Annotated in this window: 54 protein-coding genes and 1 tRNA gene (1 of these 55 only partly in view); 25 read left to right on the top strand and 30 right to left on the bottom strand. The window is 70.9% G+C overall.

From position 1 onward, the window contains the following. Together ACFY0F_RS32505 and ACFY0F_RS32500 are read left to right on the top strand one after the other, a co-directional pair. On the top strand, positions 1-746 hold the 3' portion of the coding sequence (locus tag ACFY0F_RS32505; protein ID WP_388802373.1) for an NAD(P)-dependent oxidoreductase. 145 nt of this gene lie to the left of the window's left edge; the window shows 746 of its 891 coding nt (coding positions 146-891); its start codon lies beyond the left edge, outside the window; the stop codon is at positions 744-746. A gap of 72 nt (positions 747-818) precedes the next feature. After that, positions 819-1,094: a DUF1876 domain-containing protein gene (locus ACFY0F_RS32500; RefSeq protein WP_388802370.1), complete on the top strand. Its 276-nt coding sequence runs from the start codon at positions 819-821 to the stop codon at positions 1,092-1,094. A gap of 66 nt (positions 1,095-1,160) precedes the next feature. Here ACFY0F_RS32500 and ACFY0F_RS32495 read toward each other — a convergent pair whose 3' ends face one another. From ACFY0F_RS32495 to ACFY0F_RS32470, 6 genes are all read right to left on the bottom strand, one after another. Continuing rightward, on the bottom strand, positions 1,161-2,348 hold the full coding sequence (locus ACFY0F_RS32495) for a serine hydrolase domain-containing protein (RefSeq protein WP_388802367.1): 1,188 nt from the start codon (positions 2,346-2,348) through the stop codon (positions 1,161-1,163). Between the two features lie 76 nt (positions 2,349-2,424). Continuing rightward, positions 2,425-2,871, bottom strand: coding sequence for an organic hydroperoxide resistance protein (locus tag ACFY0F_RS32490; protein WP_388802363.1), 447 nt, complete (start codon positions 2,869-2,871; stop codon positions 2,425-2,427). 106 nt (positions 2,872-2,977) lie between these two features. Then, positions 2,978-3,436 carry a MarR family winged helix-turn-helix transcriptional regulator gene (locus tag ACFY0F_RS32485; RefSeq protein ID WP_388802360.1) on the bottom strand — a complete coding sequence of 153 codons (459 nt, stop codon included), beginning with the start codon at positions 3,434-3,436 and terminating at the stop codon, positions 2,978-2,980. Beyond that, positions 3,433-4,209, bottom strand: coding sequence for an energy-coupling factor ABC transporter ATP-binding protein (locus ACFY0F_RS32480; RefSeq protein WP_388802357.1), 777 nt, complete (start codon positions 4,207-4,209; stop codon positions 3,433-3,435). The genes ACFY0F_RS32485 and ACFY0F_RS32480 overlap by 4 nt, the downstream gene beginning before the upstream one ends. Continuing rightward, a complete protein-coding gene (gene cbiQ, locus ACFY0F_RS32475; RefSeq protein WP_388802354.1) occupies positions 4,197-4,958 on the bottom strand; it encodes a cobalt ECF transporter T component CbiQ in 762 nt (253 codons plus the stop codon). Before cbiQ ends, ACFY0F_RS32480 begins: the two co-directional genes overlap by 13 nt. A 1-nt stretch (position 4,959) precedes the next feature. Next, entirely contained in the window at positions 4,960-5,997 is a 1,038-nt protein-coding gene (locus ACFY0F_RS32470; protein ID WP_388802351.1) for an energy-coupling factor ABC transporter permease, read from the bottom strand. 141 nt (positions 5,998-6,138) lie between these two features. Between ACFY0F_RS32470 and ACFY0F_RS32465 the strand changes: the two genes are divergently transcribed. Beyond that, positions 6,139-6,468 carry an SsgA family sporulation/cell division regulator gene (locus tag ACFY0F_RS32465; protein WP_388802348.1) on the top strand — a complete coding sequence of 110 codons (330 nt, stop codon included), beginning with the start codon at positions 6,139-6,141 and terminating at the stop codon, positions 6,466-6,468. Between the two features lie 36 nt (positions 6,469-6,504). On the opposite strand, the gene ACFY0F_RS32460 is transcribed toward ACFY0F_RS32465, so the two are convergent. From ACFY0F_RS32460 to ACFY0F_RS32450, 3 genes are all read right to left on the bottom strand, one after another. After that, positions 6,505-8,172, bottom strand: coding sequence for a penicillin-binding transpeptidase domain-containing protein (locus tag ACFY0F_RS32460; RefSeq protein ID WP_388802345.1), 1,668 nt, complete (start codon positions 8,170-8,172; stop codon positions 6,505-6,507). Between the two features lie 105 nt (positions 8,173-8,277). Further along, positions 8,278-9,891: a penicillin-binding transpeptidase domain-containing protein gene (locus ACFY0F_RS32455; protein ID WP_388802342.1), complete on the bottom strand. Its 1,614-nt coding sequence runs from the start codon at positions 9,889-9,891 to the stop codon at positions 8,278-8,280. 139 nt (positions 9,892-10,030) lie between these two features. Next, positions 10,031-10,927, bottom strand: a complete 897-nt coding sequence (locus tag ACFY0F_RS32450; protein ID WP_388802339.1) for a LysR family transcriptional regulator — start codon at positions 10,925-10,927, stop codon at positions 10,031-10,033. 130 nt (positions 10,928-11,057) lie between these two features. Between ACFY0F_RS32450 and ACFY0F_RS32445 the strand changes: the two genes are divergently transcribed. Further along, entirely contained in the window at positions 11,058-11,450 is a 393-nt protein-coding gene (locus ACFY0F_RS32445) for a VOC family protein (protein ID WP_388802337.1), read from the top strand. Between the two features lie 57 nt (positions 11,451-11,507). On the opposite strand, the gene ACFY0F_RS32440 is transcribed toward ACFY0F_RS32445, so the two are convergent. Next, positions 11,508-12,200 (bottom strand): TetR/AcrR family transcriptional regulator, encoded by a 693-nt coding sequence (locus ACFY0F_RS32440; RefSeq protein ID WP_388802335.1) that lies wholly within the window; start codon positions 12,198-12,200, stop codon positions 11,508-11,510. Between the two features lie 104 nt (positions 12,201-12,304). Between ACFY0F_RS32440 and ACFY0F_RS32435 the strand changes: the two genes are divergently transcribed. Beyond that, positions 12,305-13,681 carry a serine hydrolase domain-containing protein gene (locus ACFY0F_RS32435; protein ID WP_388802332.1) on the top strand — a complete coding sequence of 459 codons (1,377 nt, stop codon included), beginning with the start codon at positions 12,305-12,307 and terminating at the stop codon, positions 13,679-13,681. Positions 13,682-13,723: 42 nt separating this feature from the next. Here the strand turns inward: ACFY0F_RS32435 and ACFY0F_RS32430 are convergent, their stop codons facing one another. Then, positions 13,724-15,463: a dolichyl-phosphate-mannose--protein mannosyltransferase gene (locus ACFY0F_RS32430; RefSeq protein WP_388802330.1), complete on the bottom strand. Its 1,740-nt coding sequence runs from the start codon at positions 15,461-15,463 to the stop codon at positions 13,724-13,726. A gap of 108 nt (positions 15,464-15,571) precedes the next feature. On the opposite strand from ACFY0F_RS32430, the gene rsmI reads away from it, so the two are divergent. From rsmI to ACFY0F_RS32400, 6 genes are all read left to right on the top strand, one after another. Next, positions 15,572-16,423, top strand: a complete 852-nt coding sequence (rsmI, locus tag ACFY0F_RS32425; protein WP_388802327.1) for a 16S rRNA (cytidine(1402)-2'-O)-methyltransferase — start codon at positions 15,572-15,574, stop codon at positions 16,421-16,423. 263 nt (positions 16,424-16,686) lie between these two features. After that, on the top strand, positions 16,687-17,112 hold the full coding sequence (locus tag ACFY0F_RS32420) for a hypothetical protein (RefSeq protein WP_388802325.1): 426 nt from the start codon (positions 16,687-16,689) through the stop codon (positions 17,110-17,112). A gap of 45 nt (positions 17,113-17,157) precedes the next feature. Further along, complete coding sequence (locus tag ACFY0F_RS32415; RefSeq protein ID WP_388802322.1) at positions 17,158-18,048, top strand: TatD family hydrolase; 891 nt, start codon at positions 17,158-17,160, stop codon at positions 18,046-18,048. A 114-nt stretch (positions 18,049-18,162) separates the two neighbouring features. Then, entirely contained in the window at positions 18,163-19,575 is a 1,413-nt protein-coding gene (locus ACFY0F_RS32410) for a ubiquitin-like domain-containing protein (RefSeq protein ID WP_388802320.1), read from the top strand. 33 nt (positions 19,576-19,608) lie between these two features. Further along, the gene (gene rsmA, locus ACFY0F_RS32405) at positions 19,609-20,514 is read left to right on the top strand and encodes a 16S rRNA (adenine(1518)-N(6)/adenine(1519)-N(6))-dimethyltransferase RsmA (protein WP_388802317.1); all 906 of its coding nucleotides are present in this window, start codon (positions 19,609-19,611) and stop codon (positions 20,512-20,514) included. Beyond that, complete coding sequence (locus ACFY0F_RS32400; protein WP_388802314.1) at positions 20,511-21,404, top strand: 4-(cytidine 5'-diphospho)-2-C-methyl-D-erythritol kinase; 894 nt, start codon at positions 20,511-20,513, stop codon at positions 21,402-21,404. The genes rsmA and ACFY0F_RS32400 overlap by 4 nt, the downstream gene beginning before the upstream one ends. Before the next feature lie 10 nt (positions 21,405-21,414). Here the strand turns inward: ACFY0F_RS32400 and ACFY0F_RS32395 are convergent, their stop codons facing one another. Further along, positions 21,415-22,008 (bottom strand): Uma2 family endonuclease, encoded by a 594-nt coding sequence (locus tag ACFY0F_RS32395; RefSeq protein WP_388802675.1) that lies wholly within the window; start codon positions 22,006-22,008, stop codon positions 21,415-21,417. Between the two features lie 182 nt (positions 22,009-22,190). Between ACFY0F_RS32395 and ACFY0F_RS32390 the strand changes: the two genes are divergently transcribed. The 4 genes from ACFY0F_RS32390 to ACFY0F_RS32375 all read left to right on the top strand — a co-directional run bounded on the left by ACFY0F_RS32390 (position 22,191) and on the right by ACFY0F_RS32375 (position 28,542). Further along, positions 22,191-23,999, top strand: coding sequence for an ABC-F family ATP-binding cassette domain-containing protein (locus tag ACFY0F_RS32390; protein WP_388802312.1), 1,809 nt, complete (start codon positions 22,191-22,193; stop codon positions 23,997-23,999). 171 nt (positions 24,000-24,170) lie between these two features. Then, positions 24,171-25,910 (top strand): PQQ-binding-like beta-propeller repeat protein, encoded by a 1,740-nt coding sequence (locus ACFY0F_RS32385; RefSeq protein WP_388802309.1) that lies wholly within the window; start codon positions 24,171-24,173, stop codon positions 25,908-25,910. A 77-nt stretch (positions 25,911-25,987) separates the two neighbouring features. After that, a complete protein-coding gene (locus ACFY0F_RS32380; RefSeq protein ID WP_388802307.1) occupies positions 25,988-27,661 on the top strand; it encodes a PQQ-binding-like beta-propeller repeat protein in 1,674 nt (557 codons plus the stop codon). A gap of 203 nt (positions 27,662-27,864) precedes the next feature. Further along, positions 27,865-28,542 (top strand): LuxR C-terminal-related transcriptional regulator, encoded by a 678-nt coding sequence (locus tag ACFY0F_RS32375; protein WP_388802304.1) that lies wholly within the window; start codon positions 27,865-27,867, stop codon positions 28,540-28,542. 49 nt (positions 28,543-28,591) lie between these two features. Here ACFY0F_RS32375 and ACFY0F_RS32370 read toward each other — a convergent pair whose 3' ends face one another. Both ACFY0F_RS32370 and ACFY0F_RS32365 read right to left on the bottom strand, forming a co-directional pair. Further along, positions 28,592-28,927 (bottom strand): hypothetical protein, encoded by a 336-nt coding sequence (locus ACFY0F_RS32370; RefSeq protein ID WP_388802301.1) that lies wholly within the window; start codon positions 28,925-28,927, stop codon positions 28,592-28,594. A 21-nt stretch (positions 28,928-28,948) separates the two neighbouring features. After that, entirely contained in the window at positions 28,949-30,634 is a 1,686-nt protein-coding gene (locus tag ACFY0F_RS32365) for a sodium:solute symporter family protein (protein WP_388802298.1), read from the bottom strand. Between the two features lie 121 nt (positions 30,635-30,755). On the opposite strand from ACFY0F_RS32365, the gene galT reads away from it, so the two are divergent. The 3 genes from galT to galK are packed head-to-tail and all read left to right on the top strand — an operon-like array spanning position 30,756 to position 33,936. Further along, on the top strand, positions 30,756-31,814 hold the full coding sequence (gene galT, locus ACFY0F_RS32360) for a galactose-1-phosphate uridylyltransferase (RefSeq protein ID WP_388802296.1): 1,059 nt from the start codon (positions 30,756-30,758) through the stop codon (positions 31,812-31,814). Next, on the top strand, positions 31,814-32,782 hold the full coding sequence (gene galE, locus ACFY0F_RS32355; RefSeq protein WP_388802293.1) for a UDP-glucose 4-epimerase GalE: 969 nt from the start codon (positions 31,814-31,816) through the stop codon (positions 32,780-32,782). The genes galT and galE overlap by 1 nt, the downstream gene beginning before the upstream one ends. Further along, positions 32,782-33,936: a galactokinase gene (galK, locus tag ACFY0F_RS32350; RefSeq protein WP_388802290.1), complete on the top strand. Its 1,155-nt coding sequence runs from the start codon at positions 32,782-32,784 to the stop codon at positions 33,934-33,936. Before galE ends, galK begins: the two co-directional genes overlap by 1 nt. A gap of 113 nt (positions 33,937-34,049) precedes the next feature. Here the strand turns inward: galK and ACFY0F_RS32345 are convergent, their stop codons facing one another. Continuing rightward, a complete protein-coding gene (locus ACFY0F_RS32345; RefSeq protein WP_388802287.1) occupies positions 34,050-34,730 on the bottom strand; it encodes an SMI1/KNR4 family protein in 681 nt (226 codons plus the stop codon). A gap of 26 nt (positions 34,731-34,756) precedes the next feature. Then, on the bottom strand, positions 34,757-35,212 hold the full coding sequence (locus ACFY0F_RS32340; protein WP_388802284.1) for a GNAT family N-acetyltransferase: 456 nt from the start codon (positions 35,210-35,212) through the stop codon (positions 34,757-34,759). Between the two features lie 229 nt (positions 35,213-35,441). Between ACFY0F_RS32340 and ACFY0F_RS32335 the strand changes: the two genes are divergently transcribed. Then, entirely contained in the window at positions 35,442-36,215 is a 774-nt protein-coding gene (locus tag ACFY0F_RS32335) for a LuxR C-terminal-related transcriptional regulator (RefSeq protein ID WP_388802281.1), read from the top strand. A gap of 140 nt (positions 36,216-36,355) precedes the next feature. Here the strand turns inward: ACFY0F_RS32335 and ACFY0F_RS32330 are convergent, their stop codons facing one another. Further along, entirely contained in the window at positions 36,356-36,853 is a 498-nt protein-coding gene (locus ACFY0F_RS32330) for a MarR family winged helix-turn-helix transcriptional regulator (protein ID WP_388802278.1), read from the bottom strand. An 89-nt stretch (positions 36,854-36,942) separates the two neighbouring features. Between ACFY0F_RS32330 and ACFY0F_RS32325 the strand changes: the two genes are divergently transcribed. Both ACFY0F_RS32325 and ACFY0F_RS32320 read left to right on the top strand, forming a co-directional pair. Then, positions 36,943-37,755 carry a trans-aconitate 2-methyltransferase gene (locus ACFY0F_RS32325; RefSeq protein ID WP_388802275.1) on the top strand — a complete coding sequence of 271 codons (813 nt, stop codon included), beginning with the start codon at positions 36,943-36,945 and terminating at the stop codon, positions 37,753-37,755. Beyond that, the gene (locus ACFY0F_RS32320) at positions 37,755-38,135 is read left to right on the top strand and encodes a VOC family protein (RefSeq protein ID WP_388802272.1); all 381 of its coding nucleotides are present in this window, start codon (positions 37,755-37,757) and stop codon (positions 38,133-38,135) included. Before ACFY0F_RS32325 ends, ACFY0F_RS32320 begins: the two co-directional genes overlap by 1 nt. On the opposite strand, the gene ACFY0F_RS32315 is transcribed toward ACFY0F_RS32320, so the two are convergent. The 4 genes from ACFY0F_RS32315 to ACFY0F_RS32300 form a co-directional block, all read right to left on the bottom strand. Next, on the bottom strand, positions 38,110-38,358 hold the full coding sequence (locus ACFY0F_RS32315) for a type II toxin-antitoxin system RelE/ParE family toxin (RefSeq protein ID WP_388802269.1): 249 nt from the start codon (positions 38,356-38,358) through the stop codon (positions 38,110-38,112). The two genes, ACFY0F_RS32320 and ACFY0F_RS32315, sit on opposite strands and share 26 nt — an antisense overlap. Beyond that, positions 38,355-38,609, bottom strand: coding sequence for a type II toxin-antitoxin system Phd/YefM family antitoxin (locus ACFY0F_RS32310; RefSeq protein WP_388802266.1), 255 nt, complete (start codon positions 38,607-38,609; stop codon positions 38,355-38,357). Before ACFY0F_RS32310 ends, ACFY0F_RS32315 begins: the two co-directional genes overlap by 4 nt. 61 nt (positions 38,610-38,670) lie before the next feature. Then, complete coding sequence (locus tag ACFY0F_RS32305; protein WP_388802263.1) at positions 38,671-39,348, bottom strand: TetR family transcriptional regulator; 678 nt, start codon at positions 39,346-39,348, stop codon at positions 38,671-38,673. Beyond that, positions 39,345-40,352, bottom strand: coding sequence for an acyl-CoA desaturase (locus ACFY0F_RS32300; protein ID WP_388802260.1), 1,008 nt, complete (start codon positions 40,350-40,352; stop codon positions 39,345-39,347). Before ACFY0F_RS32300 ends, ACFY0F_RS32305 begins: the two co-directional genes overlap by 4 nt. 312 nt (positions 40,353-40,664) lie before the next feature. Here ACFY0F_RS32300 and ppc point away from each other — a divergent pair, with 312 nt between their 5' ends. Continuing rightward, complete coding sequence (ppc, locus tag ACFY0F_RS32295; RefSeq protein ID WP_388802258.1) at positions 40,665-43,397, top strand: phosphoenolpyruvate carboxylase; 2,733 nt, start codon at positions 40,665-40,667, stop codon at positions 43,395-43,397. Between the two features lie 67 nt (positions 43,398-43,464). Here ppc and ACFY0F_RS32290 read toward each other — a convergent pair whose 3' ends face one another. The 7 genes from ACFY0F_RS32290 to ACFY0F_RS32260 all read right to left on the bottom strand — a co-directional run bounded on the left by ACFY0F_RS32290 (position 43,465) and on the right by ACFY0F_RS32260 (position 49,086). Further along, positions 43,465-43,974, bottom strand: a complete 510-nt coding sequence (locus ACFY0F_RS32290; RefSeq protein WP_388802255.1) for a hypothetical protein — start codon at positions 43,972-43,974, stop codon at positions 43,465-43,467. A 42-nt stretch (positions 43,975-44,016) separates the two neighbouring features. Continuing rightward, complete coding sequence (pth, locus tag ACFY0F_RS32285) at positions 44,017-44,619, bottom strand: aminoacyl-tRNA hydrolase (protein ID WP_388802252.1); 603 nt, start codon at positions 44,617-44,619, stop codon at positions 44,017-44,019. Between the two features lie 75 nt (positions 44,620-44,694). After that, complete coding sequence (locus ACFY0F_RS32280; protein WP_388802249.1) at positions 44,695-45,291, bottom strand: 50S ribosomal protein L25/general stress protein Ctc; 597 nt, start codon at positions 45,289-45,291, stop codon at positions 44,695-44,697. Between the two features lie 194 nt (positions 45,292-45,485). Continuing rightward, positions 45,486-46,466 (bottom strand): ribose-phosphate diphosphokinase, encoded by a 981-nt coding sequence (locus ACFY0F_RS32275; RefSeq protein WP_388802247.1) that lies wholly within the window; start codon positions 46,464-46,466, stop codon positions 45,486-45,488. 97 nt (positions 46,467-46,563) lie between these two features. Continuing rightward, complete coding sequence (gene glmU / locus ACFY0F_RS32270; RefSeq protein WP_388802244.1) at positions 46,564-48,012, bottom strand: bifunctional UDP-N-acetylglucosamine diphosphorylase/glucosamine-1-phosphate N-acetyltransferase GlmU; 1,449 nt, start codon at positions 48,010-48,012, stop codon at positions 46,564-46,566. A gap of 112 nt (positions 48,013-48,124) precedes the next feature. Next, a tRNA-Gln gene (locus ACFY0F_RS32265) sits at positions 48,125-48,199 on the bottom strand. A 29-nt stretch (positions 48,200-48,228) separates the two neighbouring features. After that, positions 48,229-49,086 (bottom strand): hypothetical protein, encoded by an 858-nt coding sequence (locus tag ACFY0F_RS32260; RefSeq protein WP_388802241.1) that lies wholly within the window; start codon positions 49,084-49,086, stop codon positions 48,229-48,231. 167 nt (positions 49,087-49,253) lie between these two features. Here ACFY0F_RS32260 and ACFY0F_RS32255 point away from each other — a divergent pair, with 167 nt between their 5' ends. Continuing rightward, complete coding sequence (locus ACFY0F_RS32255; protein ID WP_388802238.1) at positions 49,254-50,555, top strand: sensor histidine kinase; 1,302 nt, start codon at positions 49,254-49,256, stop codon at positions 50,553-50,555. A gap of 27 nt (positions 50,556-50,582) precedes the next feature. On the opposite strand, the gene ACFY0F_RS32250 is transcribed toward ACFY0F_RS32255, so the two are convergent. After that, on the bottom strand, positions 50,583-51,077 hold the full coding sequence (locus ACFY0F_RS32250; RefSeq protein WP_388802235.1) for an SUKH-3 domain-containing protein: 495 nt from the start codon (positions 51,075-51,077) through the stop codon (positions 50,583-50,585). 66 nt (positions 51,078-51,143) lie between these two features. After that, complete coding sequence (locus ACFY0F_RS32245; protein ID WP_388802232.1) at positions 51,144-51,671, bottom strand: YwqJ-related putative deaminase; 528 nt, start codon at positions 51,669-51,671, stop codon at positions 51,144-51,146. 226 nt (positions 51,672-51,897) lie between these two features. On the opposite strand from ACFY0F_RS32245, the gene ACFY0F_RS32240 reads away from it, so the two are divergent. Both ACFY0F_RS32240 and ACFY0F_RS32235 read left to right on the top strand, forming a co-directional pair. Further along, a complete protein-coding gene (locus ACFY0F_RS32240) occupies positions 51,898-52,917 on the top strand; it encodes an SMI1/KNR4 family protein (protein WP_388802229.1) in 1,020 nt (339 codons plus the stop codon). 7 nt (positions 52,918-52,924) lie between these two features. Then, positions 52,925-55,354 carry an SUKH-4 family immunity protein gene (locus ACFY0F_RS32235; RefSeq protein ID WP_388802226.1) on the top strand — a complete coding sequence of 810 codons (2,430 nt, stop codon included), beginning with the start codon at positions 52,925-52,927 and terminating at the stop codon, positions 55,352-55,354. Positions 55,355-55,488 lie beyond the last annotated feature (134 nt).

Here is a 55,488-nt window from a genome sequence, read left to right as displayed (position 1 = left end):
ACGTCGCCGGCACGCCCGCCGAGGCCGTCGAGGGCGCCGACGTCGTGCTGACCATGCTGTACGACGGTGCCGCCGTACGGGAGGTCATGCGCGAGGCCGTCCCCGCGCTGCGCTCCGGCACCGTCTGGGCGCAGTCCACCACCGCCGGGATCGAGGCCGTCGCCGAGCTGGCCGGGTTCGCCCGCGAGCACGGGCTGGTCTTCTACGACGCCCCGGTGCTGGGCACCCGGCAGCCCGCCGAGGCCGGACAGCTCACCGTGCTGGCCGCCGGTCCGGAGGAGGGACGGGACAAGGTCACGCCGGTGTTCGACGCGGTCGGCGCCCGTACCGTGTGGGCCGGCGACGACGCGGCGGCGGCCGGGGCCACCCGGCTGAAGCTGGTCGCCAACAGCTGGGTGCTGGCGGCCACCGCGGCGGCCGGGGAGGTGCTGGCGCTGTCGAAGGGGCTCGGTGTCGACCCGCACAGCTTCTTCGACCTCGTCCAGGGCGGCCCGCTCGACATGGGCTACCTGCGGGCCAAGTCCCGGCTGGTGCTGGAGGGGGAGCTGACCCCGGCCCAGTTCGCGGTGGCCACCGCGGAGAAGGACGCCCGGCTGATCGTTCGGGCCGGTGAACAGGCCGGCGTCCGGCTCGACGTCGCCGAGGCCACCGCCGAACGGCTCGCGCGTGCCGCCGCGCAGGGGCACGCGGACGAGGACATGGTCGCCGCGTACTTCGCCAGCTTCGACGAGAAGCCGGCGTCCTGACGGACCGCCTCCGACGTGACGTCGGGGGCCCCTGGGAGCACCCTGGAATCAGGGTTTTCGGAGGTGGTCCTCATGATGCACACCACGGTGGGATGGCACGTCGAGCTCGAGTTCCAGGAGGACGACCAGCACACGCGGGCAGCGGCGATGGTCCGCCTGCCCGACGGCACGGAGGTGCGGGCGCACGGCCAGGCCAGCCGTCACCGCACCGACTCCAACCAGCCGCGGGTGGGCGAGGAGATCGCGGGCGCCCGCGCCCTCAACGAGCTGGCCATGGAGCTGCTGACCAAGGCCCACGGAGAGATCGACGAGGCGTCCGGCCGGACGTCCCACCCGATCCACATCTGACCGGCCCGGGCGCCTGCCGGCGGGGCGGTCGGCAACCCGGTTCCCGCCTGACCGGTACGGGAACTGTCACCGGGCGTCCGGCAGGGACTTCCGTACGGCTCGCACCAGTGCCTGCGCGCGGGGGTCCGCGGTCACGCTGGTGCGCAGGCCGTTGGTGACGTAGCCGAAGGCGATGCCCGACTCGGGATCGGCGAAGCCGAGGGCGCCGCCGCGACCGGGGTGGCCGAAGGAGCCGGGGCCGAGCAGCGGGGAAGCGCTGCCGTGGAGCATGTAGCCGAGGCCGAAGCGGGTGTTCACTACGAGCACCCGGTCGGGGCCGGCGGAGTGCTCGGTGCGGGCCAGCCGGACCGTCTCCGGGGTGAACAGGCGCGTGCCGCCGTCCACCTCGCCGATCAGCGAGGCGTAGAAGCGGGCCAGGCCGTCGGCGGTGGCGATGCCGTTGGACGCCGGCAGGGCGGCGGCGCGGTAGGCGGGGGAGTTCTCGTCGGGCAGCGGGGTGATCGCGGCGAAGGCGCGGCGGGTCAGGGAATCCGGGTCGGCGTAGGCCTCGGTGACCGCCCGCTTCGGGCGGACCTTCAGCGCGCCCGACTTCTCGGGGGCCTCGATCCGGCCGATCCGGCCCACGCGCCCGGCCTCCGCCTGCGGCAGGCCCAGCCACAGCTCCGCGCCGGCCGGGCCGGCGATCCCGTCCGCGATCCACTCGCCGATCGGGCGGCCGGTGACCCGCTGGAGCAGAGCACTCGTCAGCCAGCTGTACGTCTGCGCGTGGTAGCCGTGGTCGGTGCCCGGCTCCCACACCGGTGCCTGGGCGGCCACGGCCGCCGCGCCGAGGTCGGGGTCGGCGGCCTGTTCCGGGGTCAGCGGCCGGTCCAGCACGGGGACACCGGCCCGGTGCGCGAGCAGGTCCCGGACCCGCGTGTGCTCCTTGCCCGCCGTCTTGTACTCCGGCCAGTACTCGCCGACCGGGGCGTCCAGGTCCAGCTCGCCGCGCTGGTGCAGGAGCAGCAGCGCGGCGGCGGCGACACCCTTCGTCGCGGAGCGCACGATCTGGGCGGTGCCGCGCTCCCAGGGAGCGGTACCGGCGCTACCTTCGACGTCCCTGCTGCCGGCCCACAAATCGACGACCTGGTGCCCGTCCCGGTACACGGCGAGGGCCGCGCCCCGTTCGCCGAGCAGCTCGAAGTTCGCCGCGAACGCCTCCCTGACCGGCTCGAAGCCCTCGGCCACCGCACCGTTCACGTCCGCCACGTCCACCGTCCCGCACTTCCCTCCGGCTCGCCTTCGACAGCGGGTGCAACATCCGCCGCGAGCCTGCGATTCCTGTGTTCCGTCAGCCGAGGACGATCGTCACATCGATGTTGCCACGCGTGGCGTTCGAGTACGGGCACACCTCGTGGGCCGCGTCCACCAGCTTGCCGGCGATGTCCGGGTCGAGGACCGGCAGGGAGACGCTGAGGGCGACCGCGAGGCCGTAGCCGCGGGTCTTGTTCGGGCCGATGCCGACCTTCGCGGCGACCGTGGAGCCGGTGAGGTCGTAGCCCTCGCGGTTGCCGACCAGGATCAGCGCGTTGTGGAAGCAGGAGCTGTAGCCGGCCGCGAAGAGCTGCTCGGGGTTGGTGCCGTGACCGTCGCCGCCCAGCTGCGGTGGCATCGCGACCTTGAGGTCGATATGGCCGTCCTGGCTGGTGACATAGCCGTCCCGGCCGCCGTGTGCGGTGGCCTCGGCTACGTACATGATCTTGGTCGGGCGGGTGTCGGCAACGGTGCCGTCAGTCATGGTCGGCCTTCCACGGAACAGGTGCGCACAAGTACATCGCGCACAAGGTACTGGCCAGTAGGCCCGCTGTCGCCGCCCGGGTGGGGTAACTATGGGTAACCCGTGGTCATCCGGAGGACGGCGCGCCGGCAGCGCGTTCAGCGAGCCTCCACAACTCCGCGCGCAACCGCGCGACCTCCGCTGGATCGAGCCCCGTCGCCGTCAGGAGGGCGCCGGGTACGCCCGCCGCCCGCTCGCGCAGTTCCTCCCCGCGCCCCGTGCACGCGACCAGTACCGAGCGCTCGTCCCGCGCCGAGCGCTCCCGGTGCACCAGACCCGCCGCCTGAAGCCGCTTCAGCAGCGGCGACACCGTGCCGTAGTCGAGGCGCAGGGCGCCCGCGAGGTCCTTCACGGTCGTCTCGCCGCGCTCCCACAGCACCAGCAGCACCAGGTACTGCGGGTAGGTGAGCCCGAGCTCGTCGAGGAGCGGGCGGTACGCGGCCGTCACCGCGCGCTGAGCGGCGTACAGCGCGAAGCACAGCTGCTCGTCAAGGAGCGGCGGCCCGGATTCCTCCTGATGCGTCACGCGCCCATTGTCACGGACCGGGGGTCGAAGCCGAAGGGCAGTTCCAGGCGGTGGGCGCGCATCAGCGCGTCGTCGGAGAGCAGCTCGCCGGTCGGGCCGTCGGCGGCGATCACGCCGTCGCTGAGGATCAGCGAGCGCGGGCACAGCTCCAGCGCGTACGGCAGGTCGTGCGTGACCATCAGGACCGTGACGTCCAGGGAGCGCAGGATGTCGGCCAGCTCGCGGCGGGAGGCCGGGTCGAGGTTGGAGGACGGCTCGTCCAGGACGAGGATCTCCGGCTGCATGGCGAGCACGGTCGCCACCGCCACCCGGCGGCGCTGCCCGAAGGACAGGTGGTGCGGCGGCCGGTCGGCGAAGTCCTGCATGCCGACCCGCTCCAGGGCGGTGCGCACCCGCTCATCGAGCACGGCCCCCTTGATCCCGGCCGCCGCCGGCCCGAACGCCACGTCCTCCCGCACGGTCGGCATGAAGAGCTGGTCGTCGGGGTCCTGGAAGACGATGCCGACCTTCTGCCGGATCTCGGCCATGTGCTTCCTGCCGACCGGCAGCCCGGCCACGGTCACCGTTCCGGCGCCGCCGCCCAGGATGCCGTTGAGGTGCAGTACGAGGGTGGTCTTGCCCGCGCCGTTCGGCCCCAGCAGCGCGACCCGCTCACCGCGCGCGATGGAGAAGTCGACGCCGAACAGGGCCTGGTGCCCGTCGGGGTAGGCGAAGGCGAGGCCGGAGACCTCCAGGGACGCGGGAGCCGAAGCAGCGGTAGTCACAACACCCATCCCAGCAGACAGACGACGAGGGCGGCCGAGGGGAGGGCGAGGGCGTACGACCACTGCGCCCGGGACGCGGTCACCTCGTCGATCACCGGCATGGAGCCGGCGTAGCCACGGCTGACCATGGCCAGGTGGACCCGCTCGCCGCGTTCGTAGGAGCGGATGAACAGCGCGCCGGCCGACTTCGCGAGCACACCCCAGTGCCGCACACCGCGGGCCTCGAAACCGCGGGACTCCCGGGCGATCCGCATGCGGCGCATCTCGTCGGTGATGACGTCGCCGTAGCGGATCATGAAGGAGGCGATCTGGACCAGCAGCGGCGGCAGCTTCAGACGCTGCAGGCCGAGCAGGAGTTCGCGCAGTTCGGTGGTGGCCGCGAGGAGGACGGACACGGCGACGCCGAGGGTGCCCTTGGCGAGCACGTTCCAGGCGCCCCACAGCCCGTTCACGCTCAGGGACATCCCGAGCACCCCGACCCGCTCGCCCTCCGCGACGAACGGCATGAGCACCGCGAACGCCACGAACGGCACCTCGATCAGCAGCCGCCTCAGCAGGAAGCCGGCGGGCACGCGCGCGGCGCGGGCCACGAACGCGAGCAGGGCGGCGTACAGCGCGAACGCCCACATCGCCTCGCGCGGGGTGGACACCACGACCACCACGAAGGCGAAGGCGGCGGCGAGCTTGGTGTGCGGCGGCAGGGCGTGCACGGGGGAGTGCCCGTGCCGGTACAGCCGGTGTGCGTGCCCGGCGCCCATCTCAGGCGGCCTCGGCCGGTTCGACCGCCCGGCGCCTGCGGGCGACCACCCAGAACACCGTGCTGCCGAAGACGACGGTGAAGCCGACGCCGATCACCCCCGCGAGGCCGCCGGACAGGCGGGCGTCGGAGATGTCCTTGACCCCGTAACCGGCCAGCGGGGAGTCGGAGCTCGCGTGCCGCCCCGTCTTCTTGTCGATGCCCTTGTCGTGGGCGACCTTCTCCAGGCCGTCGGGGTTGGCCGAGGCGTAGAAGCTGACGAATCCGGCGAGCACCAGCGAGGTGACCAGGCCGGTGATCCACAGCCCGCGGCGCGAGGTCCGTGCCGCGGCCGGCACCGGCGTCGCGGGGGCGTCGACCAGCTCGCCGTCCACGCGCAGCTTCAGCCGCTGCTGGAGGCCGCGGGCGCCGTACACCAGGTCCGGCCGTACGGCGACGACCGCGCCGACGGTCAGCGAGGTGATCACCGCCTCGCCGATGCCGATGAGGACGTGGACGCCGATCATCGCGGTGGCGACCTTGGAGATCGCCACGTCGGTGGTGCCGCCGACGGCGTAGATCAGGGTGAAGGCGACCGCGGCGGCCGGCACCGACACCAGCGCGGCGACGAAGGAGGCGACGGTGATCGAGCGCCGCCCGCGCGGCAAAGCCTTCACCAGGCCGCGGAAGACGGCGTAGGAGACCACGGTGGTGACGATCGCCATGTCGGTGACGTTCACGCCGAGCGCGGTGAGGCCGCCGTCCGCGAAGAGGATGCCCTGCATGAGCAGGACGACGGACACGCACAGGACTCCGGTGCACGGGCCGACGAGTATCGCGGCCAGCGCGCCGCCGAGCAGATGGCCGCTGGTACCGGCGGCGACGGGGAAGTTCAGCATCTGCACCGCGAAGATGAACGCCGCCACCAGTCCGGCCAGCGGCGCCGTGCGTTCGTCGAGTTCACGCCGGGCACCGCGCAGGCTCACGGCCAGGGCGCCGGCGGCGACCACGCCGGTGACCGCGGAGGTGGGGGCGTCGATGAATCCGTCAGGTACATGCACCGTTTGATTTTAAAGGCTTGTTGCGAACTCCTTGCAAGAGCGAGGCGGCGGCATGGTGCGCGTAAATCGGGGCATATGCGACATTGGAGGGGGGTGGACGCACGACTTCCACACAGGTCGCTGAGGGTAAGGGGCCGTCCGATGTCCGTAGTCGAGCAGTACGCGCGAGCCCATATAGTCACCGACGAGGACAATCCGGATGATCCCGCCGTCCCGGTGGTACTGCGTTACGACCCCGACGCCGACCCGCGGTCGGTGCGGGTCGGCCTGCCCGGGCCGCACGAGTGGACGTTCTCCCGGTCGCTGCTGGAGCAGGGGCTGACGGCTCCGGCCGAGAGCGGGGACGTACGGGTGTGGCCGCTGGGCCGGGTGCAGGCCGTGGTGGAGTTCCACGACAAACAGGGCGTCTCCGTGGTCCAGTTCGACCTGAAGCCGCTCATACGGTTCCTGCGCCGGACCTACACGGCATAGCCCCGCTCTCCGGTCCAGCCCCGCTCCCCGGCCCGGTCAGCCGCCCATCTTCAGCAGCGCCGCCACGATCGGTCCCGCCGTGTCGCCGCCGTGGCCGCCCGCCTGGACGACACCGGCCGCCGCGAGATCACCGCGGTACGCGGTGAACCAGCCGTTGGGCTTCTTCTGGCCGTCGACCTCCGCCGAGCCGGTCTTGGCGCCGTAGTTCGGGCCGAGGCCCGCCATCGCCTTGGCCGCCGTGCCGTAGGTGGCCGTGTACTGCATGACCTCCTTCAGCTCGGCCTGCGTCTTCGACGACATCGTGCGGGAGGCCTTCGCCACCGTGCGCTGGTCCACGGTCGGAGAGACGAGGTACGGCTGGTGGAAGACACCCGTCTCCACCGTCGACGACACCGACGCCATGTTCAGCGGGTTCATCCGCACCCCGCCCTGTCCGATCAGCGACGCGCCCATCTGCGCACCGCTCTGCACCGGGACCGAGCCGTCGAAGGTCGGGACGCCGATGGCCCAGTTGTTCATGCCGAGGCCGTAGACCTGCTGGGCCTCCTTCGTCAGGTCGCTGTTCGACAGCTTCGGCGCGAAGTTGATGAAGGCGTTGTTGCAGGAGGCCCCGAAGGCCAGCTTGAACGTGCCCTTCTTGATCTCGGAGTCGTCGTCGTTGTGGAACGTCCAGCCGGCGAGCTTGTACGTCTTGGGGCAGGGATGCGAATCGTCGGGGTGGACGAGGTCCTTCTCGAACAGCATCGTCGACGTCACGATCTTCATCGTGGAACCCGGCGCGAGGGAGCCCTGGAAGGCCGCGTTGAAGCCGTGGTCGGTGTTGGCCACCGCCAGGATCTCGCCCGTCGAGGGACGCATGACCACCACCGACGCCCGCGCCCGCTTGCTCACCTGCTTCTCGGCGGCGGCCTGGAAGGCCGGGTCGAGCGTGGTCTTCACCGTGCCCGGTGTGCCCTTGCTCAGTTCGAGGAGTGTCTTGTCGGACAGCTTCGCCTTCGCCGACGCCTTGCCGCGCACCACGCGCAGCTCCACGCCCGCCTTGCCGCCCGCGACCTTGCCGAACTTCTCGCGCAGCCCGTCCAGAACGGTGCCCAGCGACGGGAACCTGGCGGCCGTCACCTCCCCGCCGTCGCGGTCGAGGGCCTTCACGGGCGGAGTGCCGGACTCCCCGGTGACCAGCCTGTCGCCGTCCTCGAGGTCGGGGTGGACGACGGAGGCGTGCCAGTCGACCAGCGGCTTGCCGTCGCTCGCCCGTCGTACGACGGTGAGCGTGCTGTCGTAGGCCAGCGGCCTGCTCATGCCCTTGTACGACACCGTGCACTTCACGCGGAAGGGCACCTTGGCGCCGGTGCGGGCGCCGACGGTGACGGTGACGTCCTTGAGGTGGGCGTCCTTGGTGTAGCCGGTCAGCAGCGAGGCGGCTGCCGAGGACTTGTCGGTGGCGGCCGCGGCCCGCGTGACCTTGCCCTGCTGCCAGGCGGTGAGGAAGCGCTCGGCGGTGGTGCGCACCTCGGTCGCGGACAGCGGGCCGGTCTTCACCGTCTTGTGGGCGGAGGAGCCGTGCTTGCCGTCCTCGGCCGCCGCACCCCCGTCGTACAGCGCGTAGACACCGAGCCCGGCGCCGCCGACGACCACGGCGATCATCCCCCCGAGCATCGCCGGCGAGGTCTTCCGTCGCTCGGCGACGCGTCTTCTATTGCCCACAGCTTCCGAATCCTCCGCGTATCCCCAGGGCCCCCGTCGCCCTCGTAACCCTCACAATCCCCAACGACAACAACCACCCTAGAGTCCCGATGTGCACAGGTGATGTCAGCCACCACTCCGTAGCACGGTTGCGACAATCGGGCCGGCCGCGTCGATGCCGTGGCCGCCGTCCTGGGCCATCGCGGCGGCGGCGATGTCGTCGCGGTAACCGGTGAACCAGCTGTTGGACTTCGCCTGCCCGTCGACCTCCGCCGAGCCGGTCTTGGCGCCGAAGTCCGGGCCGAGGCCCGCCATCACGCCGGCCGCGGTGCCGCTGGTGGCGGTGCGGTTCATCATCCAGCGGAGCTGGGCGACCGTGGCGGCGGACAGCCCCCGGGCGGTGGCGATCTCACGACCGTCCATTTTCGGGGAGACGACGACCGGCTGCCGGAAGGTGCCCGTCATCGCGGTCGCTGTGACGGACGCCATGTTCAGCGGGCTCATCTGGACCTGGCCCTGCCCGATCAGGCCCGCGGCCTTGTCCGGGCCGTCGGAGGCGGGGACGCTGCCGTCGAAGGACGGGACGCCGACCTTCCAGTTGTCCCGGCCGAGCCCGAACCGTTCCTCCGCCTCCGTCTGGAGGGAGTTCGCCTTCACCTCGTCCGCGAACTTCACGAACGCCGTGTTGCAGGAGCGGGCGAAGCTCTCGGAGAGGGTCGCGTGGTCGTCGGGCGCCAGGCCCTTGAGGTTGTGGAAGGTCTGGCCCAGCGACATGGCGGACGGCGGGCAGGGCGCCGGGCCGTTCGCCGTGGCCTTGCCCATGTCGATGAGGGTGGCCGCGCTGAGGATCTTCATCGTGGAGCCGGGGGCCAGCTCACCGAGGAACGCGGCGTTGAAGCCGTCGCTGCGGTGGTTGGCGACCGCGAGCACCTCTCCGGTGCTGGGTTTGAGGGCCACCACCGACGACTCGGTGTACTTGGCCACGGCCGTCTCGGCCGCCGCCTGGACGCTCGCGCTGAGCGTCGTCGGGAGCCTGCCCGCCCTGCCCTTGGCGAGGGTGAGGAGGGTGGTGTCCGCGGTGTCCTGGTCCGCGTGTCGGATCACCAGCTCGACGCCGGGGGTGCCGCCCGCCTTGTCGCCGTACCGGCGGCGCAGTTCGTCCAGGACCGGCCCGAGGGACGGGTACTTCTCCTTCGTCAGTACCTTCCCGTCGCGGTCCACGGCCTCGATCGGCGCCTTCGCCGTGTCGCCGGTGACGAGTGTGTCGCCCTTGCGCAGCCGCGGGTACACGACGGACGGCTGCCAGTCGACCAGCGCCCGGTGCGTGGTCTCGCCGCGCACCACCGTCAGCCGGCTCCTGTACTCCAAGGGCTTGGACGCCCCCTTGTACGTCACCGTCGCCTGCACCGTGAAGGGCACGGTGTCCCCGCTCGCGGCGCCGGGGGTGACGCGCACCTTCGTGATGTGCGCCTCCTGCCCGTACGCCGTCAGCAACGACGCGGCGTCCTGCGGGTAGTTCGTGTACGAGGCCGCGGTCGCCGCCCGCCCCTTCTCCCAGGCCGCGAAGAACTTCCCGGCGGTCTCCTTCACCTCGGCACCGGACGGCGGCCCCGTCCGCACGGTCTCCGTTCCGCCGTCGTCGTGCAGAGCGGACAGGATGTTGTACGCCCCGTACCCGGCCCCGCCCACCAGGACGGCGAACACCCCGCCCACGACGGCGACCTTGACCCCCTTGCGCATACGCGCTCTCCTCCCCCGTTCCCCGCCCCCCGTTACCGTCCTCGCACTGTAGGTGACATGTCAGATTGCTGTGAGGGAAGTTTCCGGAGTTTCCGGAACGGTGTCCGAACGGAGATCAGGGATGTGCCCGGATGCGGCGTCAGGGGCGGTTGTCCGGTCGTATGTGCGCACCGTCGTCCAGCAGGGAGAGGAAGGCGGACGCCGCGGGTGACGGGGTGAACCGGCTCCAGACGAGGTGCTCCACCCGTACCGGCCCGTTGGTGATCGGCACGCACCGCAGTCCGTGCAGTTCGGCGGTGAACGCCGCGGGCAGCAGGGCGATGCCCAGTCCATGACGGACCATACGGACCATGAGCTCGACGCCGGACACCTCGAAGGCGACCTCGCGCCGCAGGCCGGCCGCCGTGAACGCCTGGTCGGACTGGGCGCGGGCGGCACTGCCCTCGGCGAAGTCCACGAACACCTCGTCGGCGAGGAGGCGGAGGTCCACCTCGTCCTCCGCGGCCAGCGGGTGCTCGGGGGCGACCACCGCGACGTGCTGCCCGTGGCCGAGTTCCCGGTCACGGACGCCCTGCGGCCGGAACCCGGGCGGTACGCCGAGGAAGGCCACGTCCAGGCTGCCGTCCCGCACCTGCTCGACGAACCGCTCGCTGGAGCCCGCCCGGAGACTGATCCGCACCTCGGGACAGCGCAGACGGTAGTCCCGGAGCACCGCCGGGAGATCGACGGCCGTCACGGTGGGGATCGATCCGACGGTCAGCGTCCCCCGTATCTCGCCGGTGGCCGCCGCCACCTCCGCCCGGGCCCGCTCGGCCGCGTCCAGGGCCTGACGGGCCGCCGGCAGGAACGCCTCCCCGGCGGCGGTCAGCCGCACCCGGCGACTGGTCCGGTCGAACAGCCGGGCGCCCAGCTCCTTCTCCAGCCGGGCCACCTGGTGGCTGAGCGCGGACTGGACGATGTGGCACCGCTCGGCGGCGCGGGTGAAGCTGGCGGTCTCCGCCACCGCGAGGACGTAACGCATCTGCTGGAGGTCCATCCATCCATCGTGAAACGCGATGGATCGGATGACAAACATGCGTTGGACCCATGGATACCTGCTCGGCGATGCTCGAACCACCGGCAACCGGCACCGGCACCCCGGTGCCCCGACCCCGCGGGAGGCCCCCATGCGTGTGATCGCCTTCGACCACCTCGTCCTGAACGTCGCCGACATCGAGCGGTCGCTCGCCTTCTACACCGGCCCCCTGGGCCTGGAACCGGTGCGGGTGGAGGAGTGGCGGGCCGGCAAGGCGCCCTTCCCGTCCGTGCGGGTGAGCCCCACCACGATCATCGACCTCGTCGAGGCGCCCGCCGACCGGCCGCAGGGCTCCAACGTCGACCACATCTGCCTGGTGGTCGAGCCGCTCGACTGGCAGCAGGTCGTCGACTCCGGCGTCTTCACGGTCCTGGACGGCCCCGGCGAACGCTTCGGCGCCCGCGGCACCGCCCTCTCCCTCTACGTGCAGGACCCGGACGGCAACACGGTGGAACTGCGCTGGTATCCGCAGGCCGCCGGCTGAGTGTCGTCCCCGAGGGGTCACCGTCGGTCCAGGCCGGCCTGATCCACAAGACACCCCCTAGCGCCGGCCTGCGCGGTCGGCGGTGAGGCGGGCCTCGAAACCGTCCAGGAGGGACTGGAGGCCGAACGCGAAGGTGTCGTCGGGCGCCGCGGCGTACTCCGTGGCGGCCGTGGTGCCGAGGCGTTCACGCAGGCGAGGGAACTGCATGGCCGTCTCGGTGGCGCGTGCCATGGCGTCGGCCATCTGCTGCTCGGCGTCCGCGCCGTTCCTGCCCAGCCGGCGGTTCAGCGAGACCTGTGCGGCGGGGCCGAGGGCGCTGCCGAGCACGAAGGTCAGCACGGTGGCGGCCGCCTGGTCCGCGCGGGCCGCGCTGAAGCCCGCCTTCTCGTAGATGGCGAGGCTCAGGTCGTTGTGCCGGGCCTGGCCGGTCCCGTACAGGAAGTTGCTGCCGAACGCCTGGACGAGCCAGGGGTGCCGGGTGAGCATCGCGTGCACACCGGTGGCGTGGGCGGTGGCGGCCGTGCGCCAGTCGGTGGCGTCGAGATCGGGCGGTTCGACCTCGTGCCAGATCGCGTCGCCGGCGAGTCGGACCAGCTCGTCCTTGGTCTTGATGTGCCAGTAGACGGCCGTTGCGGCCGAGCCGAGCCGCTTCGCCAGGCTCCGCATGTTGAGCCCGTCCAGTCCCTCTTCGTCGAGCAGCTCGATGGCCGCGCGGACGATCCGGTCCGCGGTCAGGTTGTCTCGTGGCATGGCCCACACCTTACTTGAACTTAGTTCTGGTCCGCTCTTGCACTTAGTTCGAGAGGTGTCCTACGCTCCTTCTCGTACTTAGTTCAAGTGCTGAGGGAGAACCCATGTCGCAGGACAAGCTGTCGGAGTTCGTCAAGACACAGGCCGTGGAGCTCGGCGTCCCCGGCGTAGCCGTCGGAGTGCTCCTGGACGGCCAGGAGCTCTACGCCTCGCACGGCGTGACGAGCCTGAGCAACCCGCTGCCGGTCGACGAGAAGACGCTGTTCCATCTGGCGTCGGTGTCCAAGACCTTCACGGCGACCGCGCTGATGCGCCTGGTCGCCGAGGGGAAGGTCGACCTGCACGCGCCGGTGCGGAGCTATGTGCCCGAGCTGGAACTCGCCGACGAGCAGGCCGCGGCGCGGATCACCGTCCTCAATCTGCTCAACCACACCGCGGGCCTGGACTGGAACCTGATCGACGACGGTGAGGGCGACCGCTCCCTGACCGGACTCGTGGCGAAACTGCCCCAGTTACCGCTGATCGCACCGCCCGGGACCCGCGCCTCCTACAGCCAGGCCGGATACAACCTGGCCGGGCGGATCGTCGAGAAGGTCACGGGCCTGCCCTTCGAGCAGGCCATGGCCTCGCTCCTCCTGGAACCGGTGGGCCTCGAGGACACGGTGTACGGGCTGACGGAGGTGATGCTCCGCAAGTTCGCCGTGGGCCACAACCGCGACGACGACGGCGAACCGCGCCCCGCCCGGCCCTGGGCGGCATTCCGAGAGGGCGCGCGTGGCGACAACCCCGGCGGCGGCCTGGCCTCCTCGGTGAGCGACCTGCTGCGCTGGGCACGGTTCCAGCTCGGCGACGGCGAGGGCGTGCTGCCGGCCGCGGAGCTGCACCGCATGCGGGAGCAGACGGTCGGGCTGCGCGCCAGCACACTCGGCGACGGCTTCGGCATCTGCTGGTTCCTGCACGACCTGGACGGCGTTCAGGGCATCGGTCACGGCGGCTCGGGCAACGGCCAGTTCGCCGAGCTGCTCATCGTGCCCGAGCGCAACTTCGCGGTGGTCTCCCTGGCCAACGTCGGCCCGGACGGCTACCCCTTCAACCAGTCCGTCGTGCGCTGGGCACTCGAGCACTACCTCGGCATCGTCGAGAAGACGGTGGAGCCGCTCCCGTACGACGAGGGGCGGGCCGAGCAGTTCGCCGGCCGCTACGAGATCGACGCCATGAACCTCGACATCGACACCGACGGCACCCGTCTCACCCTGGCCGTCGGGATCAAGCCGGAGATCCGCGCGGCGTCGGACGAGGAAATGCCCCCGGACTACCCGGCCGCGGGCATCGGCATCCTTCCCGGCGACGGCGACGAGTACATCGTCACGGAAGGCGGCCTCAAGGGGCAGCGCGGCTACTTCTCCCGCGACGCCGCCGGCGCGATCACCGGCGTCGACCTCGCCGGCCGGCTCTTCACCCGGGTCGCGGGAGCATCCTGACCCGGCACCGCAAGGGGCGGTCCAGCCGGCCGCCCCGCCCGGCTAGACCCAGGTGTCGATCCACATCCGCGACCGCCAGTCGTCGATCGGGATCGCCGTTCCCGTGTACAGGGGCCAGAAGTAGATGAAGTTCCACGCGATCAGCAGCACCAGCACGCCCGCCCCCGACGCGCCGATCAGGCGGCGGGTGTCGCTGGAGCCCGGGCGGCCGACGAGGGCGCCGACCAGCATCGCCACCGCCAGACAGAGGAACGGGACGAAGACGACGGCGTAGAAGAGGAAGATCGTGCGCTGCTGGTACATGAACCAGGGGAGGTAGCCGGCCGCGATGCCGCAGGCGATGGCGCCCGCCCGCCAGTCACGGCGGAAGGCCCAGCGCCACAGGATGTAGAGGATCGCGAGGCAGGCCGTCCACCACAGCAGGGGCGTGCCGATGGCGAGGACCTCGCGGGCGCACTTCTGGCCCGCGGCGGCCGGGCAGCCGTCGACACCGGGGGAGGGGGACTCGTAGAAGTAGGAGACCGGGCGGCCCAGGACGAGCCAGCTCCACGGGTTGGACTGGTACGTGTGCGGGGTCGACAGGCCGACGTGGAACTTGTACACCTCGTGCTCGTAGTGCCACAGGCTGCGCACCCAGTCCGGCAGGAACGTCCAGTGACCGCCCTTGCCGTCGGTGGCCGCCCAGTTGCGGAAGTAACCGCCGGAGCCGTCGGTGGGGGAGAGGATCCAGCCGAGCCAGGACAGCAGGTACACGGCGATCGCCACCGGGACCATGGACAGGAAGGCCAGGCCGGTGTCGTACTTGAGGGCGGCCAGGTAGGGGTGCCGGGCGCCGGCCACCTTGCGGGCGCCGACGTCCCACAGCACGGCCATCAGACAGAACGCGGCCAGGATGTACAGGCCGTTCCACTTGGTGCCGATGGCGAGGCCGAGCAGCACGCCGGCTCCCCAGCGCCAGGGACGCCACCCCAGGCGGAGGGTGTCGGCGACCTGGGCGTCCGGGCGCAGGCGGCCGTCGGCGTCCACGGGCAGCGCGGCGGCGAGCCGCTCCCGGGCCCGGTCACGGTCGACGATCAGGCAGCCGAAGGCGGCCAGCACGAAGAACATCAGCACGCCGTCGAGCAGCGAGGTCCGGCTCATCACGAAGTGCAGGCCGTCCACCGCCATCAGCGCACCGGCGAGACAGCCGAGGAACGTGGAGCGGAACATGCGGCGGCCGATGCGGCACAGCAGCAGCACCGACAGGGTGCCGAGCAGCGCCGTCATGAAGCGCCAGCCGAACGGGTCGAAGCCGAAGACCAGCTCGCCGAGCCCGATGACGTACTTGCCGACCGGCGGGTGCACGACGTACGAGGCGTCCGTCGGGACGGCGATGTGGCCGTTCGTCTGGACGATCAGGTCGTTGGCGTTCTTGTTCCAGTTGACCTCGAAGCCGCGGTGGACGAGCGCCCAGGCGTCCTTGGCGTAGTACGTCTCGTCGAATATCACCTTCTTCGGGCTGCCCAGGTCCCAGAACCGCAGCAGGCCCGCCATCAGCGTCACCAACAGCGGACCGCCCCAGCCCGACCAGCGGTTGACGCGCTCGGCGAGGGTCGGCGGCACGCCCAGGGACGCCCACAGACGGGAGCCGGGCTCGGCGTACGGCGGCACCAGGCGGTCGCGGAGGTCGCCTCTCGGCCCCGCCGTGTAGCCGAACCGGCGCAGCCGCTGCTGCCACCCAGGCCGCTGGTCTTGCGGGGCCCGGCCCTGCCGGATGTCGGTGGAGGACGCGGTACTGGTCACCGCGCCATCGTAGGGAACCGTTCTGTGTGAGTCCCGTGCATGGGGGTTACCGGTCGCACCACGTCCCGTCCCGCGGGCCTTCCCGCCGGCCCCTGAGAGGATGACGGCGTGACTGGAACCCTTGTTTTGGCGGGCACCCCCATCGGCGACATCGCGGACGCGCCGCCCCGGCTCGCCGAGGAACTGGCCGGCGCCGATGTCGTCGCCGCCGAGGACACGCGCCGGCTGCGCCGGCTCACGCAGGCCCTCGGGGTGACGCCCAGGGGGCGGGTGGTGTCGTACTTCGAGGGCAACGAGTCCGCCCGGACACCGGAGCTGGTCGAGGAGCTCGTGAACGGCGCGCGGGTGCTGCTGGTGACGGACGCCGGGATGCCGTCGGTGTCCGACCCCGGGTACCGGCTGGTCGCCGCGGCCGTCGAGCGGGACGTCCGGGTCACCGCCGTCCCCGGACCGTCCGCCGTGCTCACCGCGCTGGCGCTGTCCGGGCTGCCCGTCGACCGGTTCTGCTTCGAGGGCTTCCTGCCGAGGAAGGCGGGGGAGCGGCTGACCCGGCTGCGGGAGGTCGCCGAGGAGCGCCGCACGCTCGTGTACTTCGAGGCGCCGCACCGGCTCGACGACACCCTCGCCGCCATGGCCGAGGTCTTCGGCGGTGAGCGGCGGGCCGCCGTCTGCCGGGAGCTGACCAAGACGTACGAGGAGGTGCGGCGCGGCCCGCTCGCGGAACTGGCGGCCTGGGCCGCCGAGGGCGTGCGCGGCGAGATCACCGTCGTCGTCGAGGGCGCCGCCGAGCGCGGTCCCGAGGAACTGGACGCCGCGGAACTGGTGCGCCGGGTCAGGGTCCGGGAGGAGGCGGGGGAGCGCCGCAAGGAGGCGATCGCGGCGGTGGCCGCGGACGCGGGGATCCCCAAGCGTGAGGTGTTCGACGCCGTCGTGGCGGCCAAGAACGCCGGGGGGTTGTGAGGAAGCAGGGGGTGCGAAAGGGGGCGTGAGGGGGCTCACACCCCCTCTGAGCAGGCCTCTTCACCCATGAGCATGCGCCCCATGGTCGGGCAAAGCAGGGTCGCCGAAGGCAAAGCGCAGACCCCGCCGCCGGGGCCGGTACGGCAAGGAACGCTCAAATCGCCTCCAACACTCGACAGGCCTGCTGCATTCACGTCGGCGGGAGAGTCCACTGGTCAGCAGGGACGCACCTGTCCCTCGCCCCCAAGGGGAGGAGAGCTGGCATGAGTGAGATCGCTGGGCAGACCGGCCCGCGCGGTACCGCGACGGCAGTCGTTCACGAGTCGTATTCCTTCGCCTGCATGCGGTGCGGGCACGGCTGGGAACAGTCGTACGAGATAGAGCACCACACGGACGCGGACGGACACGAGTTCGTCATGTACGTGTGCGGTGGTCAGGTCGTGCCGTCCCCGCTGAGCCGGCCCGCGTGCCGGAACTGCGACGGACACGTGGTGCGGATCATGCGAGCCGGCCAGGTCTCGGCGGTACGCGACGCCGTCGCGCGGTCCCGCCCACCGCAGGCCGGTCCGGTGGAGGCGCCGAAGGCCCCCGAGGAGGCCCCGACGGCCGGGGCGGCCGGGGCGGTCGGCGAACACCACCACTGGCACCTGTCCGACCTTCTCCACCCGTTCCAGCGCAAGGCGAGCTGAGCGCTCGCCGACGGGCCGGGCATGCCCCTTTCGTAGGATCGGGGCATGCCTTCGAACACCTCCGCCGCGGCCGAGAAGAACGCGGCACCGCCCCTCCCGGAGCCTCTCCGGGTGCCGGTCGCCGACTCCCACACCCACCTCGACATGCAGTCCGGCTCGGTCGAGGAAGGCCTCGAGAAGGCCGCGGCGGTGGGCGTGACGACCGTCGTCCAGGTCGGCTGCGACATCAAGGGTTCGCAGTGGGCCGCCGAGACCGCGGCGACGTACGACAGCGTGCACGCGACGGTCGCCCTGCACCCGAACGAGGCCCCGCGCATCGTCCACGGGGACCCCGACGGCTGGTCGCGGCAGGGCGCCCGCGAGCCCGGCGGGGACGCCGCGCTGGACGAGGCGCTCGCCGAGATCGACCGGCTGGCCGGACTGCCGCAGGTGAAGGGGGTCGGCGAGACGGGACTCGACTACTTCCGCACCGGACCGGAGGGCAAGGCGGCGCAGGAGCGGTCCTTCCGGGCACACATAGAGATCGCCAAGCGCCGGAGCAAAGCACTCGTCATCCACGACCGCGACGCCCACGCCGACGTCCTGCGCGTACTGAAGGAGGAGGGCGCGCCCGAGCGCACCGTCTTCCACTGCTACTCCGGCGACGCCGAGATGGCCGAGATCTGCGCCCGCGAGGGCTACTACATGTCCTTCGCCGGCAACGTCACCTTCAAGAACGCCCAGAACCTGCGCGACGCCCTCGCCGTCGCCCCGCTCGAACTGGTCCTCGTGGAGACCGACGCGCCCTTCCTGACGCCGGCGCCCTACCGGGGACGCCCGAACGCCCCGTACCTCGTCCCCGTCACGGTCCGTGCCTTGGCCGCCGCGCGCGGCATCGACGAGGACACCCTCGCCACGGCACTGGCCGCGAACACGGCCCGGGCCTTCGGGTACTGATCGTACGTTCGGGCGGCGACGGTCCGTAGTCGCGTCGCTTTGGAGAGTGACGCCCGCTCCGCTAGGTTCTGGGGGCCCGATCCGGACCCCTCTGGCCCTCTGGAGCGTGTCGGCGTGAGCAAGCCGCAGTACGAGCCGTACGAGACCGATGAGCCGTACGAGCCGTACGAGCCGTACCGGCCGTACGGCCATGGCGTCTCCGCGCATCGTGCGGAGACCGTGTCGTACGGCGTGTACGAGGACACCTACCGGCCCGCGTACGAGGCGCAGGCGTACCTCGTCACCGAGCCCGCGCCGCCGCGGCGGACGGCGAGCCGGCCCGCGACGGCGGCCCCGGCGCCCGAAGTGCCCGTCGCGGACGCGGTGGCCGCGGTGTCCGCTGCGGCCGGCGGGCGGACGGGGCGCAGACGCAGGGCCCGTAGGCCCGAACGGCCGGAGACGGCCGTGCGCCGACTGCTGCCGCAGGCACTGGTCGTCGCGTTCCTCGCCGGCGGCACCACCGCGTTCGTCGCCAAGGACAAGGCCGTAGAGCTGAACGTCGACGGCAGACCGCGCACACTGCACACCTTCGCCGACGACGTGACCGGACTGCTCGCCGAGGAGGACGTACCGCTCGGCGCGCACGACGTGGTGGTACCCGCCCCCGGCGCCCCCCTGGCCAGCGGCGACCAGGTCGAGGTGCACTACGGGCGGCCCCTGCGGCTCACGCTCGACGGGCAGCGCCAGGAGGTGTGGACGACGGCGCACACGGTCCAGGAGGCGCTCGAACAGATGGGGGTGCGCGCGGAGGGCGCCTACCTGTCGACCTCGCGCTCCCGGCGCATCGGACGCGCCGGGCTCGCGCTCGACGTGCGCACCGAACGCGCGGTCACCGTCATGGCGGACGGCCGCGCCCGGACCGTTCGCACCAACGCGGCGACCGTGCGGGAGGCGGTGACCCAGGCCGGGATCACCCTGCACGGCCAGGACACCACCTCCGTGCCGCCCGGGAGCTTCCCGCGCGACGGGCAGACGGTGACCGTGCTGCGGATCACCGGCGCCAAGGAGGTCCGCGAGGAGGTCATCCCCTTCGACGTGCGGCGCACGAACGACCCCTCGCTGCCGCGGGGCACGGTCGTCATCGAACAGCCCGGGCAGCCGGGGCTCAGACGGGTCACCTACCACCAGCGGATCGTCAACGGCGTCAGGCAGGAGCCGCGCCGCGAGAAGACCGAGGTGGTGCGCACTCCCCGCACCCAACTGGTGAAGGTGGGCACCAAGCCGCACCCCCCGTCCGTGCGGGGCACCGACCACCTCGACTGGAAGGGGCTCGCGGTCTGCGAGTCCGGAGGCCGGCCCGACGCGGTGGACTCCTCCGGGACGTACGGCGGCCTCTACCAGTTCGACACCCGCACCTGGCACAGTCTCGGCGGCCTCGGCCGCCCCCAGGACGCTCCGGCGGACGAACAGACCTACCGGGCGAAGAAGCTGTACGTCCGGAAAGGGGCCGCTCCCTGGCCGCACTGCGGGGGCCGGTTGCACGGGTGAGGAGCGCCCGCCGCCGCCCCGTACCCTTGTCGGGTGAGCAGCCCCACCCCCGACGCCCTGCTGGGCCCCGCCGACATCCGTGAACTGGCGGCCGCCCTCGGTGTGCGCCCCACCAAGCAGCGCGGCCAGAACTTCGTGATCGACGCGAACACGGTCCGCCGGATCGTGCGCACCGCCGAGGTCCGCCCGGACGACGTGGTGGTGGAGGTCGGCCCGGGGCTCGGCTCCCTCACCCTCGCTCTGCTGGAGGTCGCCGACCGCGTCACGGCCGTCGAGATCGACGACGTCCTCGCCGCCGCCCTGCCCGCCACGATCGCCGCCCGCATGCCGGGGCGCGCCGACAGGTTCGCGCTGGTCCACTCCGACGCCATGCACGTGACCGAACTGCCGGGGCCCGCCCCGACCGCGCTGGTGGCGAACCTGCCGTACAACGTGGCGGTGCCGGTGCTGCTGCACATGCTCGACACCTTCCCCGGCATCGAACGCACCCTGGTGATGGTGCAGTCCGAGGTCGCCGACCGGCTCGCCGCCGCGCCCGGCTCGAAGGTGTACGGCGTCCCGTCCGTCAAGGCCAACTGGTACGCCGAGGTCAAGCGGGCCGGCGCCATCGGCCGCAACGTCTTCTGGCCCGCGCCCAACGTCGACAGCGGGCTGGTCTCGCTCGTCCGCCGGGCCGAGCCGGTCAAGACCACGGCGTCGAAGAGGGAGGTCTTCGCGGTGGTCGACGCGGCGTTCGCACAGCGCCGCAAGACCCTGCGGGCCGCGCTCGCCGGCTGGGCCGGATCGGCGGCCGCCGCCGAGGCGGCCCTGGTCGCGGCCGGCGTCTCGCCGCAGGCCCGGGGAGAGTCCCTGACCGTCGAGGAGTTCGCGCGGATCGCGGAAGCTGCGTCACTGCGGGGGACGACCCCCGCACCCCCGGACGAGGAGAGCGGTAAGTGAGCGTCACGGTACGCGTCCCGGCCAAGGTCAACGTCCAGCTCGCGGTGGGCGCCGCACGCCCCGACGGCTACCACGACCTGGCCAACGTCTTCCTCGCCGTCGGCCTGTTCGACGAGGTCACGGTCACCCCGGCCGACGGGCTGCGCGTCACCTGCGAGGGGCCGGACGCCTGGGAGGTCCCCCTGGACCGTACGAACCTCGCCGCGCGCGCCGCCCTCACCCTCGCGGAGCGCCGGGGCGTCGAGCCCGCCGTGCACATCCACATCGCCAAGGACATCCCGGTCGCCGGGGGCATGGCGGGCGGCAGCGCGGACGGCGCGGCCGCCCTGGTCGCCTGCGACGCGCTGTGGGGGACGGCGGCCTCGCGGGCCGAGCTGCTGGAGATCTGCGCCGAGTTGGGCAGCGACGTGCCGTTCGCTCTGGTGGGGGGCGCGGCCCTCGGGGTCGGACGCGGTGAGCGACTGACCGCGCTGGAGGTCGGCGGGACCTTCCACTGGGTGTTCGCGATGGCCGGGCGCGGGCTGTCCACCCCGGCGGTCTTCCGCGAGTTCGACCGGCTGGCGCAGGGGCGGGAGATCCCGGAGCCGGTGGCCTCGGCGGAGCTGGTGGAGGCGCTGGCGAAGGGGGATGCGGAGGCGCTGGCGGGGGCCGTGTCGAACGACCTCCAGCCTGCCGCGCTGTCCCTGTTCCCGGAGCTGGCGGACACGCTGGACGCGGGGCGGGCGGCGGGTGCGCTCACGGCGCTGGTGTCGGGGTCGGGGCCGACGACGGCTTTCCTGGTGCGCGATGCGGAGTCGGCGGTGGCGGTGGCCGATGCGCTGCGCGGTTCGGGGACTTGCCGGACGGTGCGGGTGGCTACGGCGCCCGCACCGGGGGCGACGGTCGTGTGAGGGGCCCCTCTCAGAGCGCGTCGATCGCGGTCAGGTCGATGTCGATGTCGTAGGGCACGCTGACCTTGACGCGGTCGTGGTAGATGCCGGTCAGGGCGTATGTGCCGGTGGCTTCCCCGCGTTCATAGACCTGGACCACCGGATGGTCGTCCTGTCCCGCCATGTCGACGAGCCAGTAATGGGGAATACCCGCCGCCGCGTACTTGTGCGGTTTGTAGTCTCGGTCGCGGGCCTCGGAGTCCGGCGAGACCACCTCGACGGCCAGTACGACGTCGGTTGCTTTGAAGTGGGTCTGACGCCGGTCGGTGACCGCTTCGGCACGGACTACGGAGACGTCTGGTTCGGGGCCATTGCGCCGATCCAGTACCACCGTCATCTCCCGTTCGACACTGAACTCCGGGGTGAGACAGCTCCGCAGTCCGTTGACCAACAGGTCGATCGCGAGAAAGTGGAAACGGCGCTGCGGACTCACGAAAACCAGGCTCCCGTCGATCAGCTCGGTGTGCGGCGGGAGATCCGGCAGTGTGAACAAGTCGTCCACGGTGTAGCCGTCCGGGGGCGGCACCGGCCAGGAACGGCGGTGCTTCACGGACTCGGCGGTCATGGTTCCTCCCATGGACGGGATCCTGCTGCCTGTTCTCCACGGTAGCGGCCGATTCCCGATCACGTCATCACAAAGAGTGACCACCCCTCCACGCGCCGCCCCCCGCCCCGCAGGCCCTACGCTAGAAGGCTGACCCCCGCGGCGGAGCCGCATGTCGATACAGTCCCGCCGGCAGGAGTGAAATGGCCGTCAACCTGGTCAATGTCGAGAACGTCAGCAAGGTGTACGGCACCCGTGCGCTGCTGGACGGTGTCTCGCTCGGCGTGTCCGAAGGGGACCGGATCGGGGTCGTCGGCCGCAACGGCGACGGCAAGACCACCCTCATCCGGATGCTGGCCAAGGTCGAGGAGGCCGACACCGGGCGGGTCACGCACTCCGGCGGGCTGCGGATCGGGGTGCTCACCCAGCACGACTCCCTCGACCCCGAGGCCACCGTCCGGCACGAGGTGATCGGCGACATGGCCGACCACGAGTGGGCGGGCAACGCCAAGGTCAGGGACGTACTGACGGGGCTGTTCGGCGGGCTCGACCTGCCGGGCTTCCCCAAGGGGCTGGACACCGTCATCGGGCCGCTGTCGGGTGGCGAGCGGCGACGGATCGCGCTGGCCAAGCTGCTCATCGAGGAGCAGGACCTGCTGGTCCTGGACGAGCCGACCAACCATCTCGACGTCGAGGGCATCTCCTGGCTGGCCCGGCACCTGCGGGAGCGGCGCTCGGCGCTGGTGTGCGTCACCCACGACCGCTGGTTCCTCGACCAGGTGTGCACGCGCATGTGGGACGTGCAGCGCGGGACCGTGTACGAGTACGAGGGCGGCTACTCCGACTACGTCTTCGCCCGTGCCGAACGCGAGCGCATCGCGGCCACCGAGGAGACCAAGCGGCAGAACCTGGTCCGCAAGGAGCTGGCCTGGCTGCGGCGCGGGGCGCCCGCCCGCACCTCCAAGCCGCGCTTCCGCGTGGAGGCCGCCAACGAGCTGATCGCGGACGTACCGCCGCCGCGGGACAGCAGCGAGCTGATGAAGTTCGCCTCCTCCCGGCTCGGCAAGACGGTGTTCGACCTCGAGGACATCACCGTCCAGGCCGGCCCCAAGGTGCTGATGAAGCACGTCACCTGGCAGCTCGGCCCCGGCGACCGCATCGGCCTGGTCGGCGTCAACGGCGCCGGCAAGACCTCCCTGCTGCGCGCCATGGCCGAGGCGGCGCGCACGGAGGGCGAGGCGCAGCCGGCGGGCGGGCGGATCGCCGTCGGGAAGACCGTGAAGCTCGCCTACCTCTCCCAGGAGGTCGCCGAGCTCGACCCCGACTGGCGGGTGCTGGAGGCCGTGCAGCGGGTGCGCGAGCGCGTCGACCTCGGCAAGGGGCGGGAGATGACCGCCGGTCAGCTCTGCGAGACGTTCGGCTTCGGCAAGGAGAAGCAGTGGACGCCGGTCGGCGACCTGTCGGGTGGTGAGCGGCGCCGGCTGCAGTTGCTGCGGCTGCTGATGGACGAGCCCAACGTCCTCTTCCTCGACGAGCCCACCAACGACCTCGACATCGAGACCCTCACCCAGCTCGAGGACCTGCTCGACGGCTGGCCCGGCTCGATGATCGTCATCTCCCACGACCGGTTCTTCGTCGAGCGCACCACCGACCGGGTGTACGCGCTCCTCGGTGACGGCACCCTGCGGATGCTGCCGCGCGGCATCGACGAGTACCTGGAGCGACGGCAGCGGATGGAGGAGGCGGTCGCCGCCTCCGCCGCCGCCTCGGCCCCCAAGCCGGCCGTTCCCGAGAAGAGCGCCGCCGACCAGCGGGCCGCCAAGAAGGAACTGCAGAAGATCGAGCGGCAGTTGGACCGCGTCTCCGAGAAGGAGGCCAAGCTGCACGCGCAAATCGCGGATAACGCCACGGACTTCGCCAAGGTCGCCGAACTCGACGCCCAGCTCCGGGAATTGACCGGTGAGCGCGAGGAACTGGAGCTTCGCTGGCTGGAACTCGCCGAGGACGCGTAGCCCGACGGGCGCCCGGTGACGGGGCGGTGAAGGCGCGTAACGACGGCATCACGGGCCGGTCCTCCCTTGGGAACAGGGGTTGGTCCGGCCCGCTGCGTCGTCCGACCCGAGTGATAGAAAGAGCGGTCTGAGAACTGGCTCAAAATCAGTGAACGAGGGGGAGACGCGCTGATGACCCAGCCGCCCGAACATCCGCCGCAGCAGGGCGGTTTCGGCCCACCGCAGACCCCGCCGCCCCAGGGCGGATTCGGATCCCCCGCGCCCCCGCCACCAGCCCAGCCACCCCAGCCGGGATACGGCTACCCGCAGCAGTCCGGCCCCTACGCCCAGCCCGGCCCCTACGCCGGGGCGCCCGGCACGCCCGGCCCGTACGGCCAGCCGCCGCAGCCGGGGCCTTACGCCCAGCAGCCCGGGTACGGATACCCGCAGCAGCCGCAGTACCCCGGTGCCCCCGGCACGCCGCCGCCCGGCGGGTCGCGCGGTCCCTTCAAGGGGAAGCCCGCCCTGGTCATCGGTGTGGCGGTGGCGGCGCTGCTGGTCATCGGCGGCACCGTGTACGCGGTCGCCGGCGCGGACGAGGGCGGCGGGAAGAAGCCGGTCGCGCACAAGAGCGACGCCGGCGAGCCCACCGCCGCCGACACCCCGGTCAATCCCGGTGACGGCAGCGGCGACGGCAAGTCCGACCCGCAGGACCTCAACGCGGGCCGGAAGCCCGGCGAGGCCAAGGTGCTCTGGTACAAGACGGCACCGGACGCGCCCGGTTCCGGGGCCGAGGCACCCGGCATGTGGATCACCGGCAGGACGGCTGTGAAGGCGGCCTACAAGCAGGTCTTCGCGTACGGCGTCGGTGACGGCAACCCCACCTGGGCCCCCCTCACCTTCCCCCAGAAGATCTGCGCCGTCACCCCGCAGAAGTCGGCCGACGACAAGGTCGTCGTGGCGTACATGAGCGGCACCAGCGACCGCGCCAAGTGCAACCGGCTTCAGCAGATCGACCTGAACACGGGGAAGAAGGGCTGGAGCGGCACGGTCGCCGACGGCGAACTGTTCGACAGCACGCTCGACGTGGGTCTGACCATCAGCGGCAAGGTCCTGATGGTGGGCCGCTCGCAGTCGGGTACGGCGTACGACCTCGGCAGCGGCAAGAAGCTGTACGACAAGAAGAAGTACGGCACCGACTGCTTCCCGACCGCGTTCGCGGGCGGCACCGGCCGGCTGCTCTCCGTCGCCTCCTGCGGCGCCGGCGGAAGCAACGAGCACGACGAGATCCAGTCGCTGGACCCGGCCACCGGCAAGGTCAGGTGGACCCAGAAGGTGAAGAAGGGCTGGACGGTCGCGCGGACCTACTCCGTCGACCCGCTCGTGGTCTACCTGACCAACGAGGACAAGAAGGTGTGGAACATCTCCGCCTTCACCGCCGACGGCAAGTTCCGTTCCGAGGTCAAGGTCGACGAGAAGTTCGCCCCGCAGTGCGGCTGGGCCGTGCTGGAGCGCGACCTCCAGGGCTGCCAGGGCGTCGCCGCCGACGCCGACACGCTCTACCTGCCGACCGACACGAGCGGCGGCGCCAACGAGATCGTCGCGATCAGCCTGGCCGACGGCAAGGCGAAGTGGCGCGTGAAGTCCCCGACGGACGAGTCCATGACCCCGGTCGAGGTGGAGGGCGGCAAGCTCGTCGCCTATGTGCACCCGTCGTACGACACGGGCGGCCAGGTCGTGTCGATCCCGACCGGCGGCACGAGCCACACGACCACGAAGCTGCTGCAGAACCCCAGCGGCACCGCGGAGATCGAGGACGGCTTCTACGACGGAGCCGTGGACTGGGCCGACGGGCGCTTCTACATCTCCGCCACCCGGCTGACCGGGAACGACGACGCCAAGGAGAAGCTGATGCTCGCCTTCGGCAAGTGAGACCGGCCCCGCCGCAGCCCTCGTCCCCGCCTCCCCGCCTTCCCGTCTCCCGGGCTTCCCTCCGAGGTACACCAGCCATGACCCAGCCGCCGCCCCCGCCGCCGAACCAGCCCCCGCAGCAGGGCGGCTTCGGCCCGCCGCAGCCACCGCAGACCCCGCCCCAGCAGCCCGGCTACGGCTACCCCGGCCAGCAGCCGAACCCGTACGCCCAGCAGCCGAACCCGTACGCCCAGCAGCCGACCGCGTACGGTCAGCCCGGCTACGGCTACCCGGGACAGCCGACCATGCCGATGCAGCCGCAGCCCGGGCAGCCCGGCGGTGGCGGGCGTAAGAGGAACACCTCCCTGGTCATCGTCGTCTCGGCGCTGGCCGCGATCGCCCTGATCATCGGCGGCGGGGTCTGGTACGCGAAGTCCGGCGGCGGTGACGGCAAGAAGGACACCGCGCGCGCCACGGACGGCAAGGGCGGCACCGGCGGCACGTCCTCGGGCGGCAAGGAGAAGGTGCCCGCCGACACCGCCTCCGACGTCCTCTTCAAGGTCCCGCTGCCCAAGGCGAACGACACGGTCGTCACCAGCGGCTCCTGGATCACCGACAAGGTGTACGCCAAGAGCGGCGTCGCCCGGATCACCGGCTACGACCCCGGTGACGGCAGCGAGCTGTGGACGGTCGCACTGCCCGGCCCGGTCTGCGCGGCCACGAACCACGTCACCTCCGACGGCCTGACCGCGGTCACCTTCCAGCCGAGGATGCCGAAGAAGGGGTCCTTCGAGGGCTGCAGCCAGGTCGCGGCGATCGACCTGAACACGGGCAAGAAGCTCTGGACGAAGTCGGTCGACTCCGGAGACCGCGCGATCAGTCTCGACAACGTGACGGTCGCGCAGGGCACCGTCGCCGTCGGCAGCACCAGCGGTGGCGCCGCGTTCGACATCACCTCCGGCAAGGTGCTGTGGCAGCCGAAGCCGAGCGACAGCTGCTACGACGCCGGGTACGGCGGCGGCGAGAAGCTGGTGGCGGTGCGCAAGTGCAGCGACGGCGACAGCCGTCAGCTGCACATCCAGACCATCGACCCGAAGTCCGGGAAGGTGATCTCCGAGTACACGATGTCCGAGGGCATCGAGTACGCCTCCGTCGTCTCCACCGACCCCCTGGTGGTCGCGGCCGACGTCGGCGACAGCGCGGGCGACGGCAGCGGCGTCTCGGACTACTTCTCCATCGACAACCGGACCGGGAGGCTGCGCACCCGGATCGCCGCGCCGAGCGACTCCTACGGCGGCCGCTGCGACGGCATCACCCGCGTCGAGTCCTGCCAGGGGATCGTCGTCGGCAACGACAGGCTGTACGTGCCGACCGAGGAGAAGGAAGGCAGCGACAAGTTCAGCAGGACCAACGAGATCGTCGCCTTCGACCTGGCCACCGGCAAGCAGACCGGCCAGCGCGCCGACGCCGGCGACGGCTACACGATCCACCCGCTGCGCATGGACGGCGGCAACCTGATCGCGTACAAGCGTCCGCCCTACGACAAGGGCGGGCAGATCGTCAGCATCGCCGGCGGCTCCTTCAAGGAGACCAAGCTGCTGGAGAACCCCGCCACCGGGCCGGGGCGCGAAGCGGAGACCCGCATGTCGCCGGACTCCGCGGAGTTCCTCTTCTCCCGGGGCCGTCTGTACATGTCGGCGGTCTACGCGGACAAGCCGGACCCCACGGACCGCGACGCGTACCTGGTCGTCGCCTTCGGCAGCGGAAACTGATCACCCATCAGACCCGGTGAATGCGCGGAATAGCAGGAATTTCAGCGTTCCGGGGCACTTCTCACCAGTAGGGGCAGCGCGACGTCGAACAAGCGTGTAGCTTCCGGGGGCATGAGGGGCGGGGTGCCGGGGGGCCCTCTGTCCATGGGGACCGTGGGCATCCATAGTGAGGCATCCATGGGGGGGGACTGGGGGGTTGCTCTATGGGAGTGCGGCTCATGGTGGTCGACGACCACCGACTGCTCGCGGAGGCACTGGCCTCGGCGCTCAAGCTGCGCGGACACCGGGTACTCGCCGCGGCGGCACCGGCCGCGGGTGCGGCCGACCTGGTGATCAGCCGGGCGCCGGAGGTGTGCCTGCTGGGCACGGCGGCGCCCGCGGAGCCGGGGGTCTTCGACCCCGTGGTGAAGATCAAGCGGGAGCGCCCGCAGGTCGCGGTCCTCGTGCTCGGCCCGGTGCCCTCGCCCCGCGGGATCGCGGCGGCCTTCGCGGCGGGCGCCTCCGGCTACGTCCGGCACGACGAGCGCATCGAGGGCGTGGAGCGGGCGATCATGAAGGCCAGGGCCGGGGAGGCGGCGGTCGCCCCCCAGCTCCTGCAGGGCGCGTTCAGTGAACTCCTCAACCCCGCCGCCCAGCCCGACGACGAGGGCCAGCGCCTCCTGCAGATGCTCACCCCGCGCGAGGTGGAGGTCCTGGTCCGGGTCGCCGACGGCGAGGACACCCGCCTGATCGCGGCAGGCATGGGCATCGCCCCGTCGACGGCCCGGACCCACGTCCAGCGGGTCCTGATGAAGCTCGGCGTGGGCTCCCGCCTGGAGGCGGCAGCCCTGGCCGCGCGCACGGGCCTCTTGGACCGGGCGTCAACCGGGCCGGAGGTGTGAGCGCCGGTCAGTGTCACTCAGCCCGTCCGGCGTGTGAGGACGAGGCCTTTCACCCGCCCTTGGCGTCCCGCCCCTCCTCCGGCAGGTCATGCGGAACCGGCGGCGGCGTAGGCCGCAGTTTCAGCCACGCCAGGAAGAACAACCCCAGCAGCAGCATCCCGATGCCGGTCCACAGGTTGATGTTGATGCCCTGCGCCCGGGCGATCTCCGCGTCGGAGTCGGTGATCCCGGCGATCGTGACGATGATCCCGTACACGACGAACAGGCCGCCGATGATCCGCCGCAGGTCGAAGATCCGCGCGGCCGTGGCCGACTTCTGCTCCAGCTCGGTGACTTCCCGCTGGACGTCTTCCTCGGAGTACCAGGAGTGTTCGGACTCGGACATGGTCTTTCCATCCTCCCGCGGTCAGAGCGAGAACGAGAACGGGACGTAGCAGAGGGCGGCCAGGATCACCGCGCCCCAGCCCAGCAGCGCGGGCCGGCGGTACCAGGCCTCGTCCCCGGGGGCGGGCGGCTCGGCCATGCCGGGCGAGCGGGTGCCGTACACCAGGCCCTGCAGCTCGTGCTCCGGCTTGGGCCGGGTGAACAGTGACACCACGACCATGACCACCGCGCCGGCGACGAACCCGGCGATGGCGGAGACGAAGTTCGCGCCCTGGTCGGTGGGGATGCCGATGATGCCCTTCTTGTAGAGCACGAAGTAGTTGACCATCGCGGTCACCGTCCCGGCGAGCAGCCCCCAGAACCCGGACTTCGCGGACGCGCGCTTCCAGAACATGCCGACGATGAAGGCGACGAACATCGGCACGTTGAAGAAGGAGAACAGCGTCTGCAGGTAGGCCATGATGTTGGAGAAGGACGACGCGAGGAACGCCGTGCCGATGGAGGCCACCACGCCGATCGCGGTGATCAGCCGGCCGAACCGCACGTAGTACGCGTCCTCGCGGTGCCGGACGACGTACCGGCCCCAGATGTCGTTGGTGAACACCGTGTTGAAGGACGACACGTTGGCCGCCATGCCCGCCATGAAGGCGGCGAGCAGACCGGTGACGGCGATGCCGAGCACACCGTTGGGCAGCAGCTGCGACATCAGGTACGGGATGGCGTCGTTGTACTGCAGGCCCGAGGCGGACGTGCCGATCTTCGGCACCAGCGCCGCCGCGACCAGGCCCGGGATCATCACCAGGAAGACGATGAAGATCTTCGGGTACGCCGCGATCAGCGGGGTGCGCTGGGAGGCGGAGAGGTTCTTCGCGGACAGGGCGCGCTGCACCTCGGCGAAGTTCGTCGTCCAGTAGCCGAAGGACAGCACGAAGCCGAGGCCGAGGACGATGGTCAGCCAGTTGGCGCCGAGCGGGTTGGCGTGGCCGATGCCGGTGCCGCCCCACGCCGTGGTGAAGTTCGCGCCGTGGATCGCGGTGAGCTTGTCGGTCAGACCGCCCCAGCCGCCCACCCGCTTCAGTCCGAGGACCGTGATCGGGATGAGGGCCGCCAGGATCACGAAGAACTGCAGCACCTCGTTGTAGATCGCGGAGGACAGACCGCCGAGGGTGATGTACGCGAGCACGAAGGCGCCGGCGACCACGATGGCCACCCACTGCGGCCAGCCCAGCAGCGCCTCGACGACGATCGCCAGGGCGTACAGGTTCACCCCGGAGATCAGGATGGCCGCGAACGCGAACAGGATGGAGCTGAGCAGGTGGGCGCCCTTGTCGAAGCGCAGCAGCAGGAACTCGGGCACCGAGCGGACCTTGCTGCCGTAGTAGAAGGGCATCATGACCAGGCCGAGGAAGACCATGGCCGGGATGGCGCCGATCCAGTACCAGTGGACGGTGTAGGCGCCGTACTGTGCGCTGTTGGCCGCCATGCCCAGGATCTCGGTGGCCGCCAGGTTGGCCGAGATGAAGGCGAGACCGGTGATCCAGGCGGGCAGGGAACGTCCGGACAGGAAGAAGTCGAGGCTGGTCTTCACCGACCGGCGGGCGGCGAAACCGATGCCCAGGACGACGACGAAGTAGATCGCGAGGATCGTGTAGTCGAGCCAGTTGGTCGGGAGCCGGAGCTCGGCGGCCAGGTATGTGGGGGTTCGCATGCGGCGCTCACCTTGCTTGGTGTTCTTTGTTTGGTTGTGATGGTGACGGACGTGGGGGTTTGTGCTTTGATGTGTTCGGTTCTGTTTGGTGCCTTGCTGGGTGTACGGATGGAGAGTCGCGGTGAAGAAGACCTCGACCCGGTTGGCCGACGGGCGTGAGCTCATCTACTACGACCTGAAGGACGACGCGGTACGCGACGCGGTGGACCGGCGCCCGCTCGAGCGCACGGTCACCACTTCGGAGGTACGCCACGACCCGCTGCTCGGCGATGCGGTGGCCATCGCCTCGCACCGGCAGGGCCGCACCTACCACCCGCCGGCCGACGAGTGCCCCCTGTGCCCGTCGCAGGGGGACCGGCTGAGCGAGATCCCGGACTCGTCGTACGACGTCGTCGTCTTCGAGAATCGTTTCCCCTCGCTGGCCGGCGACTCGGGCCGCTGCGAGGTCGTCTGCTTCACCTCCGACCACAACGCCTCCTTCGCCGACCTCACCGAGGAACAGGCGCGGCTGGTGCTGGACGCCTGGACCGACCGGACCTCCGAGCTGTCACACCTCTCCTCGGTCGAGCAGGTGTTCTGCTTCGAGAACCGCGGGGCCGAGATCGGCGTGACGCTGGGACATCCCCATGGACAGATCTACGCGTACCCCTTCACCACCCCCCGCACCGCGCTGATGCTGCGCTCTCTCGCGGCCCACAAGGACGCCACCGGCGGGGAGAACCTCTTCGACTCCGTCCTGGAGAGCGAACTCGCCGACGAGCGGGTCGTCCTTGAGGGTGAACACTGGGTCGCCTTCGTGCCGTACTCCGCGCACTGGCCCTACGAGGTCCACCTGTATCCCCGGCGCCGTGTCCCCGATCTGCTCGCGCTGGACGAGGCGGCGCGCTCAGAGTTCCCCAAGGTTTATCTGGAACTCTTGAGGCGCTTCGACCGGATCTTCGGGGACGGTGAACCTCCCACGCCGTACATCGCCGCCTGGCACCAGGCGCCGTTCGGCCAGCTGGAGGACTTCGAGGGCGTGACGCGGGACGACTTCGCGCTCCACCTCGAGCTTTTCACCATCCGCCGCACCTCCGGCAAGCTGAAGTTCCTCGCGGGTTCCGAGTCCGGCATGAGCGTGTTCATCAACGACGTGCCGCCGGAGCGCGCGGCCCAGCGACTGCGAGAGGTAGCGAGTTGATGAGCGGGAAGTACCTGGTGACGGGCGGCGCGGGTTACGTCGGCAGCGTGGTCGCCCAGCACCTGCTGGAGGCAGGCCACGAGGTCACCGTCCTGGACAACCTCTCCACCGGCTTCCGCGAGGGCGTGCCCGCCGGGGCCGCCTTCGTCGAGGGCGACATCCGCGACGCGGGCAAGTGGCTCGACCCGTCCTACGACGGCGTCCTGCACTTCGCCGCTTCCTCCCAGGTCGGGGAGTCGGTCGTCAAGCCCGAGAAGTACTGGGACAACAACGTCGGCGGCACCATGGCCCTGCTCGGCGCCATGCGGGAGGCGGGCGTGCGCCGCCTCGTCTTCTCCTCCACGGCCGCCACCTACGGCGAGCCGGAGCAGGTCCCGATCGTCGAGACCGCCCCGACCAAGCCCACCAACCCCTACGGCGCCTCCAAGCTCGCCGTCGACCACATGATCACCGGCGAGGCCGCGGCCCACGGGCTCGGCGCGGTGTCGCTGCGCTACTTCAACGTGGCCGGCGCCTACGGCGCGCAAGGCGAGCGCCACGACCCCGAGTCGCACCTGATCCCGCTGGTCCTCCAGGTCGCGCAGGGCCGCCGGGAGTCGATCTCCGTCTTCGGCGACGACTACCCGACCCCGGACGGCACCTGCGTCCGCGACTACATCCACGTCGCGGACCTCGCCGAGGCCCACCTGCTGGCCCTGAAGGCCGCGGCCCCCGGCGAGCACCTGATCTGCAACCTCGGCAACGGCGAGGGCTTCTCCGTCCGCGAGGTCATCGAGACCGTGCGCAAGGTCACCGGCCACCCGATCCCCGAGGTCGTGGCCCCGCGCCGGGGCGGCGACCCGGCGGTCCTGGTCGCGTCCGCCCAGGCCGCCCGCGAGCGCCTCGGCTGGCAGCCCTCCCGTACGGACCTCGCGGGTATCGTCGCGGACGCGTGGGAGTTCGCCCAGCACATCGCAAGGGAGCAGTAGTGGGGGCACAGCAGGTCCGTGAGGACTTCGCCGCACTGTACGGAGCCGAGCCGGAGGGCGTCTGGTCGGCGCCCGGCCGCGTCAACCTGATCGGCGAGCACACCGACTACAACGACGGCTTCGTCATGCCGTTCGCACTGCCGCACGAGGCGACCGCCGCGGTCTCGCGCCGCACGGACGGCAAGCTGCGCCTGCACTCGGCGGACGTCGAGGGCGGTGTCGCGGAACTCTCCCTGGACGCCCTGGCGCCGGAGAGCGACCGCGCGTGGACGGCCTACCCGGCGGGCGTGGTCTGGGCGCTGCGCGAGGCCGGCCACCCGGTCACCGGCGCCGACATCCACCTGTCCTCGACCGTCCCGACCGGCGCGGGCCTGTCCTCCTCGGCGGCCCTGGAGGTCGTCGTCGCCCTCGCCCTGAACGACCTCTACGAGCTCGGACTGCAGCGCTGGCAGCTCGCCCGGCTGTGCCAGCGCGCCGAGAACGTCTACGTCGGCGCCCCCACCGGCATCATGGACCAGACCGCGTCCGCGTGCTGCGAGGAGGGCCACGCCCTCTTCCTGGACACCCGCGACCTGTCGCAGCAACAGATCCCCTTCGACCTCGCGGCCTTGGGGCTGCGGCTGCTGGTCGTCGACACCCAGGTCAAGCACGCCCACAGCGGCGGCGAGTACGGCAAGCGGCGCGCGGGCTGCGAGAAGGGCGCCGCGCTGCTGGGCGTGGACGCCCTCCGCGACATCCCCTACGACGAACTCGACCAGGCCCTCGCCCGCCTCGGCGACGAGGAGGAGGTGCGCCGCCTGGTGCGGCACGTCGTCACCGAGGACCAGCGGGTCGAGCGGGTCGTCTCCCTGCTCCGGTCGGGCGAGACCCGGGCGATCGGCCCGGTGCTGACCGAGGGCCACGCCTCCCTGCGGGACGACTTCCGCATCTCCTGCCCCGAGCTGGACCTCGTCGTCGACACCGCACTGGCCAACGGCGCCCTGGGCGCCCGGATGACCGGCGGCGGCTTCGGCGGCTCGGCGATCGTCCTCGCGGAGGCCGCCGACGTCGACACCCTCACCAAGTCCGTCGAGGACGCCTTCGCCGCGGCGGGCTTCACGGCGCCCCGCGTGTTCGAGGCGGTGCCCTCCCCGGGGGCGCGGCGGGTCGGCTGACGGCACCGACACCGACACCGGCCCGCACGCGACGGACGCGCGCGGGCCGACGGGCCTACGGCACCGACACCGACACCGGCCCGCACGCGACGGACGCGCGCGGGCCGACGGGCCTACGGCACCGACAGAGCCGTGCGCTCGGCCTTCTCCAGCCAGCCGGTGTACCAGCGGGCGAACGTCACCGGCGTACCGTCGTCGTCGAGCAGCGGGGCGAGATCGACATCGTCCACCCGGCAGTCGGACCAGATCGTGCCGCGGTGGCTGCCGCTGATGATCAGCCACTCCCGCTGGGCGCAGCCCAGGTGGGATATGACGATCGCTCCGACGGTGCGCTCCGGGGCGAACATGACGGCCTCCCACCGCTCGTCCCACGTCTCCATGGCGTCGTCGAAGCCGTCCATCTCGTCGAAGTCCTCCTCCTCGGGGTGCTGTGCGAGGAGGTCGTCGACCAGTTTCTGGTCCGGGCCCTGCTCGGGAAACGGCTCGGCAAGCCTCGCCAGGTCGGCCAGGCCCGCCCCGTCGCCTTCCCAACGCCAGCGGCCCCGCACACGCCGCACCGGGAACAAGCCGTACGCGGGACCGGCACCACCCGCGCCGACGTGCAGCAGGAAGTCCCGGTACTCCTCCGGCAGCCGCACGCCTGTCTGAGCCTCGAGCTCGGCGAGCTCGTCCTGGTTGAGCGGCTCCTCCAGGACCCACTTGTGCCCCAGCGCCCCGAACACCTTGCCGCCCCCGGGCCCGGCACCCACCGCCTCGACCCGCTGACGCACACCCGCCCACGATTGATCAGTCATGCGTAGACCGTAAGGCTTCCCGATGCTCACCCCAGCCGCTTCGTCAGCGTGTACTCCGTGATCCCCGGGGGGTAGCCGGGGATCACGCACACCACCTCGTAGCCCTGTCGGCGGTAGAAGTCGGGGGCCTGGAAGTCCCAGGTCTCCAGGCGGGCGTGGTGACAGGCGTGGTCGGTGCGGGCGATTCGTTCGGCGGTGGCGAGGAGGTGGGAGCCCAGGCCGGCGCCGCGGTGGCGGGCGTCGACCCACAGGTAGGTCACGTGCAGCCAGGTCGCCCAGGTGTGGCCGACCAGCCCGCCCGCCAGATCCCCCGTCCCGTCCGACGCCCAGACGTGCAGCGGACGCTCCCGTTCGCCCGGGGTGCCGCGCAGGGCGGCCAGGACGGGGGACGCGGCCGTGTTGGTGTCGCGCAGGCGGGAGCGGAGAAGATCGCGCCGGGCCTTGTCGACTTCCGCCTCAATACGAAACATGCGGCACACCATAAACGCGCCGGACGGTCAGTTCTGCAAATAGGCTTCCGCCGCCCGCCCCGGTCCGTACCCTGATGGCAGTACCGGTGGGGGCCGGTGCTGATCAGGGGGCGAGACACGCGGGTACGACGCCCGCGGTGGGGGTAGCAGTGTCCGCACGGCGGCGGCCGTGCGGTTGTGTTTCCGTCAGCCGTGGGGTCGTGCCCGCAAGGTCGTCGTTCCCGGACCAGTGGGGGTTTCAGTGGTTCGCATCCGAGTCCTGGTCGTCGACGACCACCGCATCTTCGCCGAGTCGCTCGCCGCCGCCCTGGCCGCCGAGCCCGACGTCGACGTCTCCGCCGCCGGCAGCGGCCCGGCCGCGCTGCGCTGCATGGAGCGGGCGGCCGGCGAGGGCCGCCGCTACGACGTGCTGCTCGTGGACGCCGACCTGGGCGGTCAGGTGCCCGGCATACGCCCGGCGGTGCCGGTGCAGGAGGTGGGCGAGGACGGTCTCGTCGACGGTATCTCGCTGGTCGCGGGCGTGCGGGCCGCCCAGCCGGGCGTACGGACCGTGGTCCTCGCCGAGAAGGACGACCCACGCCGGGCCGCCCTCGCCCTGCAGGCCGGCGCCTCGGGCTGGGTCGCCAAGGACTGCTCCCTGTCCCGGCTGCTGAACGTCATCCGGGGTGTGCTGCGCGACGAGACGCATCTGCCGCCCGCCCTGCTCACCGGTGTGCTGCGGGAGCTGACCGCCGCGCGCAAGCACCGCACCGAGAGCGAGCGGCTGGTGGAGTCCCTCACCCCGCGCGAGCGCGAGGTGCTGCGCTGCATGGTCGCCGGCCTCGGCCGCAAGGCGGTCGCCGAGCGCCTGTTCCTCTCCCCGCACACGGTGCGCACCCATATGCAGAACGTCCTCGGCAAACTGGGTGTCCACTCCACCCTCGCCGCGGTCGCCCTGGCCCGGCGGGCGGGCGTGGGCCCGGCGGACCTGGAGCCTGCCGGGCGGATCAGGTCGGAGGAAACCAACAGCGCCTGATCAGCAGGCGTGAGCGGGGTCTGGTGCGTGCAGCTGCAAGGCGGAGGAGGGCGTCGACGCGGAGCGTCGAGAACCGACGACAACGCCGCAGATGTGCGTGCCAGACCCCGCGTCTCCGGCCTGGTTCGCCCGGCAGGCTCTCAGCCGGGGATGTTGTCGAACGGGGCGGTCAGCTGGCGTAGCAGACCGGCCAGTTCGCTGCGCTGGGCGGTGGTCAGTTCCGCGAGGATCGCCCGCTCCTGGTCCAGCAGGCCGGCCAGCGCCTGGTCCGCGCGATCGCGGCCCTCGGCCGTCAGCCGGACCAGCACGCCCCGCCGGTCGCTCGGATCGGGCAGCCGCTCCACCAGGCCCTTCTTGGCCAGCCGGTCGATACGGTTGGTCATCGTGCCCGAGGTGACCAGCGTCTGCGTCAGCAACTGCCCCGGCGAGAGCTGGTACGGCGTCCCCGCGCGGCGCAGCGCGGTGAGCACGTCGAACTCCCACGGCTCCAGCTGGTGCTCGGCGAAGGCCAGCCGGCGCGCCCGGTCCAGGTGCCGGGCCAGTCTGCTCACCCGGCTGAGCACCTCGAGCGGTTCCACGTCGAGGTCCGGGCGCTCCCGGCGCCACGCAGTGACCAGCCGATCGACCTCGTCCTCCATGACGATCAGTGTAGTGGTTGTGTCGATGTGAAGTCTCTTGATGTCGAGTTTCTTGACGTCGAGATTGTGCGACTGGGAAGGTGGCGCACATGACCTCTCCCGCCTGGGATCCCGCCCAGTACCTCCGGCACGCCGGCCACCGCGCCCGCCCCTTCGCCGACCTCCTCGCCCGCGTCCCCGGTCTCCCCGGCGAGCCGCCCCGCATCGCCGACCTCGGCTGCGGCCCCGGCAACGTCACCGCGGTGCTCGCCGAGCGCTGGCCGGCCGCCAGGATCACCGGGTACGACAACTCGCCCGAGATGCTCGACAAGGCCCACGTCGACCACGCGGGCCCCACCGCGGGCGGCGGCCGCCTCGACTTCGCGCCCGCCGACGTCCGCACCTGGACACCGGGCGAGCCGCACGACCTGATCATCAGCAACGCCACCCTCCAGTGGGTTCCGGGCCACGCCGAGCGCTTCGCCGACTGGATCGCCGCCCTCAGGCCCGGCGGCACCTTCGCCTTCCAGGTGCCCGGCAACTTCTCCGCCCCCAGCCACCGGCTGATGCGCTCCCTGGCCCGCTCCGCCCGCTGGGAGGACCGCCTCGCGGACGTCCTGCGCCACGAGGACGCCGTACTCGCGCCCGAGGCGTACCTGGACCGGCTGACCGGGCTGGGCTGTACGGCGGACGTGTGGGAGACGACGTACATCCACCTGCTCCAGGGCGAGGACCCCGTCCTGGACTGGGTGCAGGGCACGGGACTGCGACCGGTCCTCACCGCGCTGGCCGACGACCCCGGGGCGCGGGAGGAGTTCCTGGCCGAGTACCGGGCGGCCCTGCGCGAGGCCTACCCGGCGGGCCCGCACGGCACGCCGTTCCCGTTCCGGCGGATCTTCGCCGTCGCGACGAGGGAGGCGTGATGCTCACGGCCGTGGACCACGTGCAGCTGGCGGCTCCGCCGGGGAGCGAGGACATGCTGCGGGCGTACTACGTCGACGTCCTCGGGATGACGGAGACCCCCAAACCACCGGTGCTCGCCGCGCGCGGGGGCTGCTGGTTCGAGGCGGGCGCGGTGCGGCTGCATCTGGGGATCGAGATCGACTTCCGGCCCGCGAAGAAGGCCCACCCGGGGCTCAGGGTGACGGGCATCGAGGCGTACGCGGCCCGGCTGGCGGCGCTCGGAGCGACGGTGACCTGGGACGACGCCTTCCCTGGACACCGGCGGTTTTACTCCGAGGACCCGGTCGGGAACCGGCTGGAGTTCCTGGAGGCGGTCAGGCCGTCCGGCCGAGAAGCGTGACGAGGATACGGATCGTCTCCTGGTCGATGATGTACAGAACCCGGTACTCGCCGACGCGGAGGCGGCGAATGTCCACCCCGTACGGCGCTGAGCCCGCCGGGCGCGGATCATGGGCCAATTCGTCGATTGCGTCCAGTACCGCGGCGAGGCCGGTCGGGTCTTCCTTCAGGAACCGTGCCGCGGCGTCGAGGGCATGCGGTTCGAAGATGATCTCGTAGGTCACGGCTTCTCGAGCCCCAGTCGCCTGCGCACTTCGGCCATCGGAACGCCTTCGCCCAGCGTGCCCTCGGCCTTCCGCCGCTGGTAGTCGGCAACCGCGAGGGCGTCTTCGAGATCCTCTATCACCTGCGGCGAAACGAGGAGCGCGGCCACGTGCCCGTGGTCGGTGAGGGCGATGGTCTCGCGACTGTGGGCCGCGCGGCGGACCAGGTCACCGAGCTGGGAGCGGGCAGCGCTGATAGCGATCTCAGTCATGCCCTACAGGGTTCCACAAGATGCACCTTGCGGTCTATTGGTGTCACTCCTGCGGATGAACTCACATCTTCCGATGCCCGATCAACCGCGGCCTCTGCTCCAACCCGTCCAGGCCATGCCAAGCCAGATTCACCAGGTGAGCGGCCACCTCCGCCTTCTTCGGGCGGCGCACGTCCAGCCACCACTGACCGGTCAGCGCGACCATCCCGACGAGCGCCTGCGCGTACAGCGGGGCCAGCTTGGGGTCGAAGCCGCGGGACTTGAACTCGCGGCCCAGGATGTCCTCCACCTGGGTGGCGATGTCGGAGATCAGCGAGGCGAAGGAACCCGTCGACTGCGGGATGGGGGAGTCACGGACCAGGATGCGGAAACCGTCCGTGTACTCCTCGATGTAGTCCAGCAGCGCGAACGCGGCCTGCTCGCACAGTTCACGCGGATGCCCGGCGGTGAGGGAGCTGGTGACCATGTCCAGCAGGCGCCGCATCTCGCGGTCCACCACCACCGCGTACAGGCCCTCCTTGCCGCCGAAGTGCTCGTACACCACCGGCTTGGACACCCCGGCCTTCGCCGCGATCTCCTCCACCGACGTGCCCTCGAAACCTTTCGCCGCGAACAGGGTGCGACCGATCTCCAGCAGCTGCTGGCGGCGCTCGGCACCGGTCATCCGGGTGCGACGCGCACGCCGCGGCTTGTCATTGCTCGGGGTGCTGCTGGAGTCGGTCGCCACGGCGTCAATCATGCCGCCTCGGCGGTCTCCTTCCGGCACCGGGAGTCGCCTTCCCCGCTGTTACGGCGCGAATCGATACGCGAGCGTGACGGCCAGCGCACGTCGTACGCCCAGCCGAGCTTCTCGAACCAGCGGATGAACCGCGCCGACGAGTCCAGCTGGCCCCGCTCCACCCCGTGCTGTGCCGAGGTCGGGTCGGCGTGGTGCAGGTTGTGCCAGGACTCCCCGCAGGACAGGACCGCCAGCCACCACACGTTGCCGGAGCGGTCCCGGGACTTGAAGGGGCGCTTGCCGACCGCGTGACAGATCGAGTTGATCGACCACGTCACATGGTGCAGCAGAGCCACCCGCACGAGTGAACCCCAGAAGAAACCGGTGAACGCGCCCCACCACGACATCGTCACCAGCCCGCCGATCACCGCCGGCAGCGCCAGCGACACCACGGTCCACAGCACGAACTGCCGCGAGATCGCCCGGATCGCCGGGTCCTTGATCAGGTCCGGGGCGTACTTCTCCTGCGGGGTCTGCTCCTCGTCGAACATCCAGGCGATATGTGCCCACCACAGACCCTTGATCAACGCCGGAACGGTCTCCCCGAACCGCCACGGCGAATGCGGGTCCCCCTCCGCGTCGGAGAACTTGTGGTGCTTGCGGTGATCGGCCACCCAGCGCACCAGAGGCCCCTCCACCGCCAGTGAACCCATGATCGCCAACGCGATCCGCAGCGGCCGCTTCGCCTTGAACGAACCGTGCGTGAAGTACCGGTGGAAACCGATCGTGATCCCGTGGCAGCCCAGGAAGTAGAAGAACACCAGCAGACCGAGGTCCAGCCAGCTCACCCCCCACCCCCACGCCAGCGGCACCGCCGCCAGCAGCGCCAGGAACGGAACGGTGATGAACAACAGCAGCGTGATCTGCTCGATCGAACGCTTCTGCTCCCCGCCCAGCGTGGCCGAGGGCGTCGGAGTGCCGGTCGACTGTGAGGCGTCTTCCATCAGATCGGAACTTGAGGTCATGCGCGTCCCCTGGGGGGTCGAGGGTCAAGAAAGATGCCAGGTCGCAGAAGCCGGAGGGGACTTGGACAACCCCTCCCTACGGTTCCGTAACCTACGGCGTCGTAAGTATGGCAGTGTGCCGACCGGCGGCAAGAGCCCGACGGCCTGCGCGTCCGCGTGGACACCTATCCTTGGTCTCGGTCGGACAGCGCGGTCCGCTCTGTTTTCTTCCCGGATGCCCGGCCCGTATGCGGCGCCGCGCCGCGCGGCACACGGTCCCGGACCGACGGGTCCCCTCCCAGACGAGCTTCAACACTGCAAGGAGCCGCACCTGTGAGCAGTGCCGACGACCAGACCACCACGACCAGCAGCGAGCTGCGCGCCGACATCCGGCGACTGGGTGACCTCCTCGGCGAGACCCTCGTCCGGCAGGAAGGCCCCGAACTGCTCGAGCTCGTCGAGAGGGTCCGCCGACTGACCCGCGAGGACGGCGAAGCCGCCGCCGAGCTGCTGCGCGGCACCGAACTCGAGACCGCGGCCAAGCTGGTCCGCGCCTTCTCCACCTACTTCCACCTCGCCAACGTCACCGAACAGGTGCACCGCGGCCGCGAACTGCGCGCCCGCCGCGCCACCGAGGGCGGCCTCCTCGCCCGCACCGCCGACCGCCTCAAGGACGCCGACCCCCAGCACGTCATCGAGACGGTCAGCAACCTCAACGTCCGCCCGGTCTTCACCGCACACCCCACCGAAGCCGCACGCCGGTCGGTACTCAACAAGCTCCGGCGCGTAGCCGCGCTCCTGGAAACCCCCGTCATCGAATCCGACCGCCGCCGCCACGACACCCGGCTGGCCGAGAACATCGACCTCGTCTGGCAGACCGACGAACTCCGCGTCGTCCGCCCCGAACCCGCCGACGAGGCCCGCAACGCCATCTACTACCTCGACGAACTCCACGCCGGCGCCGTCGGCGACGTCCTCGAGGACCTCACCGCCGAACTGGAACGCGTCGGCGTCAAGCTCCCCGACGACACCCGCCCCCTCACCTTCGGCACCTGGATCGGCGGCGACCGCGACGGCAACCCCAACGTCACCCCCCAGGTGACCTGGGACGTCCTCATCCTCCAGCACGAACACGGCATCAACGACGCCCTGGAGACCATCGACGAACTCCGCGGCCTGCTGTCCAACTCCATCCGCTACACCGGCGCCACCGAGGAACTCCTCACATCCCTGCAGGCCGACCTCGAACGCCTGCCCGAGATCAGCCCCCGCTACAAGCGCCTCAACGCCGAAGAGCCCTACCGCCTCAAGGCCACCTGCATCCGGCAGAAGCTGGAGAACACCAAGCAGCGCCTCGCCAAGGGCACCCCCCACGAAGACGGCCGCGACTACCTCGGCACCAGCGAACTCCTGCACGACCTGCGGACCATCCAGACCTCCCTGCGCGCCCACCGAGGCGGCCTCTTCGCCGACGGCCGCCTCGCCCGCACCATCCGCACCCTCGCCGCCTTCGGCCTCCAGCTCGCCACCATGGACGTCCGCGAACACGCCGACGCCCACCACCACGCCCTCGGCCAGCTCTTCGACCGCCTCGGCGAGGAATCCTGGCGCTACGCCGACATGCCCCGCGACTACCGGGCCAAGCTCCTCGCCAAGGAACTCCGCTCCAGGCGGCCCCTCGCACCCACCCCGGCCCCCGTCGACGCCGCCGGACAGAAGACCCTCGGCGTCTTCCAGACCGTCAAGAAGGCCCTCGAAGTCTTCGGCCCCGAAGTCATCGAGTCCTACATCATCTCCATGTGCCAGGGCGCCGACGACGTCTTCGCCGCCGCCCTCCTCGCCCGCGAAGCCGGCCTCCTCGACCTCCACGCCGGCTGGGCCAAGATCGGCATCGTCCCCCTCCTGGAAACCACCGACGAGCTCAAGGCCGCCGACACCATCCTCGAGGACATGCTCTCCGACCCCTCCTACCGACGCCTCGTCGCCCTCCGCGGCGACGTCCAGGAGGTCATGCTCGGCTACAGCGACTCCTCCAAGTTCGGCGGCATCACCACCAGCCAGTGGGAGATCCACCGCGCCCAGCGCCGCCTCCGCGACGTCGCCCACCGCTACGGCGTACGCCTGCGCCTCTTCCACGGCCGCGGCGGCACCGTCGGCCGCGGCGGCGGCCCCAGCCACGACGCCATCCTCGCCCAGCCCTGGGGCACCCTCGAAGGCGAGATCAAGGTCACCGAACAGGGCGAGGTCATCTCCGACAAGTACCTCATCCCCTCCCTCGCCCGCGAGAACCTGGAACTCACGGTCGCCGCCACCCTCCAGGCCTCCGCCCTGCACACCGCACCCCGCCAGTCCGACGAAGCCCTCGCCCGCTGGGACGCCGCCATGGACGTCGTCTCCGACGCCGCCCACGCCGCCTACCGCCGGCTCGTCGAGGACCCCGACCTGCCGACCTACTTCCTCGCGTCGACGCCCGTGGACCAGCTCGCCGACCTCCACCTCGGCTCCCGGCCCTCCCGCCGCCCCGGCTCCGGCGTCTCGCTCGACGGCCTGCGCGCCATCCCCTGGGTCTTCGGCTGGACCCAGTCCCGGCAGATCGTCCCCGGCTGGTTCGGCGTCGGCTCCGGCCTCAAGGCACTACGCGCCGCAGGCCTCGACACCGTGCTCACCGAGATGCACGAACAATGGCACTTCTTCCGCAACTTCATCTCCAACGTCGAGATGACCCTCGCCAAGACCGACCTGCGCATCGCCCAGCACTACGTCGACACCCTCGTCCCCGACGAGCTCAAGCACGTCTTCGACACCATCAAGGCCGAACACGAACTCACCGTCACCGAAGTCCTCAAGATCACCGGCGAGAAGGAACTGCTCGACGCCACCCCCGTCCTCAAGCAGACCTTCGCCATCCGCGACGCCTACCTGGACCCCATCTCCTACCTCCAGGTCACCCTCCTCAAGCGCCAGCGCGACGCCGTGAACGCCGGCGAGGAACCCGACCCCCTGCTCTCCCGCGCCCTCCTGCTGACCGTCAACGGCGTGGCGGCAGGCCTGCGCAACACCGGCTGACCCACCGGACACGACATGAGGGTGCCCCCGGGGTCGACGAACCCGGGGGCACCCTCATGTCATACCTTCACACCGCCACAAAAGCCGCCGTCAGCAGCGCGACCCCGGACCCCGCCAGCACCCAGGCCACCCGCGTCCTGCGCAGACCACCGGCCACCACCACCGACGCCAGCAGCAACGCACCACCGAGCGGCACCCACGCGTAAAGAATCCCCGCCGGACCCGAACGCACCACCTGATCCGAATTCGGCTTGACCACGACGGAGTACGTACCACCCCGGTGCACCGCCACCGTCTGCGCGATCACCACCCGCGTCCGGGCCGTCGACCCCGCAGAGACCGGCGTGTACCGCCCGCTGCACTCGTCGTCACCACACGACACCACGGTGACCGTGCCGTGCTCCCGCCCCTTCGTCAGCATCACATGCTGCGCCGTCCCCCACGACGCCCACACCCCCGCGATCATGATCAGCACCGCGACCGTCCCCATCGCAGCGACCCGCCCGAACCGCAGCGCGGCATTCGAGGCCCGACGAGAACGAGTGGCGACGGCGGTGGCAGGCATGGCCGGGATCATTTGCCATACCCCGACGACCGGTCAACCCGCCCGGGCGACACGTCAGGAGTTGTACGTACCCTGCGCCCGCTCCAGCCCCTCGATCACCAGACACTCCACCGCGTCCGCCGCCCGGTCCACGAAGTAGTCCAGCTCCTTGCGCTCCCCCGACGAGAAGTCCTTCAGCACGAAATCCGCCACCTGCATCCGCCCCGGCGGCCGGCCGATCCCGAACCGCACCCGGTGATACTCCGCGCCCATCGCCTTCGTCATCGACTTCAGACCGTTGTGCCCGTTGTCCCCGCCACCCAGCTTCAGCCGCAGCGTCCCGTAGTCGATGTCCAACTCGTCGTGCACCGCCACGATGTTCGCCACCGGCACCTTGTAGAAGTCCCGCAACGCGTTCACCGGACCACCCGACAGGTTCATGTACGACATCGGCTTGGCCAGGATCACCCGGCGGTTGTTCGGCCCCGGCGGACCGATCCGCCCCTCCACCACCTGCGCCTGCGCCTTCGAAGCCCGCTTGAACCTCCCCCCGATCCGCTCGGCCAGCAGATCGGCCACCATGAAACCCACGTTGTGCCGGTTCATCGCATACTCGGGCCCAGGATTCCCGAGCCCCACGACGAGCCACGGGGCATTGGCGGGAGTGCTCACGTCCATGTCTCCTTGATACACGCGCCAGCCGCCGTCCCCGAACGGGAACAGCGGCTGACGAACGGTGATGAGAAGCGAGGATCAGGCCTCGGCGACCTCTTCGCCCTCGGACTCCCCGCCCTCCGGCGCCTCCTCGGCCTGCGCGGCCAGCACCTGCAGGACGACCGCGTCCTCCTCGACGGCCAGGCTCACGCCGTTCGGCAGCGTGATGTCCTTGGCGTGGATCGAGGCACCGGCCTCCAGACCCTCGACGGAAACCGTCACGGACTCCGGGATGTGCGTGGCCTCGGCCTCGACCGGCAGCGCGTTCAGGACGTGCTCCAGCAGGTTGCCACCCGGGGCCAGCTCGCCCTCGGTGTGCACCGGGATCTCGACCGTGACCTTCTCGCCACGCTTGACCAGCAGCAGGTCGACGTGCTCCAGGAAGCCCTTGATCGGGTCACGCTGCACCGACTTCGGGATCGCCAGCTCGTTGGTCTTGCCGTCGATGTCCAGGGAGATCAGGACGTTCGGCGTACGCAGCGCCAGCAGCAGCTCGTGGCCCGGAAGGGTCAGGTGCAGCGGGTCGGAACCGTGGCCGTACAGCACACCGGGAACCTTGTTGTCACGACGGATACGACGGGCAGCACCCTTGCCGAACTCGCTGCGCGTCTCGGCGCTGAGCTTCACCTCGGACATGTTCACTCCTCGTAGAACTAGAGAACGGACGTGGTCACCCGGCCACGAACGGCCTGCTACGAAGAGCGCGTCGATAACGGACAGCCGAACATCCGCCGAAACGGAAACGGCCTCCCTCGCCGAGCAACTCGCACAGTCTACTCGGAGAGGAAGGCCGCACCCAAAAGGATCTACGACAGGAAGAAGGGGAACCCTTACTGCTCGTCGAACAGGCTCGTCACCGAACCGTCCTCGAACACCTCACGCACCGCACTCGCGATCGTCGGCGCGATCGACAGCACCGTGATCTTGTCCAGCTCCCGGTTCAGCTCACCCGGCGTCGGCAACGTGTTCGTGAACACGAACTCACTCACCCGCGAGTTCTTCAGCCGGTCCGCCGCCGGACCCGACAGCACACCGTGCGTCGCCGTCACGATCACATCCTCCGCACCATGCGCGAACAGCGCGTCCGCGGCGGCACAGATGGTCCCACCCGTGTCGATCATGTCGTCCACCAGGACACACACACGCCCCTTGACCTCACCCACGACCTCGTGGACGGTCACCTGGTTCGCCACGTCCTTGTCACGCCGCTTGTGCACGATGGCCAGCGGCGCACCCAGCCGGTCACACCAGCGGTCCGCCACCCGCACACGGCCGGCGTCCGGGGAGACCACCGTCAGCTTCTCCCGGTCGACCTTGCCACCCACGTAGTCCGCCAGCAGCGGCAACGCGAAGAGATGATCCACAGGCCCGTCGAAGAAACCCTGGATCTGGTCCGTGTGCAGATCCACCGTCAGGATCCGGTCCGCACCCGCCGTCTTCATCATGTCCGCGATCAGACGCGCCGAAATCGGTTCACGACCACGGTGCTTCTTGTCCTGCCGCGCGTAACCGTAGAACGGCACGATGACGGTGATCGAACGGGCCGACGCACGCTTCAACGCGTCGATCATGATCAACTGCTCCATGATCCACTTGTTGATCGGAGCCGTGTGGCTCTGAATCAGGAAACAGTCCGCACCACGCGCCGACTCCTGATAACGCACATAGATCTCGCCATTGGCGAAGTCGAAGGCCTTCGTCGGGACAACCCCGACACCCAGCTGCTGGGCGACCTCCTCGGCAAGCTCGGGGTGGGCGCGGCCGGAGAAGAACATCAACTTCTTCTCGCCGGTCGTCTTGATCCCGGTCACAGCACTGTCTCCTCAGAGGTGTCTCAGCTGGTGGCGGCTGGGGGCGTGCGGATGTGCACCTATCACGGTACGCCGTGTCCGACGCGCCCGTTTCCGGTCAGTCCTCGCGCGAACCCTGCTCGGAGGCCGCCTCGGCCGCCTTCGCAGCCGCACTCCCCGGACGCTTACGAGCCACCCAACCCTCGATATTCCGCTGCTGACCACGGGCCACGGCCAGCGAACCCGGCGGCACATCCTTCGTGATCACAGACCCGGCAGCGGTGTACGCACCGTCCCCGACCGTGACAGGCGCCACAAACATGTTGTCCGAACCGGTACGGCAATGAGAGCCCACGGTGGTGTGGTGCTTCTCCTGACCGTCGTAGTTCACGAAGACACTCGCCGCACCGATGTTGGAGTACTCACCGATCGTCGCATCCCCCACATAGGAGAGATGCGGGATCTTCGTCCCCTCACCGATCGACGCGTTCTTCGTCTCCACGTACGTACCGATCTTGCCCTTCTCCCCGAGACGCGTACCAGGACGCAGATACGCGTACGGCCCCACACTCGCCCGAGCACCGACCCGCGCACCGTTGGACACCGTGTTGTCCACCCGCGCCCCGGCACCCACGTGCGTGTCCGTCAGCCGGCTGTTCGGACCGACCTCCGCACCCTCACCGACATGCGTGGAACCATGCAGCTGCGTACCCGGATGCACGACCGCGTCCTGCTCGAAGGTGACGGTCACATCGACCCAGGTCGTCGCCGGGTCGACCACCGTCACACCGGCCAGCATCGCCCGCTCCAGCAGCCGGTCGTTCAGAATCCGACGGGCCTCGGCGAGCTGCACCCGGTTGTTGATCCCGGCGATCTCACGATGATCACCGGCGACGGACGCCCCGACGCGGTGACCGGCCTCACGCAGGATCCCGAGCACGTCCGTCAGGTACTCCTCACCCTGACTGTTGTCCGTCCGCACCTTCTTCAGCGCGTCCGCCAGGAGCTGCCCGTCGAACGCGAACACACCCGAGTTGATCTCCCGGATCTCCCGCTGCACGTCGGACGCGTCCTTGTGCTCGACGATCTCAGTGACCGCACCGGTGGCCTCGTCGCGCACGATGCGCCCGTACCCGGTCGCGTCCGGGACCTCGGCGGTCAGCACGGTGACGGCGTTGCCGTCCTGCTGGTGGGTGCCGGCCAGCTGCTGGAGCGTCTCACCGGTGAGCAGGGGCGTGTCCCCGCAGACCACGACCACGGTCCCGTCGACCCCGCTGCCCAGCTCCTCCAGACCCATCCGCACGGCGTGCCCGGTCCCGTTCTGCTCCGCCTGCACCGCCGTGCGCACGGTCGGGTCGACCTCACCGAGGTGCGCGGTGACCTGCTCACGGGCGTGTCCCACGACGACGACCAGGTTCTCGGGGTCCAACTCACGAGCCGCGGCCAGCACATGGCCCACGAGGGAGCGGCCGCAGATCTCGTGCAGGACCTTCGGTGTGGCCGACTTCATACGGGTGCCCTCACCCGCTGCGAGAACGACGACGGCTGCCGGGCGAATGGAGCTCACGGGGTTGCCCTTCGGCTTTGACGGGTGGGGATGACATCCGCAGGATACCGGGGCGTTTCGCGGGGGACATGGGAGCGGGCCCTGACGGTGGTGTCAGGGCCCGGATTGCATGTGGCTCCCCTGCCAGGACTCGAACCTGGAACAAATCATCCAAAGTGACCCGTGTTGCCGATTACACCACAGGGGAGTGCTTATGGTGCCTAAACGGACATTTTGTCAGTCCGTTGAGGTCGCGGCACCTACTATGCCGTACCACCAGCCTTCGATGCGACGGTACAGGTCGGCTCCCTGTCGCACCTTGATGCCGAGGCACCCTCGATAAAGGCTTCCGGTGTTCTTGCGTACGGTTGTCGGGTTGTGCTTCTTGAGTGTCGTCTTGCCGAGGGCTGACCTGTCGATGCCGACGAGGTCGGCCCAGTAGTGCTCGGCGGCATCGACGTCTGCGCTCTCGTGGATCATGACGCGGCAGTGCAGGCGATCGCGCCCTACGCCAAGAAGTTCCAGCCAGGCCAGGAAGACGGAGATCATCCCAGGGTCGCTGTTGACGAACTCCACGCCTTCGCGGCGGGCGTGCGGCTTGTCCTTTGTGCCCTCGGCCCAGTAGAGGGCAACTCCGAGAAGGAAGAGTTCCCGGTCGGACAGTTCGCCGATCTCGGCAGCCGCTGCCTGCTTCGTCGCCTGGCGTTCCTGGTCGCGGGCGGCCTGCAGGCGTGCAAGTCCCGCGTTCATTCGCGCTCGCTGTTCCTCGGGCGTGCAGCGCGGTTCCGGTGTCGGCAGATCCCGCACCCACAGCGAAACCGAGCTCTTGGAGCAGCCCAGCTCCGCCTGGATCTGGTTGTACGTCCAGCCCTGCTCGCGCAACTCGCGCGCTCTCTCGCGGAGGTCGTCCTTCGCTCGGGGCCGCTTCGTCCACTCCGGGGGAGGTTCGCCCTCGACGAGGCGTTGAAGGATCTCCTTGTTGTGAACTTGGAGCTCGTCCCGGATCTGCCGAAGGCTGTACCCCGCCCGCCGCAAGGCGACCGCCTGCCCCCGCAGTGCCTCGAAGTCGGCGTACTTGCCTGCTGAATGTGCCATAGGCATACCGTCCAGCCGGAATGACCGGTTCCGGCCTCGAACGGTCATAGTTCAGCCGTTCGAGGGATACCGGGCGGTTTCCCTGTGATTCGGCTACGGCGTGTGGTGTAGGCCAGTCCGCGAAACTCACCGGAAAAGCGGCACCTGGCGACCGTAGGCTGGGAGCCATGACCGTGACGGGGGAAGAACACGCGACGGGCCCGGCCGGCCCGTGGTGGTGGGACAGGCGGCGCAGTGCCGTGTTCGACGGGAGCCTCGCGCTGGTGTCGGCGCTGGAGTGCGGCGCGGAGGGGATCCCGTTCGCGCGGGACGCGGGGATCCCGTTGGCCGTGGGGATCGTGTTCGGGCTGCTCGCGGGCTCCGTGTTGCTGATCCGGCGCCGGTGGCCGATCGCGGTCGTGCTGGTGGCGATCGCGATCACGCCGGCGGAGATGGGCTTCCTGATGGGCATCGTGGGCCTGTACACGCTGGCCGCGTGTGAGCTGCCCCGCAGGATCTTGGCGGCTCTCGCCGGTATGTCCCTGGTGGGGACGATGGTCGTGACGTTCGTGCGGGTGCGGCAGGACATGGCGCGGGGGGATCTGACCCTCGGGGACTGGTTCGTGCCGTTCGCGGCGATCACGACCTCGCTGGGGCTGACCGCGCCGCCGATCCTGCTCGGTCTGTACGTGGGGGCGCGGCGCCGGCTGATGGAGAGCCTGCGGGAGCGGGCGGACAGTCTGGAGCGGGAGCTTCAGTTGCTGGCCGAGCGGGCCGAGGAGCGGGCGGAGTGGGCGCGGGGTGAGGAGCGGACGCGGATCGCGCGGGAGATGCATGACGTGGTCGCGCACCGGGTGAGTCTGATGGTGGTGCATGCGGCGGCGTTGCAGGCTGTGGCGCGGAAGGATCCGGAGAAGGCGGTGCGGAACGCGGCGCTGGTGGGGGACATGGGGCGGCAGGCGTTGACCGAGTTGCGGGAGATGCTCGGGGTGCTCAGGTCGGGGGACGGGGTGGTGCGGCGGGCTGCGCGGGCGCAGTTGGCGGCGATCGACGTGGTGGCGGCGAAGGAGGCCTCGCGGGTGGTGGAGGAGGAGGGGCCGTATCTGTCGGGGCTGGACGAGTTGGTGGGGCAGTCGGCGGCTGCGGGGATGGTGGTGGATCTGTCGGTCGAGGGGGATGTGCGGGAGTACAGGCCGGAGATCGAGCAGACGGCGTACCGGGTGGTGCAGGAGGCCCTGACGAACGTGCACAAGCATGCGGCGGGGGCGAAGACGTATGTGCGGCTCGCGCATCGGGTGTCGGAGATCGCGATGCAGGTGGAGAACGAGCCGCCGCCTGAGGTGGGGTCGGCGTCGGCGGTGGGGTTGCCGTCGGGGGGGAATGGTCTGGTGGGGATGCGGGAGCGGGTTGCGGCGTTGGGTGGTGTGTTCGTGTCGGGGCCGACGGATGCGGGTGGTTTCCGGGTGTCGGCGGTGATTCCGGCGGCGTGAGCGCGGGGGTGAGCTCGGGGTGGGGGGTCAGCCGGTGGTGAGGCGGGCGGGTTCGATGCCGGTGATGAGTGTGGTGAGGGCGTGGTCGATGTCGGCGCCGAGGTACCAGTCGCCGGTGTGGTCGAGGGCGTAGACGCGGCCTGTGGCGTCGACGGCGAGGAGGGAGTGGGTGTCGGTTTCCTCGCCGAGGGGGCAGACGTCGGTGTCGAGGGCGCGGCCGAGGTCGCCGAGGGTGCGGGCGTGGTGGAGGCCGTGGAGGGGGTCGAGGTGGAGGGTGGCGGGGGCGACTTGGCGGCCGGGGCCGGTGGGGGTGATGTGGAGGCCGCCGAATTCGGCCCAGGCTTCGACGGCGGCGGGGAAGACGGTGTGGCGGTGTCCGGCGGGTGAGGTGTGGTCGCGCAGGGTGTCGGCCCAGTATTCGGCTTGTTTTATGTCCCAGTGTCCGGGTTGCCAGCCGGCGGCGCGCAGGGCGGCGTCGACGGGTACGGGGAAGCGGGTGGTGGAGGTGCGGTCGGCGTGCATCTGACCCTCGTTCGTCGTGCGGGTGTGGTGCGGGTGGTGCCGGTGGTGCGGGGAGGGTGACGGGGGTCAGTTGTCGGTTGCGTCGGTGTCGACGATGCGGACGCCGAAGTGGGCGCTGAGGGCGGTGCAGGCGCGGCAGGGTGTGGCGAAGCTGCCGTGGAGGGGGTCGCCGTCCTCGCGTATGCGGCGGGCGGTGAGTTTGGCTTGTTTGAGGGCTTTGCGTGCTTCGCCGTTGGTCATGGGTTTGCGGGCGGCGCGTCTGCTGCGGTCGGCGTCGGCGGCGGTGATGTGGCGTGAGATGAGGATGGTTTCGGCGCAGCGTCCGGTGAAGCGGTCGCGTTGGGCGCTGGTGAGGGTGTCGAGGAAGTCCTGGACGAGGGGGTGGAGGGGTGGGGGCTGGTCGCTGCGGGCGGCGGTGCCGGTGAGGGTGGTGCCGCGGACGGAGAGGGCTGCGGCGATGGTGGGCAGGATGCCGTCGCGGCGGTGCAGGAGGGTGGGGGTGTGGGGTGCGGCGGTGCTGCTCCAGCCGATGCGGGGGTCGCCCGCTCGGAGGTCTCCACCGCCTCCGGCCTGCATGGTGTTCATGGTCGTCATCCCCTCCCGGGTTTCCCCCGAAGGTCACAGGGTGCCAAATCCTGTGGCGGGTGCGGAAGCTGGGGCGTGCGACACGCCCGTGTTCGGGCGACTCGTCACGGTGGGGTGACGGCCGGTCACGGAGGTGGAGGGCCGGTGACCGGTGTCGGTGTACCGCTTAGGCTGTCGGCATCCGCGATCGATACCGCCGTACAGGCCTGAGAGAACGCCGCAGGGGGCTACCGCCATGACGACAGGTCGGCTCGGGCTGGGGGCACCGCCCAGCCGCCAGGCTGGGGGACGGGCCGCGCCGCCGAACGCGGCCTATGCCGGGCAGGTGGTGCATTTCCCGGATCCGGTCCGGGCGGCACGTCATCCGAGGGGGGTGCGTGTCGATGAGCGCGGGTACCCCGATTTCTCGCCCTATGCGCGTGCGGCGGCGGAGATCGCCGATCCGCCGGAGGGTTTCGGTGTGGACGAGCTGCGGTTGACGGATTATGTGTCGGCGAACGCGGCGTTGGCGGCGACGGGGCACGAGTTGTGGGACACGGTGCCGGATGTGGCGACGCCGCATGGTTGGACGTGGCATCACGTGGTGGGTTCGCGGCGGCTGGAGTTGGTTCCGGTCGAGGTGAAGGCGCTGCTCAGGCATCACGGTGGGGTGTCGACGGCGCAGGTGGACCAGGGGAAGCGGGGGACGCGGCCGTTGCAGGAGACGCGTCCGGCGCATTTCGGGTTGCCGAAGTCGGGTGTGGCGGTGACGGAGCAGCAGGTGCAGGGGGTCGAGGAGGACCTGGGGTACCGGTTGCCGGGTGCGTACCGGTCGTTTCTGAAGGCGGCGGGTGGGTGTGCGCCGGTGGGTACGGCGTTGGACGCCGAGTTGGGGTTGCTGGTGGATCAGCCGTTCTTCACGGTGCGGGACGAGGCCGCGGTGAACGATCTGGTGTATGTGAACAAGTGTCTGCGTGACCATCTGACGAAGGACTATCTCGGGGTGGCGTTCGTGCAGGGTGGTCTGCTGGCGGTGAAGGTGCGGGGGGAGCGGCCGGGGTCGGTGTGGTTCTGTTCGTACGACGATGTGCGGGATGTGGATCCGGGGTTGTCTCCGGCGGAGCGGGTGGAGCGGTTGCTGTTGCCGTGCGGTGATGACTTCGACGCTTTCCTGTCGCGGCTGGCGGGCAGTCCGCCGGAGTTGGAGACGGTGGCGAACCTGATGGTGGACGGTGGTTTCGCGCGTGCCGTTCCGGTCTCTTCCGTGGGGGAGTGAGTCTGCGATGGTGACGTTCGCTCAGGCGCAGGAGCGCGCGGAGGAGTGGATCAACGGGGACGTGCCGGTGTACCAGCACCGTGAGGTGCGGGTGCGGGAGTTCGAGCTCGGCTTCGTGGTGTGGGGTGAGGATCGTGCGGAGGGGCCGCGGTCGGACGCGGGCGCGCAGCGGTTGGTGATCGCCCGGGACAGTGGTGAGGCGACGTTGTGGCCGGGGTTGCCGGTGGGTGAGGTGATCCGCCGGTACGAGGAGGAGTACGGCCGTGAGGACGAGGTGGCGGACGCGGTTCCGGCGCCTGCGGCGCGGGTGGATCTGAATCAGACGTCGTTCTTGTTGAGTCCGCCGGAGTGGTTGCAGGAGGCGGCGGACAAGCTGGGGATCGCGGACCGCCGGTCGGAGCGTGAGGCGCTGCCCGAGACGCAGGCTGGGGCGCCGGTGTCGGGGCCCGGGGGTTCGGGTGGGGTGCTGCCGGCTGCGGTGCCGTCCGACGCGGTGCCGCCGGCTGCGGTGCCGTCGGCTGCGGTGCCGTCGGCTGCGGTGCCGTCGGCTGCGGTGCCGGTCGGGGCTACGCCTTGGGCGGGTACGGACACGAACGCGGATGCGGGTGACGATCGTTCGGTGCCGTTGCCCGACACGGTGTTCGCGCCGCCGTTGAGTGAGTCGGGCGAGGGCCCGCCGACGCCGCCGGATGCCAGGACGGCGTTGCTGAAGGGCGGGAGCGGGCTGCCGCCGACGGCGGTCGCGCCGGTTGTGGACGGGCAGGGTGCGCCGGTTGCTCCGCCGGTTCCGCCGGTGCCGGGGGGCGCTCCTGGTGTGCCTCGGCCTCCGGCCGGTGGGCCGGGTGTTCCTGGGTCGGGGCGGCCGTTGGCGCCGCACGCCGGGGACATCGCGGACGCCGCGACGAGCAAGGCCGCGCCTCCGCCGCGCCGGGCGCGTGGCGGGGTGGGTGCTCCTCCGCCGCCTCCGGGTGCGCCGGGGACACCGGGTATGCCGCCGCCTCCGCCCGGGGCGCCGGGTATGCCGCCGCCCCCGCCGGGTGCGCCCGGGGTGCCGGGTGCGCCGGCGGGCGGGTACGCGCCGACGCAGATGGTGTCGGGGCTCGGTCCGCAGGGGCCCGCGGGGCCGAATCCGCCGGGTGACACCGCCCGGCCTCCGGGTGCTTCGGCGGGCGGACGTGGCGATGCCGTGCATCATGCGGAGACGGTGCTGGCCGCGCCCCCGGTGACGGGTCCCGGCGCGCCGCCGCCTCCGCCGCCGCCCGCGCCCGGGGTGCCGGGTGTGCCGCAGCCGATGCCGCCCGGTGCGATGCCGCCTCCCGGTGCGATGCCGCCTCCCGGCGCGATGCCCCCGGCCGGCGCGATGCCGCCGCCGGGTGCCATGCCTCCCCCCGGTGTCATGCCGCCTCCCGGTGCGATGCCCCCGCCGGGGCAGCCTCCGGCGTACGGCTATCCGCAGCAGGGGCAGCCGATGGTCGGGCCGGGTTACCAGGCCGTGCTGCGTTACCGCGCGCACGACGGTTCCGAGCAGCAGCTGATCCGGCGTTCGGCGCCGGGTACGCCGCACCCGGAGTGGCAGATCTTCCATGAGCTGCGCGCGATGAACGTCCCGCCGGACAAGGTGCTGGAGCTGCACACGGAGCTGGAGTCGTGTGAACTGCCGGGTGCGTACTGTGCCCGGATGATCCGGGAGCAGTGGCCGCAGGCGCGGATCGCGAGCATCGCGCCGTACGGTACGGATCACGCGAGCCGGCAGCAGGGGATGCAGCAGTTGCTGGCGCACCAGGGCGAGCTGCACCAGGTGGCGGACGGTCCTGCGCGGCCGGCGCCGGTGCGGGCGCCGCTGCCGCCGGTGCAGCCCGCGCCGCCGGTTCCGCCGGAGGCGGTCGGGCAGGAGCTGGCGGCGGCGTTCGGGCCGGGGGTGTTCCGGTTCGACCAGCAGGCGGTGTCGCGTCAGGGTGTGCCGCCGATCGTGGCGCACACGCTGGTGGTGGCCGGGTTGCCGATGGACATGGGCCCGTTCTTCTGGGCGCAGGCGCAGCCGGGCCGTCCGGTGCCGACGCTGGCGGAGCTGGCGGCCGAGCGCGGGGTGCAGCCGGCGCCGGACGCGGGGTCGTACCTGGTCATGGGTACGGACTTCGGAAAGGCGATCTGTGTGCAGTACGGGACGGCGAACATCGTCGCCGTGCCGGTGGAGGCGGGGCCGGGCGGTGGGTCCGTGCCGCCGCAGTTCGTGAACACCGGTCTGCCGGAGTTCGCACGCTGTCTGGCGCTGCTGGGCCGGATGTGGCGGCTGCGGTTCGGGCTGAACCCGGAGCAGGCGGGCCGCTGGACGGTCGATTTCCAGGCGCAGTTGGCCTCGCTGGACCCGGCGGCGCTGGGCTCGCCGGAGAGCTGGTGGTCGGTGCTGCTCGAGCAGATGTGGGACGGCCTGCTGTAACGCGGTCGGTGCAGTCGGTGGGGCCGGACCCGGGTGACCGGACGCTGTTGGCTTAATCCCCGGCCCTGATGCTTCGCCCCGTCGTTATGCGGCGGGGCGAAGTGCTGCCAGTGGGCTGGTGCGGGTCCGGGCGC

It is taken from the genome of Streptomyces sp. NPDC001544 (assembly GCF_042894285.1).
Classification (GTDB): domain Bacteria; phylum Actinomycetota; class Actinomycetes; order Streptomycetales; family Streptomycetaceae; genus Streptomyces.
This window is presented reverse-complemented; position numbering and strand designations above follow the sequence as displayed.

Coding starts and splice junctions, on each gene's coding strand:
- ACFY0F_RS32440 (WP_388802335.1), bottom strand. CDS start 12,200: ATGCCACGAGACAACCTGACCGCGGACCGGATCGTCCGCGCGGCCATC.
- ACFY0F_RS32320 (WP_388802272.1), top strand. CDS start 37,755: ATGCTCACGGCCGTGGACCACGTGCAGCTGGCGGCTCCGCCGGGGAGC.
- ACFY0F_RS32310 (WP_388802266.1), bottom strand. CDS start 38,609: ATGACTGAGATCGCTATCAGCGCTGCCCGCTCCCAGCTCGGTGACCTG.
- ACFY0F_RS32380 (WP_388802307.1), top strand. CDS start 25,988: ATGACCCAGCCGCCGCCCCCGCCGCCGAACCAGCCCCCGCAGCAGGGC.
- ACFY0F_RS32340 (WP_388802284.1), bottom strand. CDS start 35,212: ATGGTGTGCCGCATGTTTCGTATTGAGGCGGAAGTCGACAAGGCCCGG.
- ACFY0F_RS32370 (WP_388802301.1), bottom strand. CDS start 28,927: ATGTCCGAGTCCGAACACTCCTGGTACTCCGAGGAAGACGTCCAGCGG.
- ACFY0F_RS32305 (WP_388802263.1), bottom strand. CDS start 39,348: ATGATTGACGCCGTGGCGACCGACTCCAGCAGCACCCCGAGCAATGAC.
- ACFY0F_RS32245 (WP_388802232.1), bottom strand. CDS start 51,671: ATGACGACCATGAACACCATGCAGGCCGGAGGCGGTGGAGACCTCCGA.
- ACFY0F_RS32365 (WP_388802298.1), bottom strand. CDS start 30,634: ATGCGAACCCCCACATACCTGGCCGCCGAGCTCCGGCTCCCGACCAAC.
- ACFY0F_RS32490 (WP_388802363.1), bottom strand. CDS start 2,871: ATGACTGACGGCACCGTTGCCGACACCCGCCCGACCAAGATCATGTAC.
- ACFY0F_RS32260 (WP_388802241.1), bottom strand. CDS start 49,086: ATGGCACATTCAGCAGGCAAGTACGCCGACTTCGAGGCACTGCGGGGG.
- ACFY0F_RS32375 (WP_388802304.1), top strand. CDS start 27,865: ATGGGAGTGCGGCTCATGGTGGTCGACGACCACCGACTGCTCGCGGAG.
- ACFY0F_RS32420 (WP_388802325.1), top strand. CDS start 16,687: ATGAGTGAGATCGCTGGGCAGACCGGCCCGCGCGGTACCGCGACGGCA.
- ACFY0F_RS32480 (WP_388802357.1), bottom strand. CDS start 4,209: ATGGGTGTTGTGACTACCGCTGCTTCGGCTCCCGCGTCCCTGGAGGTC.
- ACFY0F_RS32330 (WP_388802278.1), bottom strand. CDS start 36,853: ATGGAGGACGAGGTCGATCGGCTGGTCACTGCGTGGCGCCGGGAGCGC.
- ACFY0F_RS32250 (WP_388802235.1), bottom strand. CDS start 51,077: ATGCACGCCGACCGCACCTCCACCACCCGCTTCCCCGTACCCGTCGAC.
- ACFY0F_RS32325 (WP_388802275.1), top strand. CDS start 36,943: ATGACCTCTCCCGCCTGGGATCCCGCCCAGTACCTCCGGCACGCCGGC.
- ACFY0F_RS32390 (WP_388802312.1), top strand. CDS start 22,191: ATGGCCGTCAACCTGGTCAATGTCGAGAACGTCAGCAAGGTGTACGGC.
- ACFY0F_RS32385 (WP_388802309.1), top strand. CDS start 24,171: ATGACCCAGCCGCCCGAACATCCGCCGCAGCAGGGCGGTTTCGGCCCA.
- ACFY0F_RS32395 (WP_388802675.1), bottom strand. CDS start 22,008: ATGACCGCCGAGTCCGTGAAGCACCGCCGTTCCTGGCCGGTGCCGCCC.
- ACFY0F_RS32235 (WP_388802226.1), top strand. CDS start 52,925: ATGGTGACGTTCGCTCAGGCGCAGGAGCGCGCGGAGGAGTGGATCAAC.
- ACFY0F_RS32445 (WP_388802337.1), top strand. CDS start 11,058: ATGCGTGTGATCGCCTTCGACCACCTCGTCCTGAACGTCGCCGACATC.
- ACFY0F_RS32290 (WP_388802255.1), bottom strand. CDS start 43,974: ATGATCCCGGCCATGCCTGCCACCGCCGTCGCCACTCGTTCTCGTCGG.
- ACFY0F_RS32465 (WP_388802348.1), top strand. CDS start 6,139: ATGTCCGTAGTCGAGCAGTACGCGCGAGCCCATATAGTCACCGACGAG.
- cbiQ (WP_388802354.1), bottom strand. CDS start 4,958: ATGGGCGCCGGGCACGCACACCGGCTGTACCGGCACGGGCACTCCCCC.
- ACFY0F_RS32300 (WP_388802260.1), bottom strand. CDS start 40,352: ATGACCTCAAGTTCCGATCTGATGGAAGACGCCTCACAGTCGACCGGC.
- pth (WP_388802252.1), bottom strand. CDS start 44,619: ATGGACGTGAGCACTCCCGCCAATGCCCCGTGGCTCGTCGTGGGGCTC.
- galE (WP_388802293.1), top strand. CDS start 31,814: ATGAGCGGGAAGTACCTGGTGACGGGCGGCGCGGGTTACGTCGGCAGC.
- ACFY0F_RS32255 (WP_388802238.1), top strand. CDS start 49,254: ATGACCGTGACGGGGGAAGAACACGCGACGGGCCCGGCCGGCCCGTGG.
- ACFY0F_RS32435 (WP_388802332.1), top strand. CDS start 12,305: ATGTCGCAGGACAAGCTGTCGGAGTTCGTCAAGACACAGGCCGTGGAG.
- ACFY0F_RS32450 (WP_388802339.1), bottom strand. CDS start 10,927: ATGGACCTCCAGCAGATGCGTTACGTCCTCGCGGTGGCGGAGACCGCC.
- ACFY0F_RS32280 (WP_388802249.1), bottom strand. CDS start 45,291: ATGTCCGAGGTGAAGCTCAGCGCCGAGACGCGCAGCGAGTTCGGCAAG.
- ACFY0F_RS32455 (WP_388802342.1), bottom strand. CDS start 9,891: ATGCGCAAGGGGGTCAAGGTCGCCGTCGTGGGCGGGGTGTTCGCCGTC.
- ACFY0F_RS32345 (WP_388802287.1), bottom strand. CDS start 34,730: ATGACTGATCAATCGTGGGCGGGTGTGCGTCAGCGGGTCGAGGCGGTG.
- ACFY0F_RS32500 (WP_388802370.1), top strand. CDS start 819: ATGATGCACACCACGGTGGGATGGCACGTCGAGCTCGAGTTCCAGGAG.
- ACFY0F_RS32240 (WP_388802229.1), top strand. CDS start 51,898: ATGACGACAGGTCGGCTCGGGCTGGGGGCACCGCCCAGCCGCCAGGCT.
- ACFY0F_RS32415 (WP_388802322.1), top strand. CDS start 17,158: ATGCCTTCGAACACCTCCGCCGCGGCCGAGAAGAACGCGGCACCGCCC.